We start from the raw sequence: 57,671 nt of genomic DNA on the forward strand, positions 1-57,671 counted from the left end.
TGAAAAGGCGGTGTCTTAACCCCTTGACCAACGGACCTTGAGCTTTTCAACTCTTTCTATTATACCTACTTTTCCTACTTTGTCAAGAGCTTTTTCAGTGAATTTAACTTTTTCTTTTCTTCACTAACTTAATAACTGCTTCTGTCCGTGCAGTGTGGGGAAACATATCGACCGACTGGATATACTGGAGATCATAGACTTTTACTAGTTTAACTAAATCTCGCGCCAAGGTCGAAACATTGCAGGATACATAGACCATTTTTTCTGGAACATAGGTCAGAATGGTATCCAACAACTTATCATCTAAGCCTGTACGAGGAGGGTCAACTATCAAGGCATCTGCTCGGTAACCATCACATTAGAACATAAAAAGAGAGGTCGAACCTCTCTAAATTTATTTTTCTTCACTCATTTTTGATTTTACTTCATCATAAGATAGTGCATGAGATTCCTCTTCCACTGTCTCAGGCATTTTTCCTGTCTCGTAAAGAGATTTAATCTGTGTACTATCCAATGTTTCGTATTTCAACAATGCTTCTGCAATCAACTTGTGGGTTTCACGATTTGATTGAATAATTTCAGCTGCTTTATTTCGTGCCTCATTTAATAATAAACGTACTTCTTCATCAATCTCATAGGCTGTTTGTTCTGAAATTGATTTTTGAGGACTTTGTGCACCAAACATAGCATGATTTCCTTCGTATTGAACTGGTCCTAGTTTTTCACTCATACCATATTCAGTGACCATTGCACGAGCCATCTGTGTAGCTTGTTCAAAGTCATTGGAAGCTCCTGTAGTTTGGACATTAAAAATAATCTCTTCAGCTACACGACCACCCATCAAACCTGCCAATTGCTCTTTCATGTCTTCTTTAGATAGAAGCATTTGATCCTCTTTCGGAAGTGCAATCATGTAGCCACCTGCACGTCCACGTGGTACAATGGTAACTTTATGAACAACACGGGCATTTGACAAGACTAAACCAACAATGGTATGTCCGGCCTCGTGATAAGCAACCAATTCACGTTCTCTTTGTGATACTGTTTTATCTTTCTTAGATGGTCCAGCAATCACTCTGTCCTCTGCCTCATCAATATCTGAAGCATCAATAATTGATTTGTTGCGACGGGCTGCAACCAAGGCTGCCTCGTTTAGAACATTTTCTAAGTCAGCTCCCACAAAGCCTGGGGTTTGTTGGGCAACTAGTTTCAAATCAACATCGTCTGCCAGAGGTTTATTTTTAGCGTGAACTTTCAAGATTGCTTCACGACCTTTAACATCAGGGCGACCAACCAAGACTTTTCTATCGAAACGTCCTGGGCGGAGAAGAGCTGGATCTAGAACATCTGAACGGTTAGTTGCAGCGATAACGATGATTCCTTCATTTCCCTCAAAACCATCCATCTCAATCAGGAGTTGGTTCAAAGTTTGCTCACGTTCATCATTTCCTCCACCGAGGCCGACACCACGTTGGCGACCAACAGCATCAATTTCATCGATAAAGATGATAGCTGGCGCTGCTTTTTTTGCATCCTCAAAAAGAGAACGAACACGACTTGCACCAACTCCGACAAACATTTCTACAAAGTCAGATCCTGAGATACTAAAGAACGGAACCCCTGCTTCTCCAGCAACTGCCTTAGCAAGTAAGGTTTTACCTGTTCCCGGAGGTCCTTCCAAAAGAACACCCGCAGGAATACGCGCACCAAGTTTTGTAAATCGTTTTGGGTCTTTTAGGAATTCAACAACTTCGACTAATTCTTGTTTTTCTTCCTCAGCACCAGCAACATCTGAGAAACGTACCTTGATATCTTCTTTATTAGCAGCTTTAGCCTTGCTACGTCCAAAACTCATTGGATTTCTACTATTATTTCCTCCCATATTTCCCATCATAGAGAATAGGAAGAAGAAAAGAATAGCAAATGGAACAACGGACACAAGGATATTGATCCACATACCGCTTGAACTCTCATGTTTGACTGTTACTTCTGCCTGATGTTCAGAAGCAAGTTTTTGCAATTCTGAAACTGTTGAATCAGACGGAAGAATAGTACTTGAGAATCTTTCTACTGTTGTAGCTGTAGGAGTGAAAAATTGAATTCCTGTTTCTTCTTTACTAGTCTTAGGATTTTTATAAACACCAGACACTTCAATGATGCTACCATTTGGCTGATAGGTTAATTCTTTTACATTGTCTGCTGTAATTTCTTTTACCAATTCTGTATAGTTAATTTTTTCGCTTCGCCCAGCAGTATTTCCAGAGTAAAAATACTGGAATCCTGTCACTAGGAAGAAGATAATTAACAAGTATAGAAATGGATTTCTAACTAAACCATTATTTTGTTTTTTCATTAAAGATAAATCTTTCTAATTTGAATAAACTTCTTCTTTCAATACTCCGACATAAGGAAGGTTACGATAATTTTCTTTATAGTCTAAACCATAACCTACTACAAACTCATTTGGAATAGTAAAACAAGTATAATCCGCTTCAATTTCAACAACACGTCCCTCTGGTTTGTCCAACAAAGTCGCGATTTTAACAGAAGCTGCTTCTCTTGCAATAAACATATTTCTCAAATTCTTCAAAGTTTGACCTGTATCGATGATATCCTCTACAAATAAAACATGTCTTCCTTTGATATCTTGAGTCACGTCTTGCTTGATATTGATGACACCACTACTTGCTGTTCCACCATGGTAACTAGATACCATCATGAAGTCCATCTCAATATGCGTATCAATATGTTTGACCAATTCAGCCATAAAAGGAATCGATCCTTTCAAAATTCCAATAAGAATTGGATTTTTCCCCTCATATTCTTTTGTTAGTTGCGCACCTAGCTTTTTAGCTGCTTCTGTAATTTCATCATGTGAAACGAGGATTTTTTTTATATCGTGTTCTAACATCTTTTTACCTATCTATTTTTTCTATATAAAGTACAGTGTTCATTATATCATTTTTCGTGTTTTTACTCAAATCACTGGTCGCAATTCCTAAAATTGAGACAATTTCTCCAAATTGCTCAATAATAGGGGTTGTTTTTCGTTTTTCAATAGGGATTTTCAAATCTATAAATAAGCGTCTCAGTTTCTTTCGATGACCATTTAGGATAATAACATCGCCAGGTTTTCGACATCTAATATGTACAGATGTTTCCCGTGAAACCGTTACTTTTTGAACAAAATCCCCTTCAATAGGGATGCCAAAGGAAAATAAATAGCCCATATATCGAACTTGATTTTGATAGTGTAACACAAGTTCATCTTCCTTTTCATCAGCCTGTGGACTGATTTTGCAAACTCTAAACTTTTGATACTCTTTTATCAATTCATAACCATTTTTCAATGGATGACGATACTGGCTTTTCCTTGCTAAAAGCTGTCGAACTTCATCAAACTGAGCCTTCGTCAGATTTAAGTCTGGAAATTGATTAAGATAGTTCTGAAGTAAGACCCCTTGAGTTTGTTGAGAGTATGAAAATAGCTCATTCAAATCTTCCACATCAATTTGTTTCGAAAGGTCCGTTATTGTTGCTTGGTAATCTGAAACTTCCCTTCCAAAATCTAAAAGGGCGGATTTAAGACGGGGATTTTCTTTTTCAAGTTCTGGTAAATACCTATTCCGAACGCGATTACGAAAATAGGTATTTTCCTGATTTGTTTTATCTTCAAAATGAACAATTGGTGGAAAGTCCTTTTTATGAAAAGGCAACAAGGGACGGATGATTTCAATATTATCAACTACTTGAATTTCTTTTATTCCTGTTAAATGGCGTAGTCGACTTCCTCGAATCAAACGCATCAAAATCGTTTCAACCTGATCATCTGCATGGTGGGCAGTGACCAAGGCTGTCGCTCCAACATCTTTCATGATTTTCCTAAAAAAATCATAACGAAACTCTCGAGCACGCGCTTCTGAAAAGTCTCCTGAAAAGTTTGTGATATAAATAGGAAGTTCAGTTGCATCAGCTAACTTCCTTAGTTCATTTTCCTCCCAGTCAGACCCACTTCTCTGCTTGTGATTGACATGTGCTAAAATCAACTCAATTCCCAACTCTTTTTGGTAAGTAGACAATAACTGGAATAAAAACATTGAATCCAGTCCGCCAGACAGAGCCAATAAGACTTTAGAATGTTTTTTGAAATACTCTTTTTGGAGAAAATGATTTAAAAAATCCTGATCCCTCATTTTAGAACCTCATAGACATCCTTTGCTATCTTAGCAATGGTGTCATAATCAGAATTTTTAGTGAAAATGGAAAGAACGAAAGGAGAATCAGTATAGACAATGGCAGTGTCATGTTTAAACTCGTCGGCATCCCCAATTTTATGAGCTACCTTAACCGAAACACCTTTTGCGATTCGTTGGTTGTCAAAATCTGTCTTACCTAGAGACTCTAGGACAAAACCATTCTGATTATAAATAGCTTCCATAAGTTTTCCAGCCATTTTTGAAGAAGTCAATTTGTCATTCACATCCCAATCTTCACCCATAATGGTGGACATTTTTTCTTTGAAAGCCCCGTCAGATTGATTGGTCACATAATAACCTAAAATATTATGAGCAACATTGTCAGACTCTTTTGTTACCTTGGTAATCAACTGTTGAAGACTGTATTCTTTGTTATCTTCTTTTTTAGGTAAGCTACCACTACCTTCTGGTTTATAGGACCCAGGGAAACTATTTACTTCTGGGATATACTTGAAGCTACTGTCTAGCGTATATTCCCCTTGATTTATCTTATCTTGAGCATAATAAAGATAGGCTAGTTTCAAGATGCTAGCTGCATAGAGTTTACTGTCTTCATTCACCCCAGCCTCTTTACCCGTAGTCAGTTGTTTAACATAAATAGAATAATTTTCGTTCTGATAGTTGCTTGATAAAACTTCTTGAACCTTCTGGATGCGATTGTCTTCTTCTGAGGTGAACTCTTTTGATACCCACCCAACTTGATCAATATGAAGAAATTCTTGTCCCTCAGCAAAAAGGGTTCTATCCACTGTTACGCGTTGATAGGGAGAGAAAGAGGAAGAAATTTCTTTCGCATCATAGGGGCTGTTGTAGATAACAAACCCTGGCTCCAACCATACTTGCCTATTTTGAGTTTGAACTTGACTTTGATCATAGACCAAGCGCTTATCTGCAAGGATAAACTGGTGATTATCTAATTTAAAAACAGGAACACCTTGTCTATTCAAACGCCATTCTACTATTTTAAAGGTGGTTTCAGGAGTCAATTTACCAGACTCCTTGACAAGATCCTCATTAGCATAGACAGCTGTTTCTCCATATACCATTGGGGATTCCAGAGTTTCTTTATAGTAGAATCCATAATCAGACTCGGTTAGATAATAAATTTCTTGCGAAGAGTAAGGAAGCTGTTTTTCTGTGCTAACTACTCTTGAGGTTATGATAAAAGCAGGTAGCAATAAAACTACTAAGAACTTACGCATTCTTCTCTTCCCTTTCTTCTTGTAATCGTAATAAATGGTTTTTAGCTGCCAATTCCTCTAATTTTTCATCTGATAAACTTAAAAATTGTTCAACAACTTCCAATAAATTTTCCATGACATTACCTCGGAAGCAAATCAGGAATTGTGTAAATTGCTTCTCGTTTCTTTGAGTAATAGTACTTGGCGCGTGCATATTTTGCTACATAGTCTTCATCTTTCAACTTTGCAGCAAAAGCAGATTCCTTGTCCTTTTCATCACTGAGAGTTTGATACTGCTCTTTCAACTCTGTCAATTGCTGACGACGTTGCAGTAACCGATTATAGCTTTGGGCCAGATTATAGGTCGGTAAAATAAACAATAAAATCATCAAAATCAGAACCCAACCCATAAAGCGATTCCTCTTTTGTCTCTCCTTCATCAAGTAACGACGACGTTGGTGTTCATTTTGAATAAAAGAATTATTCATCTGTACAATATTTTTAGACATTTTCTTCTACCCGTGTTTCACTGAGAATTTCATACATACCTGCTGCATCTTCTTTTTTTGTACTATCTTTCATTTCTAGTACTTTAACAAGCAACAACTTATTTCCAAAGCGAATTTCAACTTGGTCATCAACTTTCAAATCCGTTGAACTTTTGGCCAAGATTCCATTCACCTTGATTCTACCTTTATCTGCTACTTCTTTTGCGACTGTGCGGCGCTTAATAATTCGTGATACTTTTAAATATTTGTCTAATCTCATTTTTATTACCTCAAATTATTATTGTACCATTTTTATCCTTTTTATAGAAGAAAAATGTTAAATGGGATTTGCTTCCTTTGATTCTTTTATCTCTAATAAACTTTCTCCAAAAATCAGCAAACCTTCTAAAATTTCATAATCCTTCTTGTTTCGAACATCAAATATAACTTCCATTAATCCCTTATTCTCAGCTATGGATGCTTTTAAGTTCGTTGCGGATAAGGCTTTAAAATAATCTTGAGCCAAGAATAGTCGTTGAGTGACTTTTTCAAATTGAACTGTAATCTTATTTTCTTTTCTTTCCACACGTTCTACAAATACCTTGTCAAAATATGACTTGACCAAACCAATCTCTAAAAGATAGGCCACTACGTCTGGGTATTCTCCAAAGCGGTCCATCAACTCTTCTTGTAGTTCTTCATAGTTGACACGATTGTCAATTTGACGAATTTTCTTGTAAATTTCAATCTTATGTCGTTGGTCAGAAATATAAGTATCAGGAAGATAAGCATCAATTTGTAAAATCAACTCAGCATTTCCTTTGATTCTTTTATTCCCATTACCGTTCCGTTTAGCAATAGCTTCCTCTAATAACTGTGAATACAATTCAAAACCAACAGAATCAATGAAACCAGACTGGGACTTTCCTAGGAGATTTCCTGCTCCCCGAATCGAAAGATCTCGCATAGCAATCTTAAATCCTGAGCCTAATTCTGTAAATCCCTTAATCGCTTCTAATCTCTTTTCAGAGACTTCACTGATTGATTTTTCTGGACGATACATGAGATAGGCATAAGCAATACGATTACTACGACCGACTCTTCCTCTTAACTGATATAAGGTTGACAAACCCATATGATCTGCATTTTCAATAAATAAGGTATTGGCATTTGGAATATCTACCCCTGTCTCAATAATAGTAGTCGTCACCAAAATATCATACTGGCCTTCAATAAAGTCCAGTAGAGTATTTTCTAACTGAATTTCACTCATTTGTCCATGAACATACCCAATCGAAGCCTCTGGAATCAACTCCTGTAATTCTGAAACCTTCTTCTCAATCGTGTCAACTTTATTGTAAAGATAGTAAACTTGACCTCCACGCTCCATTTCACGCAAGACAGCATCACGAATCACACTATCATTCTTTTCCAAAACATAGGTTTGCACTGGATAACGATTGGTCGGAGGTGTTTCAATAACAGATAAATCTCGGATTCCCAACATAGACATGTGGAGAGTACGAGGAATTGGCGTTGCTGTCAAGGTTAGGACATCCACTTGTTTCTTCAGTTCTTTCAATGTTTCCTTATGCTTAACACCAAATCGTTGTTCTTCATCAATAATCATCAATCCCAAATCTGAAAACACAACATCTTTTGACAAAACACGATGCGTTCCAATCAAAATATCGACTTGACCATTCTTTAATTTTTCAAGTGTCTCTGCCTGCTCTTTTTTACTTCTAAAGCGACTCAACACATCAATATTAACAGCAAAATTTTGGAATCTTTCCTTAAAATTCGTATAGTGTTGTTGTGCTAACACCGTCGTCGGAACTAGAACAACAACCTGTTTGTGATCATTGACAGCCTTAAAGGCTGCACGCATTGCAACTTCAGTCTTTCCAAAACCAACATCCCCAACTAAAAGTCGATCCATGGGATGAGAATCCTGCATATCTCTCTTGATTTCCTCAATACTACGAAGTTGATCATCCGTTTCAACATAAGGGAAGGCATCATCAAAAGCATGTTGATCTTCATCATCAGCTGAGAAAGCAAAACCCTTCAACTGACTACGCTCAGAATACAGTTTGATTAAATCGTCAGCTATATCCTCTACCTGGTTCTTAACTTTTTGCTTGGCCTTTTTGAAATGACCGTCATTTAATTTATTGAGTTTTGGAGGTTTCTCATCACTTGAAACATATTTGGACAGCAATTGAATCTGCTCTACTGGGATGGAGATTTGATCCCCATTTTGATATTGAACACTGACATAATCACGGTGAATCCCTTTGATTTCAATTGTTTCAATGCCTAGATATTGACCAATTCCATGGATATGGTGAACAACGTAGTCTCCTTTTTCAAGTTCATTATAATCTTTTAATCGCTCTGCATTTGACGCATGTTGTCTTCGAAAACGACGTTTTAATTTCTTTTGAAAAATCTCATGTTCAGTAATCAAGAGAATTTTCTCATCCACAAAATGAAAACCATGTCTTAGATTACCCTCAATCAAGTTTACAGATTTTTTACAGATACTTGACTTATCTCTGGAATCCAATTTAATCTTGTATTCCTCTAAAACATCCTCCAATGTTTTACTTCCCATTGAATTGCTAGACTGCAAGATAATAGTGTAGTCCATTTTTTTATATCGCTCAATTTCTTCTTTAAGAAAAGAAAATTGATTGAAAAACTCCTGCATAGGATATTGATTAAATTGATAAATGTAATCAAACTTGAGGTTTCCTAAGCCCTTTTGCAGATTAGAGAAAAAGGTAACTGGACTTTGTTTTTTATAGGTTTGCTCTGTATCTGCAAAATACTGCATCTCAGAAAATGATTTACCATTCTGTAAATCTTCTGTAAAGTATTGCGCTAATTCTCTTTCAAAGGCTTCATACTGATTCATCAATTTTTGATAGTCATCAAAGAACACTGGTGTGTCTTTTTCAATATAATCAAATATAGTCCATGTTTTATCATAACATAAAGATAAAAACTTTCGACTATCTGAATGTACTTGTTTTTGATGAAAACTTGACAAAATTTCTTCTAGATAGGATTTCAAAATTGGCGATAGAGTCTTCGAAATTTGCTTTTCTAAAGCTGACTGTCCTCGTTGATAATCTTTTTCTCTCAAAAGTATGTCGCTAGCTGGAAAGATAGTGAGGTTTGTCAGATTTTCTTTCGATAACTGTGTTTCGACTTCAAAAGTACGAATACCATCTACTTCATCGCCAAAAAACTCGATTCGGAAGGGTTCTAACTGAGACATCTCAAAAATATCTAAAATATCTCCTCGAATACTAAACTCACCTTGGGTCTGTACTTGTGTAACTTTGCGATAGCCTATTTCCTTTAACCGGTGAAGTAGCTCGTGTTGGTCATATTCTTCGCCAACTGCAATTTTTATAATACTTTCTTTAAATCTAGTCGGAGAGGGTAAAATCAACCGACTCGCTGCGATATTACAAACTAAAATCCCTTTTTTAGACAGATCACTCAAAAAACGCAAGGCCTCAACCCGCGAAATGATTTTTTCTTGCGAAGACATCAAAAACTCTACCATAGGAGAGTCATCGACCAAAAAAGGATAGACAAATTCCTCTCCTAAGAGAGAAAGAAGATCGCTGATAATTCGTTCTGCTTCACCATAAGTCGAGGTCAGTAACACAACCTTATTTTCTTTTTCTAGACTGCTTGCAATTGCAAGAGCCTTGGTAGAAGTTGATAAACCAAGTATTAGTTGTCTTTTCTTATCTATCAGATTTTGATGCCATTTTTTTATCTGATCATTTTCTGAGAATAAATCTAATAAAGTCACCATTTAACCGTTATACCTCTGCATTGTTTTCTCAAAGTTTTTCTCTTGCAAATAGTAATTTACAGAATTGTCAACCTTGTCAATAGACTGTAAAATACCCACATAGTCATCCTGATCAAACTTACTTAAAACATGGTGAACCACTGACATGCCTTTTTTAGGTCTTCCAATACCTATTTTAACACGATTAAATACTTGGGTTCCAATATGTTGAATAATAGACTTGATACCATTATGACCACCTGCTGAGCCCTTTGCTCTTAAACGAATTTTCCCAACTTCCATGTCAAGGTCGTCGTAAATAACGAGTAAATCTTCAATATCCAAACCATAATATGTCAATAGAGCATGAATAGCTTTCCCACTTTCATTCATAAACGTCGTTGGTTTGACAAGATAAATTTTTTCTCCATTGAGGAAAAAAGATGCTAGGTCAGCTTGAAATATCTTGTCATGTGTAAAGGTGACATTTTGTTTTTTGGCCAATTGGTCAATCAACATAAACCCAACGTTGTGCTTGGTTTCAAAATATTTATCCCCTGGATTTCCCAATCCTACAAGTAATTTGGTCATTTATTTTTCCTTTCAAAAGCCAAAAGGGTTGGAATTTTTTTTCCAACCTAATTGACACTATTTATTAAATGTTATTAAACGTTAAAGCGGAATTCCATAATATCGCCATCTTGAACGATATATTCTTTTCCTTCTTCACGCAAGCGTCCAGCTTCTTTTACAGCCTTTTCAGATCCGTATTTCACTAGATCCTCATATGACATGGTTACTGCACGAATAAAACCTTTTTCAAAGTCTGAGTGGATAATACCAGCTGCTTGAGGAGCTTTCATCCCTCGCTTAAAGGTCCAAGCACGGACTTCTTTTTCACCAGCTGTAAAGTAAGTTCCGAGTCCTAGTAGATGGTAAGCAGCTCGAGTCAATTTATCAACACCTGATTCTGTCAAGCCAAGTGCTTCAAGAAACTCTTGTTTATCTTCATCATCTAACTCAGAAATTTCTTCCTCAGCACGCGCGGAAATAACAACTACCTCTGCATTTTCTGTCGCTGCAAATTCACGAATTTGCTTCACATAATCGATAGAATCTGGATCTGAAACTACATCCTCATCTACATTGGCAACATAAAGAACTGGTTTAGTGGTTAAAAGGAAGAGACCTTTGACAACCTTTTGTTCCTCATCTGTAAATTCAATAGTTCGAGCTGATTTTCCATCTTCAAGAACAGGCTTAATCTTTTGAAGGACGTTAAACTCTGCTACTGATTCTTTATCTTTTTGCGTACGTGCCATCTTTTCTACACGCGCGTAGCGTTTATTGACTGATTCTAAGTCAGCAAGAATCAACTCCAGATTAATGGTATCAATATCTGCAAGTGGATCCACAAAGGCGTCTTCACGTCCTTGCTCACGCATAACATTTTCATCATCAAAAGCACGAACTACGTGAACAATCGCATCTACTTCACGAATATTGGCCAAAAATTTATTTCCTAGACCTTCTCCTTTTGATGCTCCTTTTACAATCCCTGCAATATCTGTAAATTCAAAGGTTGTTGGAACTGTCTTTTTAGGAGTAATCATTTCCGTTAGTTTTTGTAGGCGTTCATCTGGAACTTCTACCATCCCAACATTTGGATCAATAGTCGCAAATGGGTAGTTTGCTGCCTCTGCTCCTGCTTTTGTAATTGCATTAAAAAGGGTTGATTTACCAACGTTTGGCAAACCAACGATACCTGCTGTTAAAGCCATAGTTTCTCATTCTCCGTTCTCATTTCAATCCCTAACATTATAACACAAAAAGGGAAAACTTGCTAACCCTCTAACTAAGGGTTCTTAGTCAATAATCTTATTCATTTTTCGTTCAAAATCATAGCGACTCATCATGACAAGGTGGTCACAATTGCTACATTTGATTTTGATATCTGCCCCTACACGAGTGATTTCCCAACGATTAGCTTTTTTTCCTGTTGATTTGATTATGCAAGCATGAGGCTTTTTCATCTCAACAAAATTTCCAACTTGATACATACTATTCTCCTTTTCTTTTTCGATTATATCATAAAAGAGGCGAGCCAGGCTCAACCTCTTTTACTTAATTTGTACGAACTGGTGTAATGAGCTGCATGAAATCTTCGTCAGTATCTGCTGGCACAAGAGTAAATGGACGAACAGCTGAGATAAAGCTAATAGTTACCTTTTCGCTATTTAAAGCCTTGAGGGAATCAATCAAGTAAGTTGGGTTGAAACTAATAGTTAAATCATCACCAGTCACCTGCTCCGTATCGATTTCTTCGTTTACTTTACCAACTTCTGGAGAGTGAACATGGGCGCTAACAACTCCACCTTTAATTTCAAGCTTCACAGTACCATTTTGAGTCGCACTTGATAAGAGACGTGCACGCTCCATAGATTGACGCAAATTAACCACATCAAAAGTAATTGTAGTGTTAAAGTCTGTTGGAATCAAGCGATCTGTATCAGGATAATTACCTTCTAGTAGACGAGTATAGAAACTAATATTTTCGCTTCTAAAGAGGATTTGATTATTTGCAAAGAAAATCTCCACAGTTTTAATATCATCCGTAAATACCGCTGAAAATTCGCGTAGAGAACGACTAGGAATTACTACATCGAAATCATCTCCATTTTTTTCAAGAGTCAATTTTTTCTGGCTAAGGCGATGAGAGTCTGTTGCAACTGTTTTTAGTTCCTTGTGTTGGCTCAAAATAAAATGGACACCAGTTAAGATTGGACGACTTTCTTGCGTACTTGCAGCAAAAGCTGTTTCATTGATAATTTTCTTGAGCAGTTTTGTTTCAAGAATCAAAGGTGTGCTTGCTGAAATTTCTTGGATTCGTGGGTACTGTTCGCTATCTTTTCCTTTTAGAGTAATTTCTGATTTACCACTTGTTAAGACAATTTGTTTTTGTTCAATCTCTTTAAAATCTAGCGTTACATCTGGAAGACTAGATACAACATTGATAAAGAAAGAAGCTTCAAGAAGAATCGAACCCAAAGAAGTAATTAAAAGACCAGCATCTTCATTCTTTTGAGAAATGAAATTCTCAATAGAAATTTGCCCGTTTGAGCCAATTAAAGTAATTCCTTCATTTGTAACATCAATTTTAATTGTTGATAAAATTGGAATAGCATTTTTTGAGCTAATTGCCCGTTTTGTAGTATTTAAGGCTTGTAGAAATAAATTTTTATTGATTGAAAAATGAATCATGGATTCTCCTTTATTTATTTTTAGTATTAGAAAGTTAATAGTAATAATAGGGTGTGTGAATTCTGTGGAAAACTGGAAACTATTTAGTAAATTCAAGCTTTTGAGCTTGTTTAAAAAATGTGGATAAAAAAGATAAAAAATAAAAAGTTATCCACAAATTACTTAATTTTCTTTTTGATTGCTTCTACTTCTAAACGTAAATTATCGTCTTCGTCAATTAGTGATTTAATTTTGGCATGGGCATGAATAACGGTGGTGTGATCCTTTCCGCCAAATTCTTTTCCTATTTTTGGAAGACTATTATCTGTCAGTTCTCTAGCTAGATACATAGCAACCTGACGTGCCAAAACGATGTTTTGAACTCGTCTCGTCCCCTTCATTTCTTTGACGCTCACTCCATAAAAATTACCAACTTCAGTTTGGATTTTCTCAATTGGAATAACAAGTATCTGGCGTGCATCTTGCTTACGTGCTCTGATAGCTTCAGCAGCAATATCAATAGTGATATCCTTAATCTTCTTCACTCTGGCAATTAAAGTGATATCATTGATTGCTCCTTCCAGTTCTCGAACATTTGAATCAAATTGGCCAGCCAAGTATTCCAGAGTATCACTTTGGAAATGGTAATCCAAATGCTCTGTTTTACTTTGAAGAATGGCGATACGTGTCTCAAAGTCAGGAGGGGTGATATTTTGCGTCAATCCCCAGCTAAAGCGCGTGACAAGCCTCTCCTCAAGGCCTTCTAGGTGTTTAGGACTTCGATCACTGGTTAGGACAATCTGTTTCTGCTTATCATGAAGAGCATTGAAGGTATTGAAAAATTCTTCCTGGGTCGCGACTTTTTTGCCACTGAGAGATTGGATATCATCGATCAACAAGAGATCAAGACTACGGTAAGTCTTTTTGAACTTTTCCATTTCCCCAAGTCGCAAGTGTTCAAGAAAGTCATTGATAAAACTTTCGGCAGGAATGTACTTGACACGCGCATCAGGAATATTTTTCAAAATCTCATTTCCAATCGCATTGAGTAAGTGAGTCTTTCCAAGACCAGGTCCTCCATAGATGAAAAGAGGATTGTAGGTTAGAGCTAAATCTTCTGATACAGCTAATGCAGCGGACACCGCCCAAACATTTCCATCACCTTGAATAAAGTTATCAAAGGTATATTTTTCTTTTAATCCCGTTTCAGAATAGGGAATCGTTGGTAGTGCAGGTGTATAATCGTAAGTAGAGACACTATTTGTATCATTTACTTGAGGAGATTCTGTACTCTGAGGTTTAGTGAAAATATAGTGAGGTTTGATTTCAGAATCATAAATTTCAAAACCAGCAGCAATAATAATATCTTTTAATTGCTTTTCCCACACCATTTCCATCTCTGATCTCGGTAGAAATATAGTAGCTGTATTTTCTTCTACTTTGATGAGTTCAGCAGGTGTAGCATAGAAATCATACATAGATCGAGTCAATCTTTCTTGAGCAAATTCTAAAATACGATTCCAAAATTGCTTTTCTTTCAACTATTTTTCCTCCTTTACTATGATTTTAGTAGTTTAGTGCTAGACTTATTTTACCATAGATAGTAGGATTTTTCCACAGATTGGGGAAAAGAATCCACAATGTTAGCAGTATTTATCCACAGGTTGGGGATAAATAGAAAAATCCTTGATTTAGTAGGCTTTTTGATAAAAAAATTGGTGGATAAATTTGTGGGTTGAGAAAATAAAAGAACAGCCTTATTTCAGGCTGTTAATAATTCTATCGTATTCTTCTTGACTTGAAAAGGAGATAATAATCTTTCCAGTATCTTTTTTTGAAAGTTTAATTTCTACACTTAAACCGAGTAGTTTTTTTAATTTATCTTCTTCGTCTTTGATGAAAGAATCACTTTTTTTTTGCTTCTTGTGTTTTTTCTCTGTAAGAAGCGCTTCTAACTTTCTCACAGAGATGTCTTCATTTTTGATTAGTTGGAAGAAATAGTCTTGTTGCTCTTTGTCCAAACCAACTAGTGAACGGGCATGAGCTTGAGAAATTTTTCCATTTTCTACTTCATCTAAGATATATTCTGGTAATGAAAGCAAACGAATAAAATTAGTGATATAAGGTCGAGATTTCCCCATTTTATCGGCTATCTCAGTGTGAGTAAATCCTTTTTCTACTAGAGATTCATAGGCGCGTGCTTCTTCAACAGGATTTAAGTTTTCTCTCTGCAAATTTTCAATGATTGATTGAACCATCATTTCTTGATCTGAGAGGTGTTTCACAACGGCTGGAATAGAGGTCAGACCAGCCAAGAGAGAAGCTCGATATCGTCTCTCTCCTGCAAGGATTTCATAACCAATTACAGGAGATTGACGAACGATGATTGGTTGGATGAGCCCATTTTCTTTGATTGACTGAGCTAATTCTTTTAATTTTTCTACATCAAATTCTTTCCGAGGTTGGTAAGGATTTTTTTGTATTTCAGAGATAGAAATCATTTCAAATTTTTCCATGATTCTACACTAACATATCTTTTACTTTCTGTAAAGTTTTCTTTACACTGATGTCAATTAATGTTCCAAATCACCAGAATTCTTATCTAGTTTTATAGAGGTTGTTTCCTCTTTACCATTACGGTAGTAGGTTATTTTTATAGTGTCTCCAATAGCATGGTTGTAAAGAGCATGTTGTAAGTCTGTTGATGAAGTAATCTCTTTGTCGTCAACTTTAGTAATGACATCGTATTTTTGAAGATGTCCATTTGCAGGCATATTACTTTGAACAGATCGAACAACTACACCTGAAGTGAGGCCACTTGGAATATTTAGTTTTCTAAGATCATTAGCTCCAACGTTAGACAGATTGACCATTTGGATTCCAAGAGCAGGACGAGTCACTTTACCATCACTTTCAAGCTGTTTAATGATATTTTGTACGTCGTTTGAAGGAATTGCAAAACCAAGACCTTCTACAGATGTTCCACCATTACTTGCAATCTTACTTGATGTAATACCAATTACTTGTCCTTGAATATTTACAAGCGGACCACCAGAGTTACCAGGGTTAATGGCCGTATCTGTTTGAATGGCTTTTGTTGAAATAGCTTGACCATCTTCAGATTTTAGAGAAACATTTCGATTAAGACTTGAGATGATTCCCTGTGTAACTGTATTAGCATATTCTGAACCTAACGGACTACCAATAGCAATCGCTGTTTCTCCAACATTAAGTTGGCTTGAATCACCAAATTCTGCCACTGTTGTAACTTTTTCTGAAGAAATTTTTACGACAGCAATATCAGAGAAGGTATCCGATCCAATAATTTCACCAGGGACTTTTGTACCATCAGCTAAACGGATATCGACTTTTGAAGCTCCGTTAATAACGTGAGTATTTGTTACAATATAAGCATCATTTTCGTTCTTTTTATAGATGACACCTGATCCTTCACTTGCAATCTGTTGATTATCCGTATCAGAATTTGATTCTTCCGTTCCAAATACACTACTTTGTTTATTAGCAGAATAAGTAATGACTGATACAACAGCATCCTTAATTTTATTCACTGCTTGAGTAGTTGAGTTTTCATTCTTGTATGATGTTTGAGTTACAGTGCCAGAATTATTATTTGTAGCTTGATTTCCTTGTTTTTGATAAAGTTGTAATGTTACAAAACTTCCTAGTGCACCACTCAAAAATCCTATTAGAATAATTACAAGAAAAGTAACTCCTTTTTTGTAAAATTTTTGTAAGTGTTTCATAAACGCCTCCGTTTGCTATTGTTTGTCAAGATTATAAACTTATTAACTTAATCTAAGCTTAAAAGTTTTACACAAGTTGTGGATAACTCACCTTATTCTGTGAATTTTATAGTATTTTTGGATGATTCTCATGTGCATAAGATGTGAAATAAAGTGTGGATATGATAGAATAGAAGAATGAAAATAAAAGTTGTAACAGTAGGAAAACTGAAAGAGAAATACTTAAAAGATGGTATTGCTGAGTATACCAAACGAATTTCACGTTTCGCCAAATTAGAAGTGATTGAGCTCGCTGATGAGAAGACACCTGACAAAGCCAGTGAATTAGAAAATCAAAAAATTTTGGAAACAGAAGGCGCAAGAATTCTTTCTAAGGTTGGAGAAAGAGACTTTGTCGTTGTACTAGCAATTGAAGGAAAAACATTCTCCTCAGAAGATTTTAGTAAGCAACTAGAGCAGGCTTCTATCAAAGGTTACTCAACTCTTTCTTTTATTATTGGAGGAAGTTTAGGTCTAGCTCCTATTGTAAAAAATAGGGCCAATCTTTCTGTCAGTTTTGGACGTCTGACATTACCACATCAGTTAATGAGATTGGTTCTTGTTGAACAAATTTATCGTGCTTTTACAATTCAACAGGGTTCTCCTTACCACAAATAGAAGATTGACTTACCTCTTGTTTTTTGATAGAATGGTCATGTTAGGTCTCATAGCTCAGCTGGATAGAGCATTCGCCTTCTAAGCGAACGGTCGCAGGTTCGAATCCTGCTGGGATCAATGTTAGATGCGAAGCTGGGATTCATCCCAGCTTTTTTCTTGAAAAAGTGCGTTTCAGGTGCAAAAATGTACAGTTGAGAAAAATTTTTTCTTACATGATCTTCATTTTGTATAATAGTTTTGTAAGTTAACTTACAAGAAAAAAATAATACAGGAGATTTCATTATGAAAAATACAGAAAAATTGGAACAATTTAAAGAGGTAACAGAGGCAGAATTGCAGGAGATTCGGGGTGGGGAAATTAGAAAGGAAAATAATTTTTTATTTTATTTTTTTAAAAGAAAGTAAAGGGAGAAAAGAATGGATTTTTTCGCAATAATAAGCGTTATATTACATATTTTTATTACTAGTAAAAGTTATAATTTGATTTGTAACACAACTAGAAAAGAACAATACTTCTTTATTTTTTATACAGTAATAGTAGAATTTGTAGTTGAATTTTTCTTCTATTCTATATACTTAAGTGGACTAGGAATTGAAAAATTTTTATATCCATTTATTTTATACGCTTATTTTATATGGTTTAAAAAGTTTGATAAGTATAGGGGAGTATTCCTAAGTTTCCTGCTTTCTCTCTTATATCACAGTACTCATACTTTTATAGCTGTAACCCTATCCTCGATAACAGGTGATGAGCTTGCATTACACTATGAAAGTATATTCTTTTTAGTAGTTTTATTGTTGACTTATTTTATTATTATAAAAATAAGTCGTTATTTCCACTTAGAAATAACATATTTTGACAAAGATTACCTCTACCCTTTTTTAAAAAAAGTGATAGTTGCTTTTTTCGGATTGCATATCTTATTGTTTATTTCAGATATAGTAAGTACAACTCATCATTTAAATAGCTTCGGAAGTATTTTATCAACCATTGTTTTTATTTACTTGTTATTGATTTTCTTTGCAATGAATTCTCACAAGGTTCAAATTGAAAAAGAGATTGCTCTAAAACAAAAGAAATTTGAACAAAAACATTTACAGACTTATACTGATGAAATTGTGGAGTTGTATAATGAAATTCGAGGTTTTCGTCATGATTATGCAGGGATGCTTGTCAGCATGCAAATGGCGATTGACAGTGGAGATTTACAAGAAATTAACAGGGTTTACAATGAAGTCCTAGTAAAAGCAAATCAGAAATTGAGGTCAGAAAAATATACTTACTTTGATTTAAACAACATAGAAGATTCGGCTTTACGAAGTTTAATTGCTCAATCAATTGTCTATGCACGAAATAATAATGTAGAATTTACATTGGAAGTAAAGGATATCATTACTAGACTGTCAATAGATTTACTTGATCTTGTTCGTATCATGAGCATTTTATTAAATAATGCTGTTGAAGGTGCTGCAGATAGTTACTTGAAACTAATGGAAGTTGCAGTCATTAAAATGGATTTTGAAACAGTTATAGTTATCCAGAATTCATGCAAAATCACTATGACGCCTTCAGAAGACTTATTTGCCTTAGGTTTCTCTACCAAAGGAAGAAACAGAGGTCTAGGACTTAATAATGTCAAAGAGATCTTAGATAAGTATGACAACATTATTTTAGAAACAGAAATGGAAGACAACACATTTAGACAAATTATTAGATTTAAGAGAGAATTTGAATGAAAGTATTAATTTTAGAAGATGTTATTGAGCATCAAGTGAGACTAGAGAGAATATTGAATGAAATCTCTGAGGAATCGAATATTCCTATTTCATATAAGACAACAGGAAAAGTTCGTGAGTTTAAGGAATATATTGAAAATGATGAGGTAAACCAGCTTTATTTCCTAGATATCGATATTCATGGAATTGAGAAAAAGGGATTTGAAGTGGCTCAGTTTATTCGTCATCACAATCCTTATGCTATTATTGTCTTTATCACCAGTCGATCTGAATTCGCTACTTTAACTTATAAGTATCAGGTATCAGCCCTAGATTTTGTTGATAAAGATATCAATGATGAATTGTTCAAAAAACGCATCGAGCAGAGTATTTTTTACACTAAGAGCATGCTGCTTGAAAACGAAGATGTTGTAGACTATTTTGATTACAACTATAAGGGAAATGATTTGAAAATTCCTTACCATGATATTCTGTATATCGAAACAACAGGTGTTTCTCATAAATTGCGAATTATTGGTAAGAATTTTGCCAAAGAGTTTTATGGAACTATGACAGATATTCAGGAGAAGGACAAACATACTCAGCGATTTTATTGCTCCCATAAATCTTTCCTTGTCAATGTGGGAAATGTGAGAGAAATTGATCGAAAAAATTTAGAAGTTGTCTTTTATGAAGATCATCGTTGTCCCATTACCCGTTTGAAAGTTCGTAAATTAAAAGATATTCTAGAGAAAAAATCTAAAAAGTGATTGACAATAAGTAAGAAATTGATATAATGGTTATATCTGCTACAGATAGATGGTCCGTTGGTCAAGGGGTTAAGACACCGCCTTTTCACGGCGGTAACACGGGTTCGAATCCCGTACGGACTATTTTATCCGCCATAGCTCAGTTGGTAGTAGCGCATGACTGTTAATCATGATGTCGTAGGTTCGAGTCCTACTGGCGGAGTTAGATAAAAAGAACACCATCTGGTGTTCTTTTTCTTTTAGTTGACATCACCTAGCATTTTCATAAGGAAGTCTGTCATTTCTTGCGGACTTTCTTTTTTTCCATGAGCAATCCAAGTTTGACAAACTCCAAATAGAGCATTTGTTAGATAAATGCTACTATATTCTAATTCAATTGAATTTAGTTGTAGTTGCATAAAGCGCTTCTGAAGGTCCGTGCTCAGCATGATATGAAGCTTATTTCTTAAGAAATTTTGGATTTCTTTGGTACCATTTTCAGATAAAAGAGCAGCTAATAATGGTTCAGACTCTAAATAGTCAAATACTTCTAAAATAGCATCTTTTTTATGATGAGCATGTTTTTGAAAGATATACTCAAATGTATGAAATAACTTACTTTGATAGTGTTCAATCATATCATATTTATCCTTGTAATGGGTATAGAAGCTAGAACGACTAATTCCAGCTTTTTCTGCTAATTTAATTGTAGTAATTTGATCGAAGGGCTGATCCATCAATAATTGAACCATGGCATTTTCAATATTTCTCTTTGTTTTTAATCGTTTGTTACTTTCTTTCATATTTTCTCCTTATGAACAATTTAGACTATATGTCTAAAAAAATATTTTTTATCTTGTAATTTAGATTTTTTAATGTATAATCTATTATATCAAAAATTTAGACAATATGTTTAAAAAAGGAGGAAATATGTTTAAAGAATGGAAAGCAATTTTTAAAAAACCGACATTCATTATTGTAATGATAGGAATTTCTCTTATTCCAGCTCTATACAACATTATATTTTTATCATCCATGTGGGATCCATATGGTCAAGTATCGGAGTTACCTGTAGCAGTTGTTAATAATGACAAGGAAGCTTCTTATAATGGAAATACAATGGCCATAGGAAAAGACATGGTGTCTAATTTAAAAGAAAATAAGGCTTTAGATTTTCATTTTGTCAATGAAGAAGAGGGGAAAAAGGGGCTAGAGGATGGCGAATATTATATGGTAGTGACTTTACCAAGTGATCTATCTGAAAAAGCTACTTCGATCCTAACAAATCACCCTGAACAGATGCAAATTGATTATCAAACTTCAAGTGGCCGTAGCTTTATTGCAAGTAAGATGAGTGATTCTGCAATGACACAATTAAAACAAACCGTCTCTACGAATGTAACTGAAACATACACCAAGGCACTATTTCAAAAAATGAGTGACTTGAAGTCTGGGATAAATAAAGCAGCTGATGGAAGTGAGCAACTGGCTAATGGAACTAATCAGTTAGCAAAAGGAAGTCAAACATTGACGACAAATCTCAATACTCTAGCTAACTCAAGTGTAACTTTTTCAAATGGAGCTAATCAATTTACAAAGGGATTGTCTGCCTATGTATCTGCTATAGAGCAATTACATCTTGGTTTAGGAACTTTTAATAGTGGTTTACAAAGTTATACAAATGCAGTTTCACAGGTTGACACTGGACTTGGTCAATTGGCCTCAAGAACTCCTGAATTGGTGGCAGGTGTAAATCAGTTGAATACAGGTATAAAGTCCTATACAGGTGGGGTTTCACAATTGGATATAGGTCTCAATCAATTTTCAGTTGGTGTAAATGCTTATACAAGTAGTGTAGAAAAACTTTCTAATGGAACAAATCAATTATCAAATCAATCAGATGCACTAAGAGATGGAATGGAGCAATTAAATACTGGTATTAAAGAAATTTCAAATCAACTGAATTCCTCATCTCAACAGAATGAACAAATAACTCAATTAGCAACTAGTTTAGGAGAACTAAATAAAACACTACAAGCTCTTACAATGTCAGATAATACTCAACTGAAAGGTACATTGTCAGAAGCTTTTCAAAATCTAACAACTCTTGCTCAGGATATTGTGACCAAAAGTCAGACAGAACAAGAGAAAACTATTGCTAACCTTCAATCAACAGCTACTTATCAATCTCTCACAGAGGAACAAAAGAAAGAACTGATAGAAGCTATTTCTAAAAATTCTAATTCTACTATTGAGTCAGCAAAAACAATTTTAACGACAGTAGGAGGATTGAAAGAAAGTATAGAGAATTCAGAACAACAAGTAACCAATCTATCTGATGTACAGACGAAAGCAAATCAACTCTTACCTGTAGCATCTAGCTCCTTGACAACATTGTCAAATGGATTTACAAAATTACAAACTACTGTAGACAATCAGTTAGTTCCTGGAAGTCAGTCAATTGAAAAAGGAGTTGTAAACTACACTAAGGGACTAGATACTATTTCTATAGGTGCTAATAAACTAAGTGAAAAGAATGAAAATTTAACAACTAGTCTAGATCAATTAGTTTCTGGATCCAGTAAGTTGACAGAAAATACATCAACCTTGACAGCTGGAGTAGATGCGTTAGCTGGAAAAGCTCCAGAATTAGTATCAGGTATAGAAAGTTTGTCATCTGGTTCTGCTCAATTGAATAATAAGAGCCCAGAGCTAATAGCAGGTCTCACTAAATTACAATTTGGCTCTGGTCAATTAACAGATAAATCAACACAGTTACTTTCTGCGGCATCTCAACTAGGAAGTGGCGCTATGAAGATTGCAGATGGTGCTGGAAAACTAGCAGATGGTGGAACAAGCTTAACCTCTGGTCTTGAAGATTTACAGACAGGAGTTGGTTCATTAGGACAAGGATTAGGAAATGCTAATAATCAGCTCAAATCAGCATCAACAGAATCTGAAAATGCAGAAACATTATCTAATCCTCTAGTTCTCTCAAAAACAGATAATGACCAAGTTCCTGTAAATGGGATTGCCATGGCTCCTTATATGATATCAGTTGCTCTTTTTGTTGCTGCTATATCTACTAATATGATTTTTGCTAAGTTGCCTTCTGGACGTCATCCAGAGAGCCGCTGGGCTTGGTTGAAGTCTCGCTCTGAAATAAATGGGATTATAGCTGTCTTAGCAGGTGTTTTAGTTTATGGAGGTGTCCATCTTATTGGATTGACTGCGAACCATGAGATGAGGACCTTGATTCTAATTATAATCACAAGTTTAGCTTTCATGTCTATGGTTACAGCTTTAACAACTTGGAATAGCCGTATAGGAGCTTTCTTCTCTCTTATTTTACTTTTATTACAGTTAGCATCAAGTGCAGGGACCTATCCACTTGCTTTGACAAATGATTTCTTTAAGGGTGTCAATCCTTGGTTACCAATGAGTTACTCTGTATCAGGTTTACGACAAACAATCTCTATGACAGGAAATATTCATCACCAAGTGATTTTCCTTATTATAACACTAGCTTTCTTTACTGCTTTAGGTATGCTAGCTTATCAACCTAAGAAAATGGAAGAAGATTAAAAAGATTGGCCAAGGAATTGGTCAATCTTTTTCTGTCTTAGATAAATTTCGTCTGTGATTATAGATTCCAAAAAGAAGAAGGGCAGTTAGTGAGCAGGCTGCTCCAATAACAAAACCATTAGGGATAAAGGAAAGTGTAATGGTACCTTTTCCCTTTGGAACATCAACCTTCATAAAACCAGTTTGAGCCTGCTTAATTTCAAGTTTTTTTCCATCTTGGTATGCAGACCAACCTTTGTCATAAGGAATAGTGAAGAAAATAGAGGTATCTTGTTTTACTTCATATGTAGCAAAGACTTTATTTTTAGAGGTGGATACTTCTACAGGTTGTTCTTCAATTTTTTGGATTGCCTCAGTTAGGGCCTGAGTATCTAAACAATAGAAGGCTGGAGATTCAAATGATACCTGAGAATTTCCAGGGAAGCTAACACTGATATTGAAAGTTTTTTGTTCTTCAGTATAACCCAAATTAAAGAAGTTAAAGGTATTGTCAGTTGTAAAAGACTTTTTTTCACCGTTGACAATGATGTCAACTTTCTTTTGCTTATCGTTTGTAAAATGAAGATTTGAAAAAGAGAGATAGACTTGGCTATTTTGAGGAACCTTAATTTGATAATCAATTCGGGCATCTTCATTCGTAGAACCTGTGATACTTGTTAAACCTTCAGAATTATCTGTTTTATCATATGTTATTTGGGAGAAATAATCTAAGTTGAGATTAGCAAGCTGGTTTATAAATAAAGCTTGATTATCTAGAGTGTGATTGTTAAAGTTTACATCAGTGTAAATAGATTGAGTGGCAAAGGCAATGGGTAAAGAGAGTTGATTTTTATATAAGGTTAAATGATCCTTTTGATAAATCTCTTGAAAGCCATACTTATCAAGTGAAGTTTCAGAAATATTGTACTGGATTCCAAATAAACTGTCTGCTAAAAGACTATTATTTGCATAACGGAGATTGAGGTTGGTTCCAGAGGATTTGAATCCAAGTTTGTCCAAACTAGTGCTAGCTGAACGATTTCGTACAGATGAGAATTGAGAGATTCCATTGTAGTTAAATTTCATACTGTCATTTCCAGTCTGAATTTGCAGTTTTTCAGTACGTGTAAATGGATTGTCAATTTGGTTTAGAATGGATTCCATAGCAGTGATATCTCTATTATAGGCGCTACGAGAAGCAAAGGCCCATTCTTTAGCTATTCCTTCCATTTGAGATGAAGCATTTAAGCTTATCTCAGCTATTATAAATAAAGACAAAAGAATTGCAAATAGATTTACAGAGATAAATTTTCTAATGACTGCAAGAAGTAAAAGAGCATAAACTAGAAGAAATTCAAGAGTGAGTAGGATATTCAAATCAGTTAAAAAAGAATAGTGTGATTTAAAATAGACAGTAGCCAAAAATCCTGTTAGTACCAGAAAAAGTGAGACAAATAGATTCCATAGCTTCAGTTCTTTCAGACGATTTAAGACTTCTGCTGCAGTATAAATTAACAGAGTGGAAAAAATCCAAGCATAGCGATGCAAAAACATATTTGGGGTATGCATCCCTTGCCAAAATAAATCGAGGGCTTCTATGTAAAAGCTTGTTATTAAAAAAGTAAAGAAAATTGCATAGGTAAGTTTCACGTGAAACCTTATGGATTTTATTGTAAAAAATAGAATGGTTAAAATAAAAGGAAGCAATCCAACAAAAATCATTGGTATAGATCCATACTTAGTTGTATCAAAAGATCCAATGAATTGTTTTGCGAAAATATCCAGATACCAGCTACTATCTGTTTTTAATTTTGTGATGGCAGTTAACTTCTCCCCATGAGTTTGTATATCAAACAGTGTAGGAAGAGTCATAATCAAACTAGCCATTCCAGCTAAAAAGGAGGTAACAACAAAATCAAGAAAAGATGATTTTCGAGTTTTAAAGTCCCAAGAAATTTGGCAGAGATACCAGAAAATAAGAAACAATGCTGTCATATACCCAAAATAATAATTTTGAATAAATAAGATTGACAAACTTGTAAAGTATAGTAGGCGCTTCTTTTGTGTTATAAGTAGGTGTAAACCAGTTATAATTAAAGGAATCAAGATAAAAACATCTAGCCAGGTTTTTATCTCTAACTGACTGACAGTGAAGCTCATTAAAGCATAGGAAGCAGATAAGGTAAGTTTTAAAAATTTTGGGATATCTTTAAATAATCTATTCAAACTAAAGAAGGTTGACAGACCAATCAACCCAAATTTTAAGAGAGTGGTCAGATAGACAGCATCTGGCATATTTGACAGATTAAAAAAGTAAACCAGGGGTGAAAGAAAACTACCCAAGTAATAACTAGATAGAGCATAGAAATTCAGTCCGAGGCCACTTGTAAAGGTGTAAAACAAACTGCCATTTCCATGCAGAATATTTCGTAAAGCTACATCAAAAATAACGTATTGATGGAAACCGTCTCCTAATAGTGGAGATGCATCGCTATTCCAGTAGATACCTTGAGTTAGGTATACTCCAGTCATAATTACTAAAGGAATGATGAAAGAAACAAAATAGGTCCAATATGTTTTAAAAAATGATTTCATGTTACCTCGTAGAATGATAGAAAACTCAGTTGGTTACCCCAACTGAGTTTTGAAGTCTTATTTAGTCTTCCCAAAGTTCTTTAACTTTTGCTTGTACTTCTGCATTTTCTAGGAATTCATCATAGGTTTCATCAATACGATCAATGACGCCATTCTTAGACAAAACAATAATATGGTTTGCTAAAGTTTGAATGAACTCGTGATCATGACTAGCAAAGATGATTGATTCTTTAAAGTTTTTCAATCCATCGTTCAAGCTTGAGATAGATTCCAAGTCCAAGTGGTTTGTTGGATCATCAAGTACAAGGACATTTGATTTCAAGAGCATGAGTTTTGAAAGCATGACACGTACTTTTTCTCCCCCTGACAAGACGTTTACAGGTTTGTTAACCTCGTCTCCAGAGAAGAGCATACGACCAAGGAAACCACGTAGGAAGGTATTGTCATCTTCTTCCTTACTTGCAAATTGACGCAACCAGTCAAGAATTGACTCTCCTCCTGCAAAATCAGCTGAGTTGTCTTTTGGCAAGTAAGAACGGCTAGTAGTAACTCCCCACTTAACCGTTCCTTCGTAGTCGATGTCACCCATAATTGCACGAATTAATGCAGTCGTTTGAATGTCATTTTGTCCAATAAGAGCTGTCTTATCACCTGGACGCAAGATGAAACTAATATTGTCCAGGATAGTTTCACCATCAATCTTTACAGTTAGATTTTCTACTGTCAAGAGATCATTACCAATCTCACGTTCTGCTTTAAAGTTGATAAATGGATATTTACGACTAGATGGCACAATCTCTTCTAATTCAATCTTGTCAAGCATTTTTTTACGAGACGTTGCCTGTCTTGACTTAGAAGCGTTGGCAGAGAAGCGAGCAACGAATTCTTGCAATTGCTTAATTTTTTCTTCTGCCTTGGCATTACGGTCTGCTAGCAATTTAGCAGCGAGCTCAGAAGATTCTTTCCAGAAGTCGTAGTTTCCGACATAGAGTTTGATTTTTCCAAAGTCAAGGTCGGCCATGTGGGTACATACTTTGTTTAAGAAGTGGCGGTCATGAGATACCACGATAACAGTGTTATCAAAGTCAATCAAGAAGTCTTCTAGCCAAGTAATAGACTGGATATCCAAACCGTTGGTTGGCTCGTCCAAGAGAAGAACATCTGGTTTGCCAAAAAGTGCTTTGGCAAGGAGAACCTTCACTTTTTCACCATTGGCCAATTCGCTCATGTTTTGATAGTGCAATTCTTCTGGAATATTAAGATTTTGAAGTAGTTGAGACGCTTCACTCTCTGCCTCCCAACCTCCAAGTTCGGCAAATTCACCTTCGAGTTCGGCGGCACGCACACCATCCTCATCAGAGAAATCTTCCTTCATGTAGATAGCATCTTTTTCCTTCATGATGCTATAAAGTTTTTCATTTCCCATGATAACGACATCAATTGCACGTTCATCTTCATAGTCAAAGTGATTTTGACGAAGAACAGAGAGACGTTCATCTGGACCAAGAGAGATGTGACCAGTTGTTGGCTCAATATCACCAGCCAAGATTTTTAAGAATGTAGACTTCCCAGCACCATTAGCACCAATTAATCCGTATGTATTTCCTTCTGTAAATTTGATATTGACATCATCAAAAAGTTTGCGATCACTAAAACGTAGTGAAACATCAGATACTGTAAGCAATGTTTTTCTCCTATAATATGTAATACATTTATTCTACTAGAAAAGAGAGAAATATTCAAATTTTTGTTTGTCAATTTTATGTCAATTAAATTGACAGGTTTGTTTACAATGAGTTGGTTGTTTGATTTAAATAATTTTCTGTTATTTTAACAAAAAAATGCTATAATTGAAGAGACTATTTTGAAGGAGAAAAAAATGACGAAACCCATTATTTTAACAGGAGATCGTCCAACAGGAAAATTGCATATTGGACATTATGTTGGAAGTCTCAAAAATAGAGTATTACTGCAGGAAGAAGACAAGTATGAGATGTTTGTTTTTTTGGCGGACCAACAAGCCTTGACAGATCACGCCAAAGACCCTCAAACGATTGTAGAATCGATTGGGAATGTTGCCTTAGATTACTTAGCAGTTGGATTAGATCCAAGTAAATCAACTATCTTTATTCAAAGCCAGATTCCGGAGTTGGCTGAACTATCTATGTACTATATGAATTTGGTGTCACTAGCTCGTTTGGAACGGAATCCGACAGTAAAAACAGAGATTGCTCAAAAAGGGTTTGGAGAAAGTATTCCGACAGGATTTTTGGTTTATCCGATTGCGCAAGCAGCTGATATCACAGCCTTTAAGGCCAATTATGTTCCTGTAGGAACAGACCAAAAACCAATGATTGAGCAAACTCGTGAAATTGTTCGTTCTTTTAACAACGCATATAACTGTGATGTCTTAGTGGAACCAGAAGGTATTTATCCAGAAAATGAGAGAGCAGGACGTTTGCCTGGTTTAGATGGAAATGCTAAAATGTCTAAATCCCTTAATAATGGTATTTATCTAGCCGATGATGCGGATACTTTGCGTAAAAAAGTCATGAGCATGTATACTGATCCAGACCATATTCGGGTTGAGGATCCAGGTAAGATTGAAGGAAATATGGTTTTCCATTATCTAGATGTTTTTGGTCGTCCAGAAGATGCTCAAAAAATTGCGGATATGAAAGAACATTATCAACGTGGTGGTCTTGGTGATGTGAAGACGAAACGTTATCTACTTGAAATGTTAGAATGTGAACTTGGCCCTATTCGTGAGCGTCGTATCGAATTTGCTAAGGACATGGGAGAAGTGTACAATATGCTTCAAAAAGGTAGTGAGAAAGCGCGTGAGGTTGCGGGGCAAACTTTATCTGAAGTTAAGAAAGCAATGGGACTAAATTATTTTAAATAATAGATAAAATATGAATCGTAAAACTATCTCTTCCATAGGTTCACAGGGATAGTTTTTTTATGATTTCTACCATAAATATAATTGACAAATTTTCATAGAATGGTATGATAGATACAATACAAAAAGAGTCAAGCTCAAAAAGAAAGAAAAGAGGAAACTTCAATGTCTAATTGGGATACTAAATTTTTAAAAAAAGGTTTTACCTTTGATGATGTATTGCTCATTCCAGCAGAAAGTCATGTGTTGCCTAATGATGCAGATTTAACAACAAAATTGGCAGATAATCTGACTTTAAATATCCCAATTATAACAGCCGCAATGGATACAGTCACAGAAAGTCAAATGGCTATTGCTATTGCTCGTGCGGGTGGTCTTGGAGTAATCCACAAAAATATGTCTATTGCGCAACAGGCAGATGAAGTTCGCAAGGTAAAACGTTCTGAAAATGGTGTTATTATTGATCCATTCTTCTTGACTCCAGAACATACCATTGCTGAGGCAGACGAACTGATGGGACGTTACCGTATCAGTGGTGTTCCAGTTGTAGAAACACTTGAAAATCGTAAATTGGTTGGTATTCTAACAAACCGAGATCTTCGCTTTATTTCAGATTACAATCAACCAATCTCAAACCATATGACCAGTGAAAATCTTGTTACTGCTCCTGTTGGTACAGATCTTGCAACAGCTGAACATATTCTTCAAGAACACCGTATTGAAAAACTTCCTTTGGTTGACGAAGAAGGCCGTCTTTCTGGCTTGATTACTATTAAGGATATTGAAAAAGTAATTGAATTTCCTAATGCAGCAAAAGATGAGTTTGGTCGTCTTCTAGTTGCTGGTGCGGTGGGTGTCACTTCAGATACATTTGAACGTGCTGAAGCCCTTTTTGAAGCAGGTGCTGACGCAATTGTTATTGATACTGCACATGGTCACTCTGCTGGAGTTCTGCGTAAAATTGCTGAAATTCGTGCTCATTTCCCAGATCGTACTTTGATTGCAGGTAATATTGCAACTGCAGAAGGAGCGCGTGCTCTTTACGAAGCAGGTGTAGATGTTGTCAAAGTTGGAATTGGACCAGGTTCTATCTGTACCACTCGTGTGATTGCAGGTGTTGGTGTACCACAAGTTACAGCAATCTATGATGCAGCAGCAGTTGCGCATGAATATGGCAAAACAATCATCGCTGATGGTGGAATCAAGTATTCTGGAGATATTGTAAAGGCCCTTGCTGCAGGTGGAAATGCTGTTATGCTTGGATCAATGTTTGCTGGAACAGACGAAGCGCCAGGTGAAACGGAAATCTTCCAAGGACGTAAGTTTAAGACTTACCGTGGTATGGGATCAATCGCTGCAATGAAGAAAGGTTCAAGTGACCGTTACTTCCAAGGTTCTGTTAATGAAGCAAACAAACTCGTTCCAGAAGGAATTGAAGGTCGTGTTGCTTATAAAGGTGCTGTAGCTGATATCGTTTTCCAAATGATTGGTGGTATTCGCTCTGGTATGGGTTACTGTGGTGCAGCTAACCTTAAAGAACTACATGATAATGCTCAATTTATTGAAATGTCTGGGGCTGGTCTAAAAGAAAGTCATCCTCATGATGTGCAAATTACTAATGAAGCACCAAACTACTCTATGTAAACAAAAAAGAACTCCTGAAAATTAGGGGTTCTTTTATTTACAACAATGTCAATTTAATTTACAGATATCTGACCGTTTTGAATATTGAAAATACTAAGGTTTTCTGGCAAGTTTTGTAAGTGATCCAAACTTGTTGTTGTGATAAAGGTTTGGATAGATTGAGAAATGGTTTCTAGTAATTTTAGTTGCCGGGTGTTATCAAGTTCGCTCATAACATCATCAAGCAAGAGTATCGGAGACTCGTTGGTAATACTTTCCATTAACTCGATCTCTGCTAGTTTGATAGAGAGAACAAGACTACGATGTTGCCCTTGACTTCCAAAACTAGCATCCATACCGTTGATATGGAAAGCAATGTCATCTCGATGAGGGCCAACACCAGTATTCTTTTTAAATAAATCTCTTGATCTACTTTTTTCTAAAGCCATTTTAAAAGAATCCATTAAGAATTGTTCATTAGTGAAGTTGACAGTTGATTGATAAGAAATTGACAACTCTTCTGATTGGTTTGAAATTTCTAAGTGTTTTTTTTGACCAAATTTTTCTAAGTCTTTGATGAATTTTATCCGATGCTTTATGACGCGACAACCATACTCTACTAACTGATCATCTAAGACCGACAGAAATGTTTCGTCAATCTTTTGACTGGATTTTAGGTAAGTGTTTCTTTGCTTGAGTATATGGTTATAGTTTGACAAGTCTGACAAGTAGATTGGTTTAATTTGTCCCAGCTCTATATCAATAAACTTTCGACGAACGGAGGGGGCTCCTTTAATTAACTGGAGATCCTCAGGTGCGAAGAGAACCACATTCATATGTCCGATGTAGTCTGAGAGACGAGCTTGTTTTAAGTGATTGACTTTAGTTACACGCCCTTTTGGTGTTAAATCAATTTCTAAAGGGATAGAGCCTGTTTTTTTCTGTAGCAAGCCAGAAAGATGGAGTTGTTCTTCATCAAAATGAATGAGATTTTTATCTGTCCGAGTCCGATGACTACGTGTTAAGGCCAAGAAATAGATTGCTTCTAGAATGTTGGTCTTTCCTTGTGCATTTTGGCCTAAAAAGACATTTAGTTTTGGATTGAAATCAATTTTCATCTCTTTGTAGTTGCGAAAGGTTTTTATTGTTAAATGTTGGAGCCACATGATTATCTTCCTGGAAAACGTGGAGCTTGTTTGGTTTTAGGGGATAAAGCAGTTTTTTGTTTTTCTTTCTTTACACCCTTATTCATCTCTTTGACAAGTTTAGCAATCCGCTCTTTTTCAATCTTATCTGCTTGGTATTCTTCTTGCTCTTTTAAACTTGGTTGTGTCAAGGTGATGTCAATCTTTAAATCAGGGATGTCAATTACATCTCCTATACGGATCTTTTTCCCACGTCTAGTTTCTAATTCACCATTAAAGGAAACTTGATGTTCCATCAAAAAAGATTTAATAGCACCACCGCTTTGTATAATTCCAAGCTCTTTTAGGAGGGCTTGGAGCGTAATAAATTCTTCAAATAATTTGTATTCCATAATTCACCTCAATCTAAGGTATTATACCATATTTCTTAGAATTAAGTGAGCGAAATCACTGAAAATGAAAACGATTTTTATTTTAAAAGCGGTAAAGAGAATAAGAAATATTTTCCTTTTCGTGATATAATAGAACTCTATATGTAAGGAGGTAAGGTATGGAGTTAGTGCCTGGAATTTCAGCACATTTTGTTCAATCCAAAAAGTTTAAAACAAATAAAATCACTATTCGTTTTACTGCTCCCTTATCTCTTGAGACGATAGCAGGACGCATGTTAAGTGCAAGTATGTTGGAGACGGCAAATCAAGTTTACCCAACATCACAAGTATTTCGCAGATACTTGGCAAGTTTATATGGAACTGATATTTCCACAAGTGCTTATCGTAGGGGACAGGCACATATTCTTGACTTAACGTTTACTTATGTGAAGGATGATTTTTTAAGTAAAAAGAATGTCTTGACTTCTCGAATTTTGGAATTGGTGAAACAGACTTTATTTGCTCCCTTAGCTCAAGATGGTGCTTTTGAGCCAGCCCTATTTGAAATTGAAAGAAAACAGTTGTTGGTTAGTTTAGCTACTGATATGGATGATTCATTTTATTTTGCTCATAAGGAGTTGGATAGCTTGTTCTTCCATGATGAGCGTCTTCAATTGAGATACAGTGATTTACGAAATAGCATTTCAAATGAGTCTCCGGAAAGTAGCTACACTTGCTTTCAAGATGCTCTGAAAAATGATCGAATTGATTTCTTTTTCTTAGGTGATTTTAATGAAGTAGAAATTACAGAATCGCTGAAGTCATTACCCTTTACAGCTAGAGAGAATGACATCACTATCCAGTACCATCAATCTTATTCAAATGTCTTAAGAGAGGGAATGGTTCAGAGGAATGTTGGGCAATCTATTTTGGAATTAGGCTATCATTCTCCTGTAAAATATAGTGATGATGAGCATTTGCCTATGCTTGTTATGAATGGTCTGTTGGGTGAATTTGCACATTCGAAACTCTTTACAAATGTTCGTGAAAATGCTGGAATAGCCTATTCAGTCTCTAGTCAATTGGATTTGTTTAGTGGCTTGTTAAGAATGTATGCAGGTATCGATAGAGGAAATCGTAATCAAGCTAGAAAAATGATGAATCATCAGTTGATGGATTTGAAAAAGGGCAACTTTACAGATTTTGAGCTTGAACAAACCAAGGAGATGATTCGAAGATCTTTATTGATTGCTCAAGATAGTCAGCATACCCTAGTTGAAAGAGCCTATTTGAATGCTCTATTTGGAAATTCAAGCTTTGATATTGATCGATTGGTGGCAAAATTAGAGAGTGTTGATAAAGAAGCGGTATGTAAAGCTGCCAACAGTTTGAAGTTACAAGCGATTTACTTTATGGAAGGAGTAGAATGACAAAGGTTGCTTTTGAAGAAAAATACTATCCTGCTGTAAAGGAAACAGTCTACAAAACACAATTGTCAAATGGATTGACAGTTTCTTTACTCCCCAAGCAAGATTTCAATGAGGTTTATGGGATTGTAACGGTTCAATTTGGTTCTGTAGATGCAACTTATACAAACTTGGAAAAAGGTTTGCATTATCATCCAGCAGGAATTGCACATTTTCTTGAACATAAATTGTTTGAAAGAGAAAATTCTGAGGATATAATGGCTGCTTTTACTCGATTAGGTGCAGACAGTAATGCCTTTACAAGCTTTACTAAGACCAGCTATCTTTTTTCAACAATTGATCATCTATTAGAGAATTTAGATTTGCTAGATGAGTTAGTCGGAGATGTTCATTTTACAGAAGAGTCTGTTTTGAGGGAACAGGCTATTATTCAGCAAGAACGAGAAATGTACCAAGATGATCCAGACTCACGTTTATTTTTTGCAACATTAGCCAACCTTTATCCTGATACTCCTTTAGCAACAGATATTGTTGGAAGTGAAAAATCAATTTCTGAGATTCAAGTTTCAAATTTAAAAGAGAACTTTACAGACTTTTACAAACCTGTCAACATGTCACTGTTTTTAGTTGGAAATATTGATGCAAAAGTTGTTGAGGAATACTTTTCGAAAAAAGAAAAGAAAACTTTAGAACAGTTTACGGTTTCAAAAGAGAAACTACCTTTGCAACCTGTGAAGCAAACAGATAGCCTTCGGATGGAAGTTTCTTCACCCAAACTTGCTGTTGCGATTAGAGGTAACGGGCAAATAACAGAAGCTGAGTCTTATCGTTACAATATTTTATTGAAATTACTATTTACGATGATGTTTGGTTGGACTTCTGACCGTTTTCAAAGGTTATATGAGAATGGGAAGTTAGATGCGTCATTGTCACTTGAGGTTGAAGTCAACAGTCGCTTTCATTTTGTGATATTGACAATGGACACCAAAGAGCCTGTTTCTCTGTCGCATCAATTTCGTAAAGCGATTCGTCAGTTTAGTAATGACGCGGATATTACCGAGGAACATTTAGATCTTGTTAAGAGTGAGATGTTTGGGGAGTTTTTCAGCAGTATGAACTCCTTGGAGTTTATTGCAACTCAATATGATTCGATGGATCGCGGAGAAACAATTTTTGATTTTCCAAAAATTTTACAGGAAATTACTTTGGAGGATGTTCTAGAAGCTGGACATCGTTTGATTGATGATGGTAATCTAGTTGATTTTACCATCTTTCCAGCTTAAAAGATGACTAATACTAGAAAGAAGGAATGGTACGTATGAGAAAAAAAACAATTGGCGAGGTTCTACGTTTAGCTAGAATTAACCAGGGATTGAGTCTGGAAGAATTACAGGAAAAAACTGAAATTCAGTTGAACTTTCTAGAAGCTATGGAGGCAGATGATTTTGATCAACTTCCTAGTACCTTCTATGCTCGTTCTTTTTTAAGAAAATATGCCTGGGCAGTAGAGTTGGATGAGAGAATTGTCTTGGATGCCTATGATTCGGGTAGTATGATTACTTATGAAGAGGTCGATGTTGATGAAGAAGACTTGTCTGGTCGCAGACGATCAAATAAGAAAAAAACGTCTTATCTCCCCTTGTTTTATTTCGTTCTATTTGCTCTGTCGATTTTAATTTTTGTGACTTACTATGTTTGGAATTACATCCAAACTCAGCCAAGTCCTTCTTCTGCAAATTATAGTGTTGTTAGCTCGACTAGTTCCAAAACCTCATTCAGCTCATCTTCTAGTAGTCAGACGTCTAGCTCATCTTCTACTACGGAATCAACTATTACAGTGTCAGGCGAAGGAAACCGCATTGAAGCTCTCTATAAAACGAGTAAGGAAACCGCTACGGTTCAACTGACGGTTTCAGATGCAACTAGTTGGGTTAGTGTTTCAGGAAGTGAGCTGGAGGGTGGTGTGACACTGTCCGCAGACAATAAGAATGCAAAAACAACAGTTTCAACTAAGAATCCCGTTACCATTACTTTAGGTGTAGTGAAGGGAGTTACTGTGACTGTGGACAATCAAACAATCGATACCTCGAAGCTGACAACTCAGACTGGAACTGTAACACTTACATTCACTACAGATTAAGGAAAAATCAATGAAAAAAGAACAAATTCCTAATGTATTAACTATTGGTAGAATTCTCTTTATACCTCTCTTTATTCTTATTTTGACTTTGGGCCATTCACAAGGCAGTCATTTGCTGGCAGCGATCATCTTTGCAGTTGCTAGTATAACGGATTATCTTGATGGCTACCTTGCTCGTAAATGGAATGTGGTTAGCAACTTTGGAAAGTTTGCAGATCCAATGGCGGATAAGTTGTTGGTTATGTCAGCTTTTATCATGTTGATTGAGTTGGGTATGGCTCCAGCTTGGGTTGTTGCTATTATCATCTGTCGTGAACTTGCGGTGACAGGCTTGCGTTTGTTGCTTGTTGAGACGGGAGGGACAGTTCTAGCAGCAGCGATGCCAGGGAAAATCAAGACCTTTAGTCAGATGTTTGCCATTATCTTTTTGCTCTTACATTGGAATTTAATTGGTCAGCTGTTGCTTTATATCGCTTTGTTTTTCACTATCTACTCTGGCTATGATTATTTCAAGGGTAGCGCTCATATATTCAAAGGGACATTTGGTTCGAAATGAAATCGATTATTGAAGTAAAAGATCTGTCTTTTCGTTACAAGGAAGATCAGGATCATTATGATGTTAATAATGTCTCGTTTCACGTGAAACGGGGAGAATGGCTTTCGATTGTAGGTCATAATGGAAGTGGGAAATCGACAACTATCCGTTTGATTGATGGATTGCTTGAGGCAGAGTCTGGGGAAATCTGGATAGATGGGCAATTGCTGTCCTCTGAGAATGTTTGGGACTTACGCCGTCAAATTGGTATGGTTTTTCAAAATCCAGATAACCAATTTGTGGGGGCAACTGTTGAAGATGATGTCGCCTTTGGATTAGAAAATCAGGGACTTCCTCGAGAAGAAATGAAGAAGAGAGTGGCTGAATCTTTGGAGTTGGTAGGTATGCTGGACTTTAAGAAGAGAGAACCAGCTCGTTTATCTGGTGGACAAAAACAACGGGTGGCTATTGCAGGAGTTGTTTCCTTGAGACCAGCTATTTTAATTCTGGACGAGGCTACAAGTATGTTGGATCCTGAGGGACGCAGAGAACTGATTCAGACAGTTCAAGAGATTCGAAAAGACCACCAGATGACAGTCGTCTCCATTACACATGATTTAGAGGAAGTTGCGATGAGTGACCGTGTCTTGGTCATGAAAAAAGGCCAAGTAGAGTCAACTAGCAGCCCCAGAGAACTTTTTTCTCGAGATGACCTTGACCAGATAGGGTTAGATGAGCCTTTTACTAATCAATTGAGAGAATCTTTGAGAGAGACTGGTTATCAGTTGCCGGATGGCTATTTGACAGAAGGAGAGCTAGAGGACAAGTTATGGGAATTACTCTAGAAAATGTGAGCTTTACCTATCAAGAGGGGACTCCCCTATCTTCATCAGCCTTGACTGATGTTTCTTTGACGATTGAGGATGGTTCCTATACAGCTTTAGTAGGGCACACAGGTAGTGGGAAATCAACGATTTTACAGCTTTTAAATGGCCTATTGGTACCAAGTAAGGGTTCTGTTCGAGTTTTTGATACTGTCATTACCCCTACATCAACCAATAAAGAAATTCGTCAGATTCGAAAGCAAGTTGGTCTAGTGTTTCAATTTGCTGAAAACCAGATTTTCGAAGAGACTGTTTTGAAAGATGTTGCATTTGGACCGCAAAATTTTGGAGTTTCTGAGGAAGAGGCCAAGAAAATTGCGCGTGAAAAGTTAGCCTTGGTAGGCATCGATGAGTCACTCTTTGAGCGCAGTCCTTTTGAACTTTCGGGTGGCCAAATGAGACGTGTGGCTATAGCAGGTATGCTAGCCATGGAGCCAACTGTCTTGGTTTTGGATGAGCCGACAGCAGGGCTAGATCCTTTGGGCAGAAAAGAATTGATGACCTTGTTTAAAGAACTCCACCTTTCTGGAATGACAATCGTCTTGGTAACACATTTGATGGATGATGTAGCTGCATATGCTGATCAGGTCTATGTTATGGAAAAGGGGCGTTTGGTCAAAAGTGGCAAACCAAGTGATGTCTTCCAAGATGTAGCCTCTATGGAAAATGTACAGTTAGGTGTGCCTAAAATCACAGCCTTTTGTAAACGTTTGGCAGATAGGGGTGTAGCTTTTAAAAAACTGCCAATCAAGATAGAGGAGTTTAAGGAGTCGCTAAATGGATAGTATGATTTTAGGACGTTATATACCAGGAGATTCCATCATTCATCGCTTGGATCCCCGTAGTAAATTGCTCGCTATGATCCTGTTGATTTTGATTGTATTTTGGGCCAATAATCCTCTCGCTAATCTCATTCTTTTTGTAGCGACAGGTATATTTATCGCTTTGTCGGGCGTTTCCCTCTCATTTTTTGTTCAGGGATTAAAATCCATGTTTTTCTTGATTGCTTTTACGACTCTATTTCAGCTCTTTTTCATTTCAAGTGGAAATGTCTTATTTGAGTTTTCTTTTATAAGAATAACGGATTATGCTTTGCAGCAAGCTGGGATTATTTTCTGTCGTTTTGTGTTGATTATTTTCTTTTCAACCTTGCTAACCTTAACAACCATGCCTTTGAGCCTGGCAGCCGCAGTTGAAGCTCTTTTAGCACCTCTGAAACGCGTGAAAGTTCCCGTTCATGAAATTGGTCTCATGTTATCAATGAGTTTGCGTTTTGTTCCAACATTGATGGATGACACAACGAGAATTATGAATGCTCAAAAGGCCCGTGGAGTTGACTTTGGCGAAGGTAGAATCGTTCAAAAAGTAAAGGCTATGATTCCGATTTTAATTCCTCTGTTTGCTACGAGCTTAAAGCGTGCAGATTCATTGGCAATAGCCATGGAAGCGCGTGGTTATCAGGGAGGAAAGGGTAGAAGCCAGTATAGACAGTTGAGATGGTGTCAAAAGGATACACTGGCAATTCTTGTGATTTTGGTACTGGGATGTTTCTTATTTTTCTTAAAATCTTAGCAGGTTTGTAGGATTGATAAGAAGTTCATAGTAGCAGGTTTTTAGTATAAAGGTAGGAATATGAACCGTTTTAAAAAATCAAAATATCTAATCATCGTTTTTGTCACAGTTCTGGCAGTTTCTGTACTATTAGTGACAACCTATTCAAGCGCTATTGTGACGAAACTAGGAGATGGGATTTCCTTAGTAGATAGAATTGTTCAAAAACCTTTTCAGTGGTTTGATACTTTCAAATCAGATTTGGGACATTTGACGCGGACTTACAATGAAAACGAAAGTCTAAAAAAACAGCTCTATCAACTAGAGGTAGAATCTAATCAATCAGAAAGTTTAAAAAATGAAAATGAACAACTACGTCAGTTGCTGGATATGAAGTCAAAATTGCAGGCTACAAAAAACATAGCAGCAGATGTAATTACGCGTTCACCGGTATTTTGGAAGCAAGAGTTAACGATAGATGCAGGAAGTTCAAAGGGTGCTTCTGAAAATATGTTGGCCATTGCAAATGGGGGCTTGATTGGCAGTGTTTCAAAAGTGGAGGATCATTCAACGACTGTCAACTTATTGACAAATACCGAAAATTCGGATAAAATTTCCGTTAAAATCTTGCATGGTTCTACTGAAATTTACGGAATTATCGTTGGTTATGACAAAGAAAACGAACTTCTTAAAATTAGTCAATTAAACAGTAACAGCGACATTAGTGCTGGAGATAGGGTGACTACAGGGGGACTTGGAAACTTTAATGTTAAGGATATTCCTGTTGGAGAGGTTGTTGCTACAACTCATAGCAGTGATTATCTAACACGAGAGGTAACAGTAAAGTTAAGTGCTGATACTAAAAATCTTCATGTGGTAGAGTTAGTGGGGAATTAGCAATGAGACTGTTAAAACAAGTTGGTATTTTCTTTTTACTTCCTTTTCTTGTGCTAATTGATGCACATATTGGTCAATTAGTAGAATCCTTTTATCCACATTTTCACTTAGCCAGTCATTTCCTGTTTTTATTTCTCTTGTTTGAGACAATTGAGGTATCAGAATACTTCTATCTAGCTTATTGCTGTATAGCAGGTTTGGTGTACGATATCTATTTTTTCCACTTGATAGGAATTGCGACACTTTTATTTATCTTGATAGGTGCCTCACTTCACAAGTTTAATAGTGTGACTTTGTTGAACCGTTGGACGAGAATGTTAACAATAGTTGTGATGAGCTTCCTATTTGATATGGGTAGTTATCTCCTGGCCCTTGCTATGGGACTGACAGTAGAATCAATGCCAGTTTTCATTGTCTACAGTCTTGTCCCATCAATGATTTTAAACTTTTTGTGGATGGTGATTTTCCAGTATATTTTTGAAAAATATTATCTATAAGAAAGAAATAAAAATGTAACAAAGGCGTAATATTTATTATGTCTTTTTTTGGTATACTAGTAATGTCTTAAATAGAAGGAGTATCTACACAATATGAAGAAAAAAATCTTAGCGTCACTTTTATTAAGTACAGTATTAGTGTCTCAAGTGTCGGTGTTAACAACTGTTCACGCTGAAACAACTGATGAAAAAATTGCTGCTCAAGATAGTAAGATTAGTGACTTGACAGCCCAACAAAAAGAAGCTCAAAAACAGGTAGATGAAATCCAAACGCAAGTTACAGCTATTCAAACACAGCAAACAAACTTGCAAGCTGAAAATGAAACACTACAGGCGGAATCTAAAAAACTTGAAGGAGAAATTACAGAGCTTTCTAAGAACATTGTTGCTCGTAATGAATCTTTGGAAAAACAAGCACGTAGCGCACAAACAAACGGTGCTGCAACTAGCTATATCAATACAATTGTAAATTCAAAATCAATTACAGAAGCTATTTCCCGTGTTGCGGCTATGAGCGAGATTGTATCAGCTAACAACAAAATGTTAGAGCAACAAAAAGCTGATAAAAAATCAATCTCGGAAAAACAAGTTGCAAATAATGAAGCAATCAATACTGTAATTGCGAACCAACAAACGCTTGCTGACGATGCACAAACATTGACAACAAAACAGGCGGAGTTAAAAGTTGCTGAGTTGAACCTTGCTGCAGAGAAAGCTACTGCAGAAGGTGAGAAAGCTACCTTGTTGGAACAAAAAGCAGCAGCAGAGGCAGAAGCGAAAGCAGCAGCTGAAGCAGAGGCAGCTTATAAAGCACGTCAAACAAGTCAACAACAATCAGTTGTTGCTTCTGGAAACACAAGTTTCTCAGCTCAAGTGCAAGCAACATCTACATCAGCGTCAGCGTCAGCATCAGCATCAGCATCTGACGACGAGGACTCAAGCTACACTCCAGCACCTACTCCGACTCCTACTAGACAACGTCCAACATACAGTACAAATGCTTCAAGTTATCCAACTGGTGAATGTACTTGGGGAGCTAAAACATTAGCACCTTGGGCTGGAGATTACTGGGGTAACGGAGCGCAGTGGGCTACAAGTGCAGCGGCTGCAGGATTCCGTACTGGATCAACTCCACAAGTTGGTGCGATTGCATGTTGGAATGACGGTGGATATGGACACGTAGCGGTTGTTACAGCAGTTTCATCAACAACTAGCATTCAAGTATCAGAATCAAACTATGGTGGAGATCGTACAATCGGTAACAAACGTGGATGGTTCAACCCAACTACAACTTCTGAAGGTTATGTTACTTATATCTATCCAAACTAATGAATGAAACGAAGAGGCTCGATTTGAGTCTCTTTTATTATTTTTTATCGAAATCAAGGCCGAAATCTATTAAAACCACTTGAAAATATGGCTAAAATGTGGTAAAATGAAACTTGTCGTGTAAACGATAATACTCATTCTTGATGAATTGTGAAACTGTTGCCCTCGGGTCGTTTTGCAAGTTGAAGTTGAGGAGAGGAAAAAAACAAAAAGGAGAAATACTCATGGCAGTAATTTCAATGAAACAACTTCTTGAGGCTGGTGTACACTTTGGTCACCAAACTCGTCGCTGGAACCCTAAGATGGCTAAGTACATCTTTACTGAGCGTAACGGAATCCACGTTATCGACTTGCAACAAACTGTAAAATACGCTGACCAAGCATACGACTTCATGCGTGATGCGGCAGCTAACGATGCAGTTGTATTGTTTGTTGGTACTAAGAAACAAGCTGCTGATGCTGTTAAGGAAGAAGCAGAACGTTCAGGTCAATACTACATCAACCACCGTTGGTTGGGTGGAACTCTTACTAACTGGGGAACTATCCAAAAACGTATCGCTCGTTTGAAAGAAATCAAACGTATGGAAGAAGAAGGAATCTTTGATGTTCTTCCTAAGAAAGAAGTTGCACTTCTTAACAAACAACGTGCACGTCTTGAAAAATTCTTGGGTGGTATCGAAGACATGCCTCGTATCCCAGATGTAATGTACGTAGTTGACCCACATAAAGAACAAATCGCTGTTAAAGAAGCTAAAAAATTGGGAATCCCAGTTGTAGCGATGGTTGACACAAACACTGATCCAGACGATATCGATGTAATCATCCCAGCTAACGATGACGCTATCCGCGCTGTTAAATTGATTACAGCTAAATTGGCTGACGCTATCATCGAAGGTCGTCAAGGCGAAGACGCGACAGCAGTTGAAGCTGAATTTGCAGCTTCAGAAGCTCAAGCAGACTCAATCGAAGAAATCGTTGAAGTTGTAGAAGGCGACAACGCTTAATTCAAATAAGTAATCATTACCTAGGAGGGCGGGGCTTAGCCCGGCTCTCCTATTTTTAAATAATATAGGAGAATCAAAATGGCAGAAATTACAGCTAAACTTGTTAAAGAGTTGCGTGAAAAATCTGGTGCTGGTGTTATGGACGCTAAGAAAGCATTGGTTGAAGTTGAAGGTGATATCGAAAAAGCAATCGAATTGCTTCGCGAAAAAGGTATGGCTAAGGCAGCTAAGAAAGCTGACCGTGTTGCAGCTGAAGGTTTGACTGGTGTATTTGTTAACGGTAACGTTGCAGCAGTAGTTGAAGTAAATGCTGAAACTGACTTCGTTGCAAAAAATGCTCAATTCGTTGAGTTGGTAAATGCTACAGCTAAAGTAATTGCTGAAGGAAAACCAGCTAACAACGAAGAAGCTCTTGCCTTGACAATGCCTTCAGGTGAAACTCTTGAAGCAGCCTATGTATCTGCAACAGCTACAATCGGTGAAAAAATCTCATTCCGTCGTTTTGCTTTGCTTGAAAAAACAGATGCACAACACTTTGGAGCATACCAACACAATGGTGGACGTATCGGTGTTATCTCTGTCATCGAAGGTGGAGATGAAGCACTTGCTAAACAAATCTCAATGCATATCGCTGCGATGAAACCAACAGTTCTTTCTTACAAAGAATTGGATGAGCAGTTCGTTAAAGATGAGTTGGCACAATTGAACCACGTGATTGACCAAGATAATGATAGCCGTGCAATGGTTGGTAAACCAGCTCTTCCACACTTGAAATATGGATCAAAAGCTCAATTGACTGATGAAGTGATTGCTCAAGCTGAAGAAGATATCAAAGCTGAATTGGTTGCAGAAGGCAAACCCGAAAAAATCTGGGACAAAATCATCCCAGGTAAAATGGATCGCTTCATGCTTGACAACACTAAAGTTGACCAAGCATACACACTTCTTGCACAAGTCTACATCATGGATGACAGCAAGACAGTTGAAGCTTACCTTGAATCAGTAAATGCTTCAGTAGTTGAGTTCGCTCGCTTTGAAGTTGGTGAAGGTATCGAAAAAGCTGCAAATGATTTTGAAGCTGAAGTTGCAGCTACAATGGCAGCAGCTTTGAATAACTAAAAAATCTGAGACAAATAGTTCTCAGCCATAAAAAAGCTAGAGATTTCCAATTGAGGAACTCTAGCTTTTTAATTTTGACTCCCTCTCTTATTGTATTTTAAGAGGTTGTTGGCCATGAGTATGAATCCCATGTTAATTCTTGCTTGATGCTTACCTCTCAGATCACATCTCTTGTAACCCCAATAACCCCAACAAGCCTTTATCTGCCCCAAAACTTTGTTTTAGAATGAGTATATAAAAAGCCCTTTAATAAGGGCTAAGTGCATTTAGGAGACTACACTTCAAATTCATAGAGTGCTGTAGACAAATAACGTTCGCCGTTATCCGGTGCTAAAGCAAGGACTTTCTTCCCTGTACCTAATTTCTTGGCAACCTCAATTGCCCCGTAAATCGCTGCAGCTGAAGAAATCCCAACAAGGAAGCCTTCTTTTCCACCAATTTCACGGCCAAGTGCTAGAGCATCATCTGACGTTACGCGGACGATACCATCATAGGCCTTTGTATCAAGTGTTTCAGGAATAAATCCAGCTGAGATGCCTTGAATTTTGTGAGGCCCTGGTTTTTCACCAGACAAGATAGCTGACTCGTCTGCCTCAACTGCATAAACTTGAATGTTTGAATTTGCTGCTTTAAGAGCGTGAGAAACACCTGAGATCGTTCCACCAGTACCAACACCACCCACAAAAGCATCTAGTCCATCAGAACCGAAAGCAGCCAGTATTTCAGCTCCTGTTGTTCTTTCGTGTACTTCTGGGTTAGCTGGGTTATTAAATTGGAGTGGAAGGAAGCCGTCACGTTCAGCAGCGATTTCCTGAGCTTTGGCAATAGCCCCTTTCATTCCTTCGCTACCAGGAGTGAGGACGAGTTCAGCACTATAAGCTTGGATAATCTTGCGTCGTTCTACACTCATCGTTTCAGGCATGACGATAACAACTTTATATCCTTTAGCGGCACCAACCCATGAAAGACCGATGCCAGTGTTTCCACTCGTTGCTTCAACAATGGTAGCACCCGGTTTTAGAATACCATCTTGTTCCGCTTTTTCAATCATGCTAAGGGCAATACGGTCTTTTACTGACGATCCAGGGTTAAAGGCTTCTAGTTTAACATAGACGTCTGCAGCACCCTCTGGAACAATGTTGTTAAGTTTAACAATCGGTGTTTGTCCGATTAGTTCAGTAATATTATTATAAATAGCCATAGATATACCTCTTTGTATAAGATGATACTAGTATAACGCGCTTAAGGCTATTTGTAAAATATAGAAATCCTATCAAAGTGATAGGATTTTTTTATATCAAAGGTCTAAACCATTAATTTTTAATCGATTGTGATAAGCCAATTCTAATAAATAGGTGTAAAGAGGGAGGATGTCTGTTTTTTTAGGGAATTCAAATTTATGGAAACTCAAATGCTCATTATGTGCTTTTAGAAAGACATTTTCTAAATAAGTAATCGTAATCTCACTATCATCTATACCTGCTCCAGCAGTTTCCATTTCAACGTTTACAATGTTCATCAAAAAGAGTGACTTAGCAGACACCTTGCGACCAGTGGCACCTTGCTTATCAGTAAAAATAATACGGATATTTGTAAAGATAATTGAATCACGAATAAGTTTATACCCGCTTTGAATTTCTTCGTTTTCTAGTAGGTATTGACCATATTCTTTGATAAGAGTCTCTTTTTTTTCCTCGCTAAAGTTTCCAGCAAGTCCTTGAATAAATTTTCAAACGCCATGTATTTCTCCTTTGTTTACACTAGGTTTACAGGAACTTCAACTTCTCGTAAACCTTGATCTGTTAAAGTAACCTTTCCATTAAAAAACTCTACAAGAGCAGACTTGATATTTTCTTTCTCTTCCTTATCAACATAAATTATGGTATCGATTTGATCTGTAAAGTTTGTCTCGAGTTCCATGAGATTATGTTCTTTAAGGAAATTACCATACTCTTGGTATTGAGCGTAAGACATCTGAATGGCTATGCCAGCCTGCTCTTTGATTTCAATAATGCCAATTTCTTTGACAGCCAAGGCCACACTACCTGCATAAGCACGGATCAAACCACCAGCTCCTAGTTTGATGCCACCAAAATAGCGGGTAACTACTACACAGAGATTGGTTAGATTATGATTTTCTAAGACTCCGAGCATAGGGACTCCAGCAGTACCACTAGGCTCCCCATCATCACTCGTACGCTTGATTTCACTGCGTTCCCCTACAATAAAAGCAGAGCAGTTATGGGTGGCTTTATAGTGTTCTTTTTTGATGGTAGTGATAAAATCACGGGCCTCTTCTTCGCTATAAATACGCTTGACATGGCAGATAAAACGGGATTTTTTGATTTCTTCTTGGACCTGCCCATCCTCTTTAATTGTTCTAAATTCCATGATTTAATTGTACTAAAAAAATACCTAAAGTGCGAGATTTTTACGAATATTAAAGTATGAAAGTAAATCCAAATTACCTCGGTCGCTTGTTTACTGAGAAAGAATTAACTGAAGAGGAACGACAGATGGCGGTGAAACTGCCGGCAATGAGAAAAGAGAAGGGAAAATTGTTTTGTCAACGTTGTAATAGTAGGATTCTAGAGGAATGGTATTTGCCTATAGGTGCCTGCTATTGCAGGGAGTGTTTGCTGATGAAGCGAGTCAGGAGTGATCAAGCCTTATACTATTTTCCGCAGGAAGATTTTTCAAAGCAAGATGTTCTCAAATGGCGTGGTCAGTTAACCCCTTTTCAGGAAAAAGTATCAGAGGGGTTGATTCGAGCAGTCGAAAAGAGAGAGCCTACCTTAGTTCATGCTGTGACAGGTGCTGGAAAGACAGAGATGATTTATCAAGTTGTTGCCAAAGTGATTGATGATGGTGGTGCAGTTTGTTTGGCAAGTCCTCGAATTGATGTGTGTTTGGAACTGTATAAGCGACTGCAGAAAGACTTTGCTTGCGATATAGCGCTACTCCATGGCGAATCAGAGCCCTATTTTCGAACTCCCTTAGTAGTTGCAACAACTCATCAGTTATTAAAATTTTATCATGCTTTTGATTTGTTGATAGTGGATGAGGTAGATGCCTTTCCTTATGTTGACAATCAAATGCTTTACCATGCTGTAAAGAATAGTGTAAAGGAGAATGGCATGAGAATCTTTTTAACAGCTACATCTACTGATGAGTTAGATAAGAAAGTTCGAATAGGAGAGTTAAAAAGGCTAAGCTTGCCGAGACGGTTTCATGGAAATCCTTTGATTATTCCTAAACCTGTCTGGTTATCAGATTTTAATCGCTGTTTAGAGAAAAGTCAGTTGTCATCTAAGTTAAAGACCTACATTGAGAAACAGAGAAGAACAGGTTATCCATTGCTTATTTTTGCATCAGAGATTAAGAAAGGTGAAAAACTAAAAGAAATACTACAGGTGCATTTCCCGAATGAGAATATCGGTTTTGTAGCTTCTGTCACAGAAAATCGATTAGAGCAGGTGCAAGCTTTTCGAGATGGAGAGTTGACGATATTGATCAGTACGACAATTTTAGAGCGTGGGGTTACCTTCCCTTGTGTGGATGTTTTCGTTGTAGAAGCTAATCATCGTCTCTTTACCAAGTCTAGCTTGATTCAGATTGGTGGGCGAGTTGGGCGTAGTATGGACAGACCAACTGGTGAGTTGCTCTTCTTTCATGATGGATTAAATACTTCCATCAAAAAGGCAATCAAGGAAATCAAGCAGATGAACATGGAGGCAGGTTTATGAACTGTTTATTATGTGGACAGACTACCAAGTGTGAGCTGACTTTTAGTAGTCTCTTCCTTTTGAAGGACGACTGCAGTTATCTTTGCTTAGCTTGTGCTTCTAGTTTTGAGAAGATTGGTGAGAAATATTGTCCAAACTGTATGAAAACAGGGGTGTCAACTCAGTGTCAAGATTGTAAACTTTGGTGTAAAAAAGGAGTGCAGGTTGATCATAAGGCGATTTTTACCTATAATCAAGCTATGAAAGACTTTTTCAGTCAATATAAGTTTGATGGCGATTTTTTGCTTAGAAAAGTTTTTGCTTCCGTTCTTGCTGAGGAGCTGAAACAGTATAGAGGTTATCAATTTGTTGTAATTCCCCTAAGTCCTGTAAGATTGCTTGAGAGGGGATTTAACCAGGTTGAAGGTTTGGTTGAGGCAGCAGGATTTTCTTTTCAAGATTTACTAGGGAAAAGAGAAGAGACGGCTAGTTCTTCTAAGAATCGCTCGGAACGCTTAGCTACCGAAATTCCATTTTCTATAAAAACTGAAGCCCCTCTTCCTAAGAAAATTTTGGTTATTGATGACATCTATACAACAGGGGCAACTGTCAATCGTGTGAAGCGTCTTTTGGAAGAAGCAGGAGCTTTGGATGTTAAAACTTTTTCCCTTGTAAGATGAGGAAAAAATTTGCAAAATGAAAATGAAAGCGCTATAATATAGTTAGAAAAACAAAAATGTTTAGAAAGAAGGTACTTATATGATTAAATATAGTATCCGTGGTGAAAACCTAGAAGTAACAGAAGCAATTCGTGATTATGTAGTTTCTAAACTCGAAAAGATCGAAAAGTATTTCCAACCAGAGCAAGAGTTGGATGCACGTGTGAATTTGAAAGTTTACCGTGAGAAAACAGCAAAGGTTGAAGTAACAATTCCACTTGGATCTATTACTCTCCGTGCAGAAGATGTTTCTCAAGATATGTATGGCTCTATCGATCTTGTAACTGATAAAATTGAACGTCAAATTCGTAAAAATAAAACAAAAATCGAACGGAAGAATAAAAATAAAGTTGCGACAAGTCAACTCTTTACAGATGCTCTAGTTGAAGATGCAGATGTTGTGCAACCCAAAGTCGTTCGTTCAAAACAAATTGATTTGAAGCCAATGGATTTAGAAGAAGCGCTTCTTCAAATGGATTTATTGGGACATGATTTCTTTATCTATGAAGACGTAGAAGATCAAACAACAAATGTTTTGTATCGTCGTGAAGATGGTGAAGTTGGTTTGCTCGAAGTAAAAGAATCATAAAATTGAAATAACTAATAAGAGTGGTTTACTGATTTGTAAACCACTTTTTCTTGTGCCTATAAGTGCCTATAAGTAAGTAGAAAAACGAGGAAATCCTTGATAAAACAGTCAGAATCGGACCCTATAACCTGAACTTATAGGGGTGTTTATATTTATTAAGTAGACAAAATAATACCCTAAGGGATAGAATGGGGTTGTCAACAAATAGCGAATACAAAAATGTAAGCGCTCTTATAACAAATAAAGGAGTCATAACTATGGCAACAAAAGAAGAAATTTTACGCGAACTATATCCTGAGGACCTTTTTCACTATGCGGATGGTCTAACTTTGGGTGAAGCAGAGGTTTTACAAGAAACTCGCCGTTTGATTGAGAAACATCTCCGTCCGGTTATTAATGAATACTGGGAAAAACCTGATTTTCCTTTTGAAGAATTCTATGCTGTGGCTAAGGGCGCTCAAATTATGAACAATCCAAAATTGTTTGAAGGACGTGAGGGTAGCTGGAAACCATCTGAACTTTATATTGCCTTCTTGTATCTTGAACTTGCTCGCTTCGATGCTTCTATGGCAACATTCTACACCGTTCATGGTGGACTTTGCTACAACACAATTCTCTTGGGTGGTGATGAGCGTCAACAAAAAGAATTTCTTCCAAAACTAGCTGCATTTGATTGGCAAGGTTGCTTCGCTTTGACTGAACCTCTTTCAGGTTCTGATATTGCTGGAGGACTTGCAACTACTGCAGAACGTGTTGGAGACAAGTGGATTCTAAATGGTGAAAAACGCTGGATTGGTGGTTCAGATACTGCGGATGTCGTTCCTGTATTTGCTCGTGATGTTGCGGATGGCAAGGTGAAATGCTTTATCGTTCGTAAGGGAGCTCCTGGATATCATGCAGAACCAATCCCACATAAGATTGCTCTTCGTTGTGTCCGCAATGGCCATATTACTATGAAGAATGTAGAGGTTCCAGATTCAGACCGCTTGGTAAATATCAATGGTTTTGGTGATGTAGCCCGCATCTTGACCTTCACTCGTGCGGACGTTGCTCACATTGCTATGGGAGTGACTTGTGGATCTTATGTAGCAGCTCTTAAATATGCTAAAGATCGTGAACAGTTCAAACGTCCAATTGCCAAATTCCAAATTGTTCAAGAAAAATTGGCTCGTATGCAAGCAAATGCTGTAGCAGTTATTGCTTATTCAACTCGTATTGCTGAGATGCAAGAGAAAGGGAATGAATTGATGCTTAACTCTGCTCTTGCTAAGATGCACAATTCCTTGGTGATGCGCGAAACAGTTGCCCTTGCTCGTGAAACTTGCGGAGGTAATGGTATTACACTTGAGACAGACGTTGCTCGTTTCTTTGCAGATGCTGAATCAATCTATACCTATGAAGGTTCACACGAAGTGAATGCCTTGATTGTTGGTCGTGAGATTACTGGACTAGGTGCCTTTGTTTAATGTCAGGAGGACGATTGAAGGATTTCTGTTCAATCGTCCTTGCTTCATGCAATGGATTTTTGTAAAATAAGAAGGAGAAAATAATGATATCTAAGGTGATGATTATTGGTTCTGGTCAAATGGGAAGCGGAATTGCTCAAGTATTTGCTCAGGCTGGTTTTACAGTTTACTTAAACGATATTAAAGAAGAATTTGTTCAAAGAGGCTTGAATAATATCACAAAACAATTGGAACGTTCAGTTGAAAAAGGACGGATGTCTGCGGATGAGAAGGATCAGGTATTGGCCAATTTGCTTCCATCTGTTTCATATGAAGATGCGAAACAAGTCCAATTGGTGATTGAAGCTGCAACTGAGAATCGTGAGATTAAGTTGAATATTTTCAAACAATTGGATGAATTGACAGATCCTAAAACTATCTTGGCATCAAACACATCCTCTTTGTCAATCACGGATATAGCTGCTGCTACTAAACATCAAGAGCGCGTGATTGGAATGCACTTCTTTAATCCTGCCCCAATCATGAAACTTGTAGAGGTTATTAAGGCCTTGCAGACTTCAGAAGAAGTGGTTCAGGCAGTTCGTGAACTGACAGTGAAAATTGGTAAAACACCAGTTGATGTTAAAGATTCTTATGGTTTTGTTGTGAACAGAATTTTGATTCCTATGATCAATGAAGCCATTTACATTCTAGGTGAAGGAGTGGCTAGTGCCGAAGAAATCGATGAAGCGATGAAACTTGGTGCAAATCATCCTATTGGACCTTTGGCTCTTGCTGACTTGATTGGATTGGATGTTTGTTTGGCTATTATGGGCGTCCTAAACCAAGGGTTTGGTGATCAAAAATACCGTCCTGCTCCTCTTCTTAAGAAAATGGTCGAAGCAGGAAAATTGGGACGGAAGACAAAAGAAGGCTTCTTTATTTACTAGACACTGATGGAGGTAGTCATGAAAGACGTAGTTATTGTTTCGGCAGTGCGAACACCTTTAGGTTCCTTTGGCGGGAGCTTGAAGAATGTTTCTGCTGTTGATTTGGGATCTTTGGTAATTAAGAGTGCTTTGGAAAAAGCGAATATTAAACCAGAGCAGGTAGATGAAGTGATTATGGGGAATGTCCTAGGCGCAGGTTTAGGCCAAAACGTGGCTCGCCAAATGAGTATTCATGCTGGGCTTCCTGAATTTACACCAGCCTTTACCATTAACAAGGTTTGTGGTTCCGGTTTGAAGGCAGTGCAGTTAGCTGCTCAAGCGATTCAGTGCGGAGATGCAGATATTGTCGTGGCTGGTGGTGCAGAAAACATGAGCCAGGCTCCATATGTTTTGCCAAGCTTCCGTTGGGGCGGCCGTATGGGAGATTCGAAAGTGGTAGATACCATGATTAAGGACGGTTTGTCTGATGCCTTTAACGAATACCATATGGGAATTACAGCTGAGAATGTGGCCGAAGAATATGGTATTAGCCGGGATGATCAAGATGCGCTTGCTTTGGAATCACAAAAACGAGCAGTGGCGGCTATAGAATCTGGACGTTTTAAGGAAGAGATTGTTCCGGTGGTCATCCCTCAACGTAAAGGCGATCCTATCGTCTTTGATACAGATGAATTTCCTAGAAAAGATGCTAGCTTGGAGAGTCTGTCTAAGCTGCGTCCTGTTTTCAAAAAAGACGGTTCTGTTACAGCGGGAAATGCCTCAGGTATCAATGACGGGGCGGCGGCTGTCTTGGTCATGAGTGCTGAAAAAGCTGAAGAATTAGGACTTCCAGTCATTGCGCGCATTCGTTCGTATGCAAGTGCAGGTTTGGATCCTAAGATTATGGGATGTGGACCGATTTATGCGACCCGTAAAGCTCTTGAAAAAGTTAATTTGACAGTTGATGATCTTGACTTGATCGAGTCAAATGAAGCCTTTGCTGCTCAGGCTTGTGCGGTCGGGAAAACACTTGGTTTCAATACCGATATTGTCAATGTCAATGGTGGCGCGATAGCTCTTGGTCACCCAATTGGGGCCTCAGGTTGCCGTATCCTAGTGACTCTGGTACATGAGATGATGAAACGTGATGCTAAAACTGGTTTAGCTACTCTCTGTATCGGAGGAGGGATGGGAACAGCCCTCATCGTTGAACGTTAGTTATTAGAAAACTGAACGTCATTTCCTCTTTTTCAATATTACGATTACAAAATGAGATTTTGATCCGATCTCATAGTTACATACCTTATCAAGTGTCTTTCTCTAAAAGGGCTTGATAAGGTATTTTTATTTTTCCCAAAACTTTAAGGATGGATTGGACGACCATATCCTATAAGCTGAACTTATAGGTCTATAAATAAAGATTAAGTAGACGGATGAAAAAAAAGTTTATGATGAAAATGTAAGCTCTTACATTTTGTGTTGGTATTTGTTGACGCTGTACTCTGTACTCAAAATAAATCAAGTAGGAGCAGAACAATGAGTAAAACTGTTTTATTAGAGGTTAAGAATGGTCTTGGCTATCTAACAATTAACCGTCCATCGGCTTTGAATGCTTTAAGTTCAGAAGTCTTAAAGGATTTGAATCTCGCTTTAGACCAGATTGAAGCAAGCGAGGACATTCGTGTTGTCATTGTGACCGGTCAAGGAGAGAAAGCATTTGTCGCGGGAGCAGACATTAAAGAGATGGACCAAATGTCTCCAATTCAGGCTCATGAATACATGACCTATGCGAACGACACCTTTACCCGCTTATCTGAATTGACTCAGCCAACTATTTCAGTATTGAATGGTTATGCTTTGGGAGGCGGTTTAGAATTAGCTCTTTCAACTGATATCCGAATCGGCTATGACAAGACAATGGTTGGCTTCCCTGAAGTCGGCTTGGGAATCATTCCTGGTTTTGCAGGTACTCAAAGAATGTCTCGTTTGATTGGTACTAGTAAAACAAAGGAATTAATCTTCACTGCTAGAATGGTTAAAGGACAGGAAGCATATGATCTTGGAATTCTTAACGAGTTGGTAGCAGCAGAAAAACTATTGCCTGCGGCAGAAGAGCTGGCAGCAGCGATTATGAAAAATGCACCGCTAGCAGTTGAAAAAGCTAAACATATTATCCAAGTTGGCTCAGAACTCCCTCTGAAAAATGCTATTCGTTTGGAAACAGAAGCGGAAGCTCTACTCTTCTCAACAGAAGATAAGGTGGAAGGAATGCGCGCTTTTGTTGAAAAACGCAAAGCTGTCTTTCAACGTAAATAAGAGAGGAGATAGGTTATGAAAGTTGTAACATTGTCTGAAGCTATTTCCTTGATTCACTCAGGAGATAAAGTTGGTATTTCTGGATTTCTCGGAGTGGGAGAACCATTTGAGTTAATTGAGGAACTGGTTCGTCAAAACCAGCAAGATTTGACCTTGGTGTCTGTTGTAACTTCTCAACCCGGTAAGGAAGTTGGAGTTGGTCGTCTTTGTGAAAATCATCAGGTTACAAAATACATTGCAGCCCATGTAGGGACATCTGCTGCTGCTCAGCATGATTATTTCTCAGGAACCATGAAAGTGGAGTTCACTCCGATGGGAACTGTCGTAGAACGCTTACATGCTGCAGGTGCAGGTCTTGGAGCAGTTTTAACGCCAACAGGTGTAGGAACAATTCTTGAAGATGAGCACGAAAAAGTAACTCGAAATGGAAAAGAATATTTGATTTATGATCCATTGAAGATTGATATTGCCTTGATTAAAGCTACTAAGGCTGATAAATATGGTAATCTTTATCTAGATGGGACTACTAAAAACATCTCTCTTCAACTCGCTCTAGCGGCTGATACAGTCATTGTTGAGACAAACGAGTTGGTTGAAGTCGGGGAAATTGATCCAAATGATATTTACATCCCTGGTATCCTAGTTGACTATGTCGTTCAAGGATTGACACCACAAGAGCATCATCAGATGATGGGAGACTTGTGGACAGAGACAAAAAAACTGGCGGGGGTGAAGTAAAATGAAAGCAAAAGAAATTATCGCAAGACGTGTAGCGCTTGAATTTAAAGATGGAGATGTGGTCAATCTTGGATTTGGGATTCCAAACGCTTCTGCTGATTATATTCCGGAAGGAGTAAATGTTATTTTGCAGGCAGAAAATGGCGCCCTTCGATTTGGAGAAACACCAACCAAGGACACCTATAATGCCAATTTAGCGAACTCTGGTGGAGCTCCTATCACATTGTTGCCCGGAGCAGCCTTGTTTGATCTACAAACTTCCTTTGCCATTATTCGTGGTGGACACGTGGATGCAACCGTTCTGGGAGCGCTAGAAGTCAGCCAAGATGGTAGCATTGCGAACTGGATTATCCCAGGGAAATTTGCTCCTGGTATGGGTGGCGCAATGGACTTATTGGTTGGTGCTAAGCGTGTAATCGGGGCTATTCAACACACAACTGCTGATGGGGAATCCAAGTTGTTGAAAGAATGTACCTTGCCACTTTCAGCTAAAGGAGTATTGGATCTTGTCATCACAGAATTAGCTGTTTTTGGATTCAAAGATGGTAAGTTCTTATTGAAAGAGTTGGCTCCTGGTGTGACATTAGAAGAAGTTCTTGAAAAAACAGCTGGAGAAGTCATTGTCTCAGAAGACCTAAAAACAATGCCGATTTAAGCAAAAAAAGAGCTATTTTCTGCTTAGTGTGTTATGATATAAACTAGATAGTATTGTAAGCGCTTTATATACAACGTTAAAATGAAGTATTCGAAATGTTATTTCGATAAAAAGTCAGTAGACAACTATCAAACACTGGAATAGTTGTCTAATTGACTTACTAAAATAGTGAAGGAAAGCTAGGTGATGGGTAAGTGGATATTATCCAAATGAACTATTTCATCAATATCATAGAATGCGGATGCAACCTTTCCATTGCTGCAAAGAAGATTCACATTAGTCAATCAGCCTTGAGTCAATTTGTGACAAATTTTGAAGCAGCTGAAGGGGTTCAATTATTCAATCGCAAGAATGGAAGATTAGAAAGTTTAACAGAAGCGGGACGCAAAATTTATCGTTATGCGACCGAGATTGTGAATCGACATGAAGAAATGCTTTCCATGATCCATATAGAAGCTCAAAAGCAAAAAGGCACCATTAATTTTGGTATTCCGTCCTTGATTTTACGAGTTTATTTTGCTAGTGCCTTGCCTCATTTTCTGAAAAATAATCCTCATATCCATATCCAGGTTACGGAAGGTGGAGGGAAGGAAATTCGTCAAAAAATGGTTGATGGAGATTTGAATCTCTCTATTCTGATAGAGCCTACGAGCCTGGATGCTAAAAAATATGAACAACATATCATTCAATTGGATGAATATGTTGCTTATATGGATAAGGATCATCCGCTGGCTCAGAAAAGCTTGTTGGAATGGTCTGATATTGTTGGTTATGAATTGGCAACCTTCAACAAAACATTTACGACTTATGATTTAGTAACAGAAAAACTTCGTTCACAACGAATTGAGGCTAAATTTGCTTATCTTTCCTCTACTTGGGACTTCCTAGTTGAATCAACTCATCAGACAGATTTGATTGCCCTTTTGCCAAGGCCGGTTGAATATTTTGTGGATAAGAGTCGTTTTAAGGCGGTTAGATTCAAGGATCCGATTCCATTTAATATTTGGTTTTGTAGACCCTATAAAAACTCCTACAATGAAGTAGAGTCTTATGTGTATGAAGAATTGTTGAAAGATTATTACCAACCGTTTTCTGACAACTAAGATGAGGTGAATGCGATGACCTATAATGACGTGCTGGCGCGAGAATTGAAGGCAGACGTGAAAGTGTTGATTCGGGACTATTTCAAGTCTCATGAGGATGAACAACAGTTCCCTAGAGAATTGCTTTATCAGTTTATTGAGCAATTTGATATCTTTTCCTTGCTTTTAGATAGTCAAGATTCTGTTTTGAGAACCGAGTTTTTAACCTTTATTCGCTTGATTTCAAAAGATTTTCCTGCTTTTTCTGCTGTTCTACTAACTCAGGCATGTTATGGTATCTATCCTATTTTACGATATGGGAGTCAGGAACAAAAATCGCGTTATGTAGAACCATTAGTAAGGGGAGAAATCTTAGCTGGCTTGGGATTTTCTGAAGGGAAATTGATGGACAGCTTGGAGGTTATTGCAACAACTGCAAGGAAAACAGAAACAGGTTGGTCTTTAACTGGGAAGAAGTCAATTGTATCAAATTGCCGCTATACAGATATTTTGTTAATCTTAGCCAAGGTTCAGGAAGCTAACGGAGAAGATGGATACGGATTTTTCATTGTTGATACGACTCGACCGGGAGTTGCTTTTGGAGATGATATTGCAAAACCTGGTTTACAGGGTTTGCCTGTGAATTCGGTAACTTTTGATCAGGTCATATTGCCAGAAGATAGTCTGCTAGGATTGACGCTAAATGGGGAAACTCAGTTAAATGATATTATCAAAAAATTACAGCTAGGATTAAGCGCAATCTCTATTGGTATCTCTGAGGGAGCTTTTGAAACAGGTCTGGCTTTTGTAAAGGTCAAAAGAAGATTTGGGAAACCATTAATCGATGCGACAGTCTATCAACATCAATTCGCAGACTTGTATACTAAGCTGTGTGCGGCTGAATCTTACTTTGCTTCCTACAAGGACAGGATGAAGGCGGATTCTCTCTTTGTATCTCAGATAAAACTTTATACGACAAAAGTAGCAATTGAGATTTCTGAGGAAATTATTAGATTAATTGGACCTCTTCAAACCTTGGATGACATCCCCATAGACCGTTATCTAAAGGATGCCAAAACGATTGAAATCTATGGAAAATCTGGGGATTCGATTCGCAAAAGAATAGCAGCCCAATGGATAAAGGAGTAAAGCATGGCAGAACTCACCTTACAGGAATATCAATTTCATGATATGAAACTGATATGGCTACGTGGAGCCGATAAATTGACGGATGCAGGGACTCTTTTTGGTCCGGTTCCGAAAGTTGTGTGGTCTCGTTACTACCCAACAAATGATGCTAATATGATGGCAGAATTGACGGATCCTATTTTGATCCAGTACAAGGGTAAAAATTACTTGATAGATGCAAGTTTTGATACAGCAAAATTATCCGATAAACAAAGGCGTAACTTAGGAATCTTGTCTGAAAGTCGGGTAGAAGACAGTTTGGCTCTTTTAGGACTATCGCCTGAAGACATTGACATCGTGCTGATGACACATATGCACCACGATCATTCTGGTGGCTTGACGTATGTGAATGATCAAGGGAAGCTGGTTTCCAAGTATCCAAACGCCAAGATTATTGTGAATGATGTCGAATGGTATGAGATGAGAAACCCTAATGATCGAACGCGGGGAACTTATCTGAGAGAAAATTGGGAACCGATTCAAGATCAGGTGACGACTTTCTCAGAGTATATCAATGTCATTCCAGAAATCCAAATGATTCACACAAGTGGTCACAGCAATGGCCACAGTATTATCTTGCTCAAACAGGGGAAAGATACGATGATCCATATGGGGGACTTGATGTTATCACATGTTCATCGAAATCCTCTCTGGGTTCCAGCAGTTGATGATTATCCTATGAAATCAATTTTAGCCAAAAAGAAGTGGTTGCGTCAGGCTTTTGAGAATCATTATAAGTTTTTCTTTTACCATGATCAATTTTTCGCGGTGGTAGAGTTTGACAAGGATGGGAAGGAATTTGTAGATTATGTTCTACGTTCTCGCCCCCCA

At 37.2% G+C, this 57,671-nt stretch carries 54 protein-coding genes, 3 tRNA genes and 1 pseudogene (1 of these 58 running past the window's edge); 34 read left to right on the plus strand and 24 right to left on the minus strand.

Annotation, left to right across the window (positions count from 1 at the left end):
• Positions 1-103 precede the first annotated feature (103 nt).
• The 16 genes and pseudogenes from B7725_RS03870 to B7725_RS03940 all read right to left on the minus strand — a co-directional run.
• A pseudogene (locus B7725_RS03870) lies at positions 104-355 on the minus strand (23S rRNA (uracil(1939)-C(5))-methyltransferase RlmD); the annotation flags it as partial.
• 39 nt (positions 356-394) lie between these two features.
• Positions 395-2,353 (minus strand): ATP-dependent zinc metalloprotease FtsH, encoded by a 1,959-nt coding sequence (ftsH, locus tag B7725_RS03875; protein ID WP_084874658.1) that lies wholly within the window; start codon positions 2,351-2,353, stop codon positions 395-397.
• Positions 2,354-2,368: 15 nt separating this feature from the next.
• On the minus strand, positions 2,369-2,911 hold the full coding sequence (gene hpt / locus B7725_RS03880) for a hypoxanthine phosphoribosyltransferase (RefSeq protein ID WP_084874660.1): 543 nt from the start codon (positions 2,909-2,911) through the stop codon (positions 2,369-2,371).
• A 4-nt stretch (positions 2,912-2,915) separates the two neighbouring features.
• Positions 2,916-4,193, minus strand: a complete 1,278-nt coding sequence (gene tilS / locus B7725_RS03885; protein ID WP_084874661.1) for a tRNA lysidine(34) synthetase TilS — start codon at positions 4,191-4,193, stop codon at positions 2,916-2,918.
• Positions 4,190-5,458, minus strand: a complete 1,269-nt coding sequence (locus B7725_RS03890; protein ID WP_001224810.1) for a serine hydrolase — start codon at positions 5,456-5,458, stop codon at positions 4,190-4,192. Before B7725_RS03890 ends, tilS begins: the two co-directional genes overlap by 4 nt.
• Positions 5,451-5,573 carry an SP_0009 family protein gene (locus tag B7725_RS10200; protein ID WP_000429343.1) on the minus strand — a complete coding sequence of 41 codons (123 nt, stop codon included), beginning with the start codon at positions 5,571-5,573 and terminating at the stop codon, positions 5,451-5,453. The genes B7725_RS03890 and B7725_RS10200 overlap by 8 nt, the downstream gene beginning before the upstream one ends.
• Before the next feature lie 4 nt (positions 5,574-5,577).
• A complete protein-coding gene (locus tag B7725_RS03895) occupies positions 5,578-5,946 on the minus strand; it encodes a septum formation initiator family protein (RefSeq protein ID WP_084874663.1) in 369 nt (122 codons plus the stop codon).
• On the minus strand, positions 5,939-6,205 hold the full coding sequence (locus B7725_RS03900) for an RNA-binding S4 domain-containing protein (protein ID WP_001234975.1): 267 nt from the start codon (positions 6,203-6,205) through the stop codon (positions 5,939-5,941). Before B7725_RS03900 ends, B7725_RS03895 begins: the two co-directional genes overlap by 8 nt.
• A gap of 57 nt (positions 6,206-6,262) precedes the next feature.
• Positions 6,263-9,766, minus strand: a complete 3,504-nt coding sequence (gene mfd, locus B7725_RS03905) for a transcription-repair coupling factor (protein ID WP_084874665.1) — start codon at positions 9,764-9,766, stop codon at positions 6,263-6,265.
• On the minus strand, positions 9,767-10,336 hold the full coding sequence (gene pth, locus B7725_RS03910; protein WP_084874667.1) for an aminoacyl-tRNA hydrolase: 570 nt from the start codon (positions 10,334-10,336) through the stop codon (positions 9,767-9,769).
• Positions 10,337-10,410: 74 nt separating this feature from the next.
• On the minus strand, positions 10,411-11,526 hold the full coding sequence (ychF, locus tag B7725_RS03915) for a redox-regulated ATPase YchF (protein ID WP_001218700.1): 1,116 nt from the start codon (positions 11,524-11,526) through the stop codon (positions 10,411-10,413).
• Between the two features lie 84 nt (positions 11,527-11,610).
• A complete protein-coding gene (locus B7725_RS03920) occupies positions 11,611-11,805 on the minus strand; it encodes a DUF951 domain-containing protein (RefSeq protein WP_000285178.1) in 195 nt (64 codons plus the stop codon).
• Between the two features lie 64 nt (positions 11,806-11,869).
• The gene (gene dnaN, locus B7725_RS03925) at positions 11,870-13,006 is read right to left on the minus strand and encodes a DNA polymerase III subunit beta (protein WP_009729558.1); all 1,137 of its coding nucleotides are present in this window, start codon (positions 13,004-13,006) and stop codon (positions 11,870-11,872) included.
• A gap of 158 nt (positions 13,007-13,164) precedes the next feature.
• Positions 13,165-14,526, minus strand: coding sequence for a chromosomal replication initiator protein DnaA (gene dnaA / locus B7725_RS03930; protein ID WP_009729559.1), 1,362 nt, complete (start codon positions 14,524-14,526; stop codon positions 13,165-13,167).
• A 216-nt stretch (positions 14,527-14,742) separates the two neighbouring features.
• Positions 14,743-15,501 carry a ParB/RepB/Spo0J family partition protein gene (locus B7725_RS03935; RefSeq protein WP_002883005.1) on the minus strand — a complete coding sequence of 253 codons (759 nt, stop codon included), beginning with the start codon at positions 15,499-15,501 and terminating at the stop codon, positions 14,743-14,745.
• A gap of 57 nt (positions 15,502-15,558) precedes the next feature.
• A complete protein-coding gene (locus B7725_RS03940; RefSeq protein ID WP_000681811.1) occupies positions 15,559-16,749 on the minus strand; it encodes a S1C family serine protease in 1,191 nt (396 codons plus the stop codon).
• 177 nt (positions 16,750-16,926) lie between these two features.
• Between B7725_RS03940 and rlmH the strand changes: the two genes are divergently transcribed.
• The 7 genes from rlmH (at position 16,927) to B7725_RS03975 (ending at position 20,094) form a co-directional block, all read left to right on the plus strand.
• On the plus strand, positions 16,927-17,406 hold the full coding sequence (rlmH, locus tag B7725_RS03945; protein ID WP_084874668.1) for a 23S rRNA (pseudouridine(1915)-N(3))-methyltransferase RlmH: 480 nt from the start codon (positions 16,927-16,929) through the stop codon (positions 17,404-17,406).
• A gap of 43 nt (positions 17,407-17,449) precedes the next feature.
• Positions 17,450-17,523, plus strand: a tRNA-Arg gene (locus B7725_RS03950).
• Positions 17,524-17,688: 165 nt separating this feature from the next.
• Positions 17,689-17,811 carry a competence-stimulating peptide ComC gene (gene comC, locus B7725_RS03955; RefSeq protein WP_061419362.1) on the plus strand — a complete coding sequence of 41 codons (123 nt, stop codon included), beginning with the start codon at positions 17,689-17,691 and terminating at the stop codon, positions 17,809-17,811.
• A gap of 12 nt (positions 17,812-17,823) precedes the next feature.
• Positions 17,824-19,143 carry a competence system sensor histidine kinase ComD gene (gene comD, locus B7725_RS03960; RefSeq protein WP_084874670.1) on the plus strand — a complete coding sequence of 440 codons (1,320 nt, stop codon included), beginning with the start codon at positions 17,824-17,826 and terminating at the stop codon, positions 19,141-19,143.
• Positions 19,140-19,892 carry a competence system response regulator transcription factor ComE gene (comE, locus tag B7725_RS03965; protein WP_000866079.1) on the plus strand — a complete coding sequence of 251 codons (753 nt, stop codon included), beginning with the start codon at positions 19,140-19,142 and terminating at the stop codon, positions 19,890-19,892. Before comD ends, comE begins: the two co-directional genes overlap by 4 nt.
• Before the next feature lie 51 nt (positions 19,893-19,943).
• Positions 19,944-20,015 (plus strand) — tRNA-Glu (locus B7725_RS03970).
• A 5-nt stretch (positions 20,016-20,020) separates the two neighbouring features.
• Positions 20,021-20,094: transfer RNA gene (locus tag B7725_RS03975), tRNA-Asn, on the plus strand.
• Positions 20,095-20,131: 37 nt separating this feature from the next.
• Here the strand turns inward: B7725_RS03975 and B7725_RS03980 are convergent.
• Entirely contained in the window at positions 20,132-20,674 is a 543-nt protein-coding gene (locus B7725_RS03980) for a TetR/AcrR family transcriptional regulator (RefSeq protein ID WP_000665086.1), read from the minus strand.
• Between the two features lie 127 nt (positions 20,675-20,801).
• Between B7725_RS03980 and B7725_RS03985 the strand changes: the two genes are divergently transcribed.
• Entirely contained in the window at positions 20,802-23,456 is a 2,655-nt protein-coding gene (locus tag B7725_RS03985; RefSeq protein WP_084874671.1) for a YhgE/Pip domain-containing protein, read from the plus strand.
• Between the two features lie 21 nt (positions 23,457-23,477).
• On the opposite strand, the gene B7725_RS03990 is transcribed toward B7725_RS03985, so the two are convergent.
• Positions 23,478-26,030, minus strand: coding sequence for a YfhO family protein (locus tag B7725_RS03990; protein WP_084874673.1), 2,553 nt, complete (start codon positions 26,028-26,030; stop codon positions 23,478-23,480).
• Between the two features lie 61 nt (positions 26,031-26,091).
• Positions 26,092-27,714, minus strand: a complete 1,623-nt coding sequence (locus tag B7725_RS03995) for an ATP-binding cassette domain-containing protein (protein ID WP_000958773.1) — start codon at positions 27,712-27,714, stop codon at positions 26,092-26,094.
• Positions 27,715-27,909: 195 nt separating this feature from the next.
• Here B7725_RS03995 and trpS point away from each other — a divergent pair, with 195 nt between their 5' ends.
• Positions 27,910-28,935, plus strand: a complete 1,026-nt coding sequence (gene trpS / locus B7725_RS04000) for a tryptophan--tRNA ligase (protein ID WP_084874675.1) — start codon at positions 27,910-27,912, stop codon at positions 28,933-28,935.
• A 162-nt stretch (positions 28,936-29,097) separates the two neighbouring features.
• The gene (guaB, locus tag B7725_RS04005) at positions 29,098-30,576 is read left to right on the plus strand and encodes an IMP dehydrogenase (protein ID WP_000073408.1); all 1,479 of its coding nucleotides are present in this window, start codon (positions 29,098-29,100) and stop codon (positions 30,574-30,576) included.
• 53 nt (positions 30,577-30,629) lie between these two features.
• On the opposite strand, the gene recF is transcribed toward guaB, so the two are convergent.
• Entirely contained in the window at positions 30,630-31,721 is a 1,092-nt protein-coding gene (gene recF / locus B7725_RS04010) for a DNA replication/repair protein RecF (RefSeq protein WP_084874676.1), read from the minus strand.
• 2 nt (positions 31,722-31,723) lie between these two features.
• The gene (gene yaaA, locus B7725_RS04015) at positions 31,724-32,092 is read right to left on the minus strand and encodes a S4 domain-containing protein YaaA (RefSeq protein ID WP_000455881.1); all 369 of its coding nucleotides are present in this window, start codon (positions 32,090-32,092) and stop codon (positions 31,724-31,726) included.
• A 158-nt stretch (positions 32,093-32,250) separates the two neighbouring features.
• On the opposite strand from yaaA, the gene yfmF reads away from it, so the two are divergent.
• The 12 genes from yfmF (at position 32,251) to tsf (ending at position 43,454) form a co-directional block, all read left to right on the plus strand.
• Positions 32,251-33,501 carry an EF-P 5-aminopentanol modification-associated protein YfmF gene (gene yfmF, locus B7725_RS04020; RefSeq protein WP_084874678.1) on the plus strand — a complete coding sequence of 417 codons (1,251 nt, stop codon included), beginning with the start codon at positions 32,251-32,253 and terminating at the stop codon, positions 33,499-33,501.
• Complete coding sequence (yfmH, locus tag B7725_RS04025; protein WP_084874680.1) at positions 33,498-34,781, plus strand: EF-P 5-aminopentanol modification-associated protein YfmH; 1,284 nt, start codon at positions 33,498-33,500, stop codon at positions 34,779-34,781. The genes yfmF and yfmH overlap by 4 nt, the downstream gene beginning before the upstream one ends.
• 35 nt (positions 34,782-34,816) lie before the next feature.
• A complete protein-coding gene (gene rodZ / locus B7725_RS04030) occupies positions 34,817-35,638 on the plus strand; it encodes a cytoskeleton protein RodZ (RefSeq protein WP_162279007.1) in 822 nt (273 codons plus the stop codon).
• A gap of 10 nt (positions 35,639-35,648) precedes the next feature.
• Complete coding sequence (gene pgsA, locus B7725_RS04035) at positions 35,649-36,194, plus strand: CDP-diacylglycerol--glycerol-3-phosphate 3-phosphatidyltransferase (RefSeq protein WP_000712148.1); 546 nt, start codon at positions 35,649-35,651, stop codon at positions 36,192-36,194.
• On the plus strand, positions 36,191-37,018 hold the full coding sequence (locus B7725_RS04040; RefSeq protein ID WP_084874683.1) for an energy-coupling factor ABC transporter ATP-binding protein: 828 nt from the start codon (positions 36,191-36,193) through the stop codon (positions 37,016-37,018). Before pgsA ends, B7725_RS04040 begins: the two co-directional genes overlap by 4 nt.
• Entirely contained in the window at positions 37,003-37,842 is an 840-nt protein-coding gene (locus B7725_RS04045) for an energy-coupling factor transporter ATPase (protein ID WP_084874684.1), read from the plus strand. The genes B7725_RS04040 and B7725_RS04045 overlap by 16 nt, the downstream gene beginning before the upstream one ends.
• The gene (locus B7725_RS04050; RefSeq protein ID WP_084874686.1) at positions 37,835-38,629 is read left to right on the plus strand and encodes an energy-coupling factor transporter transmembrane component T family protein; all 795 of its coding nucleotides are present in this window, start codon (positions 37,835-37,837) and stop codon (positions 38,627-38,629) included. Before B7725_RS04045 ends, B7725_RS04050 begins: the two co-directional genes overlap by 8 nt.
• A gap of 60 nt (positions 38,630-38,689) precedes the next feature.
• A complete protein-coding gene (gene mreC / locus B7725_RS04055) occupies positions 38,690-39,505 on the plus strand; it encodes a rod shape-determining protein MreC (RefSeq protein ID WP_084874687.1) in 816 nt (271 codons plus the stop codon).
• A gap of 2 nt (positions 39,506-39,507) precedes the next feature.
• Positions 39,508-40,002: a rod shape-determining protein MreD gene (gene mreD / locus B7725_RS04060; RefSeq protein ID WP_001237923.1), complete on the plus strand. Its 495-nt coding sequence runs from the start codon at positions 39,508-39,510 to the stop codon at positions 40,000-40,002.
• A 93-nt stretch (positions 40,003-40,095) separates the two neighbouring features.
• Positions 40,096-41,331 carry a peptidoglycan hydrolase PcsB gene (pcsB, locus tag B7725_RS04065; RefSeq protein WP_084874689.1) on the plus strand — a complete coding sequence of 412 codons (1,236 nt, stop codon included), beginning with the start codon at positions 40,096-40,098 and terminating at the stop codon, positions 41,329-41,331.
• A gap of 224 nt (positions 41,332-41,555) precedes the next feature.
• Positions 41,556-42,335 carry a 30S ribosomal protein S2 gene (gene rpsB, locus B7725_RS04070; RefSeq protein WP_000268477.1) on the plus strand — a complete coding sequence of 260 codons (780 nt, stop codon included), beginning with the start codon at positions 41,556-41,558 and terminating at the stop codon, positions 42,333-42,335.
• Positions 42,336-42,413: 78 nt separating this feature from the next.
• Positions 42,414-43,454, plus strand: coding sequence for a translation elongation factor Ts (tsf, locus tag B7725_RS04075; protein ID WP_000808089.1), 1,041 nt, complete (start codon positions 42,414-42,416; stop codon positions 43,452-43,454).
• A gap of 274 nt (positions 43,455-43,728) precedes the next feature.
• Here the strand turns inward: tsf and cysK are convergent, their stop codons facing one another.
• From cysK to B7725_RS04095, 3 genes are all read right to left on the minus strand, one after another.
• The gene (gene cysK, locus B7725_RS04085; protein ID WP_001029451.1) at positions 43,729-44,655 is read right to left on the minus strand and encodes a cysteine synthase A; all 927 of its coding nucleotides are present in this window, start codon (positions 44,653-44,655) and stop codon (positions 43,729-43,731) included.
• A 96-nt stretch (positions 44,656-44,751) separates the two neighbouring features.
• Positions 44,752-45,177, minus strand: coding sequence for a PH domain-containing protein (locus B7725_RS04090; protein ID WP_084874690.1), 426 nt, complete (start codon positions 45,175-45,177; stop codon positions 44,752-44,754).
• Positions 45,178-45,209: 32 nt separating this feature from the next.
• Complete coding sequence (locus B7725_RS04095; protein WP_084874692.1) at positions 45,210-45,845, minus strand: YigZ family protein; 636 nt, start codon at positions 45,843-45,845, stop codon at positions 45,210-45,212.
• 56 nt (positions 45,846-45,901) lie between these two features.
• Between B7725_RS04095 and B7725_RS04100 the strand changes: the two genes are divergently transcribed.
• The 12 genes from B7725_RS04100 to B7725_RS04155 form a co-directional block, all read left to right on the plus strand.
• A complete protein-coding gene (locus B7725_RS04100; protein ID WP_084874694.1) occupies positions 45,902-47,200 on the plus strand; it encodes an ATP-dependent helicase ComFA in 1,299 nt (432 codons plus the stop codon).
• Positions 47,197-47,859, plus strand: a complete 663-nt coding sequence (locus B7725_RS04105; protein ID WP_084874695.1) for a ComF family protein — start codon at positions 47,197-47,199, stop codon at positions 47,857-47,859. Before B7725_RS04100 ends, B7725_RS04105 begins: the two co-directional genes overlap by 4 nt.
• Positions 47,860-47,938: 79 nt before the next feature.
• The gene (hpf, locus tag B7725_RS04110; protein ID WP_084874697.1) at positions 47,939-48,487 is read left to right on the plus strand and encodes a ribosome hibernation-promoting factor, HPF/YfiA family; all 549 of its coding nucleotides are present in this window, start codon (positions 47,939-47,941) and stop codon (positions 48,485-48,487) included.
• Between the two features lie 257 nt (positions 48,488-48,744).
• Positions 48,745-49,953, plus strand: coding sequence for an acyl-CoA dehydrogenase FadE (fadE, locus tag B7725_RS04115; protein ID WP_000201480.1), 1,209 nt, complete (start codon positions 48,745-48,747; stop codon positions 49,951-49,953).
• Between the two features lie 80 nt (positions 49,954-50,033).
• Positions 50,034-50,882: a 3-hydroxybutyryl-CoA dehydrogenase gene (locus B7725_RS04120; protein WP_084874698.1), complete on the plus strand. Its 849-nt coding sequence runs from the start codon at positions 50,034-50,036 to the stop codon at positions 50,880-50,882.
• A gap of 18 nt (positions 50,883-50,900) precedes the next feature.
• Entirely contained in the window at positions 50,901-52,079 is a 1,179-nt protein-coding gene (locus B7725_RS04125) for an acetyl-CoA C-acetyltransferase (protein WP_084874700.1), read from the plus strand.
• Between the two features lie 318 nt (positions 52,080-52,397).
• On the plus strand, positions 52,398-53,177 hold the full coding sequence (locus tag B7725_RS04130; RefSeq protein WP_084874702.1) for an enoyl-CoA hydratase-related protein: 780 nt from the start codon (positions 52,398-52,400) through the stop codon (positions 53,175-53,177).
• 15 nt (positions 53,178-53,192) lie between these two features.
• A complete protein-coding gene (locus tag B7725_RS04135; RefSeq protein WP_000869890.1) occupies positions 53,193-53,915 on the plus strand; it encodes a CoA transferase subunit A in 723 nt (240 codons plus the stop codon).
• Between the two features lies 1 nt (position 53,916).
• Positions 53,917-54,570 (plus strand): 3-oxoacid CoA-transferase subunit B, encoded by a 654-nt coding sequence (locus B7725_RS04140; protein WP_000644735.1) that lies wholly within the window; start codon positions 53,917-53,919, stop codon positions 54,568-54,570.
• Positions 54,571-54,764: 194 nt separating this feature from the next.
• Positions 54,765-55,673 (plus strand): LysR family transcriptional regulator, encoded by a 909-nt coding sequence (locus tag B7725_RS04145; protein WP_158085812.1) that lies wholly within the window; start codon positions 54,765-54,767, stop codon positions 55,671-55,673.
• A gap of 15 nt (positions 55,674-55,688) precedes the next feature.
• A complete protein-coding gene (locus tag B7725_RS04150; RefSeq protein WP_084868856.1) occupies positions 55,689-56,801 on the plus strand; it encodes an acyl-CoA dehydrogenase family protein in 1,113 nt (370 codons plus the stop codon).
• 3 nt (positions 56,802-56,804) lie between these two features.
• Positions 56,805-57,671: the 5' portion of an MBL fold metallo-hydrolase gene (locus tag B7725_RS04155; RefSeq protein ID WP_084874703.1), read on the plus strand. 51 nt of this gene lie beyond the right edge of the window; only the first 867 of its 918 coding nucleotides appear in the window; the start codon lies at positions 56,805-56,807; the stop codon falls past the right edge of the window.

Source organism: Streptococcus oralis subsp. tigurinus (genome assembly GCF_002096275.1).
Taxonomy (GTDB): Bacteria; Bacillota; Bacilli; order Lactobacillales; family Streptococcaceae; genus Streptococcus; species Streptococcus oralis_CN.

Excerpts from the sequence above, each read along its gene's own strand:
- ftsH (WP_084874658.1), bottom strand. The coding sequence starts at position 2,353 with ATGAAAAAACAAAATAATGGTTTAGTTAGAAATCCATTTCTATACTTG.
- hpt (WP_084874660.1), bottom strand. The coding sequence starts at position 2,911 with ATGTTAGAACACGATATAAAAAAAATCCTCGTTTCACATGATGAAATT.
- tilS (WP_084874661.1), bottom strand. The coding sequence starts at position 4,193 with ATGAGGGATCAGGATTTTTTAAATCATTTTCTCCAAAAAGAGTATTTC.
- B7725_RS03890 (WP_001224810.1), bottom strand. The coding sequence starts at position 5,458 with ATGCGTAAGTTCTTAGTAGTTTTATTGCTACCTGCTTTTATCATAACC.
- B7725_RS10200 (WP_000429343.1), bottom strand. The coding sequence starts at position 5,573 with ATGGAAAATTTATTGGAAGTTGTTGAACAATTTTTAAGTTTATCAGAT.
- B7725_RS03895 (WP_084874663.1), bottom strand. The coding sequence starts at position 5,946 with ATGTCTAAAAATATTGTACAGATGAATAATTCTTTTATTCAAAATGAA.
- B7725_RS03900 (WP_001234975.1), bottom strand. The coding sequence starts at position 6,205 with ATGAGATTAGACAAATATTTAAAAGTATCACGAATTATTAAGCGCCGC.
- mfd (WP_084874665.1), bottom strand. The coding sequence starts at position 9,766 with ATGGTGACTTTATTAGATTTATTCTCAGAAAATGATCAGATAAAAAAA.
- pth (WP_084874667.1), bottom strand. The coding sequence starts at position 10,336 with ATGACCAAATTACTTGTAGGATTGGGAAATCCAGGGGATAAATATTTT.
- ychF (WP_001218700.1), bottom strand. The coding sequence starts at position 11,526 with ATGGCTTTAACAGCAGGTATCGTTGGTTTGCCAAACGTTGGTAAATCA.
- B7725_RS03920 (WP_000285178.1), bottom strand. The coding sequence starts at position 11,805 with ATGTATCAAGTTGGAAATTTTGTTGAGATGAAAAAGCCTCATGCTTGC.
- dnaN (WP_009729558.1), bottom strand. The coding sequence starts at position 13,006 with ATGATTCATTTTTCAATCAATAAAAATTTATTTCTACAAGCCTTAAAT.
- B7725_RS03935 (WP_002883005.1), bottom strand. The coding sequence starts at position 15,501 with ATGGAAAAATTTGAAATGATTTCTATCTCTGAAATACAAAAAAATCCT.
- B7725_RS03940 (WP_000681811.1), bottom strand. The coding sequence starts at position 16,749 with ATGAAACACTTACAAAAATTTTACAAAAAAGGAGTTACTTTTCTTGTA.
- rlmH (WP_084874668.1), top strand. The coding sequence starts at position 16,927 with ATGAAAATAAAAGTTGTAACAGTAGGAAAACTGAAAGAGAAATACTTA.
- comC (WP_061419362.1), top strand. The coding sequence starts at position 17,689 with ATGAAAAATACAGAAAAATTGGAACAATTTAAAGAGGTAACAGAGGCA.
- comD (WP_084874670.1), top strand. The coding sequence starts at position 17,824 with ATGGATTTTTTCGCAATAATAAGCGTTATATTACATATTTTTATTACT.
- comE (WP_000866079.1), top strand. The coding sequence starts at position 19,140 with ATGAAAGTATTAATTTTAGAAGATGTTATTGAGCATCAAGTGAGACTA.
- B7725_RS03980 (WP_000665086.1), bottom strand. The coding sequence starts at position 20,674 with ATGAAAGAAAGTAACAAACGATTAAAAACAAAGAGAAATATTGAAAAT.
- B7725_RS03985 (WP_084874671.1), top strand. The coding sequence starts at position 20,802 with ATGTTTAAAGAATGGAAAGCAATTTTTAAAAAACCGACATTCATTATT.
- B7725_RS03990 (WP_084874673.1), bottom strand. The coding sequence starts at position 26,030 with ATGAAATCATTTTTTAAAACATATTGGACCTATTTTGTTTCTTTCATC.
- trpS (WP_084874675.1), top strand. The coding sequence starts at position 27,910 with ATGACGAAACCCATTATTTTAACAGGAGATCGTCCAACAGGAAAATTG.
- guaB (WP_000073408.1), top strand. The coding sequence starts at position 29,098 with ATGTCTAATTGGGATACTAAATTTTTAAAAAAAGGTTTTACCTTTGAT.
- recF (WP_084874676.1), bottom strand. The coding sequence starts at position 31,721 with ATGTGGCTCCAACATTTAACAATAAAAACCTTTCGCAACTACAAAGAG.
- yaaA (WP_000455881.1), bottom strand. The coding sequence starts at position 32,092 with ATGGAATACAAATTATTTGAAGAATTTATTACGCTCCAAGCCCTCCTA.
- yfmF (WP_084874678.1), top strand. The coding sequence starts at position 32,251 with ATGGAGTTAGTGCCTGGAATTTCAGCACATTTTGTTCAATCCAAAAAG.
- yfmH (WP_084874680.1), top strand. The coding sequence starts at position 33,498 with ATGACAAAGGTTGCTTTTGAAGAAAAATACTATCCTGCTGTAAAGGAA.
- rodZ (WP_162279007.1), top strand. The coding sequence starts at position 34,817 with ATGAGAAAAAAAACAATTGGCGAGGTTCTACGTTTAGCTAGAATTAAC.
- pgsA (WP_000712148.1), top strand. The coding sequence starts at position 35,649 with ATGAAAAAAGAACAAATTCCTAATGTATTAACTATTGGTAGAATTCTC.
- B7725_RS04040 (WP_084874683.1), top strand. The coding sequence starts at position 36,191 with ATGAAATCGATTATTGAAGTAAAAGATCTGTCTTTTCGTTACAAGGAA.
- B7725_RS04045 (WP_084874684.1), top strand. The coding sequence starts at position 37,003 with ATGGGAATTACTCTAGAAAATGTGAGCTTTACCTATCAAGAGGGGACT.
- B7725_RS04050 (WP_084874686.1), top strand. The coding sequence starts at position 37,835 with ATGGATAGTATGATTTTAGGACGTTATATACCAGGAGATTCCATCATT.
- mreC (WP_084874687.1), top strand. The coding sequence starts at position 38,690 with ATGAACCGTTTTAAAAAATCAAAATATCTAATCATCGTTTTTGTCACA.
- mreD (WP_001237923.1), top strand. The coding sequence starts at position 39,508 with ATGAGACTGTTAAAACAAGTTGGTATTTTCTTTTTACTTCCTTTTCTT.
- pcsB (WP_084874689.1), top strand. The coding sequence starts at position 40,096 with ATGAAGAAAAAAATCTTAGCGTCACTTTTATTAAGTACAGTATTAGTG.
- rpsB (WP_000268477.1), top strand. The coding sequence starts at position 41,556 with ATGGCAGTAATTTCAATGAAACAACTTCTTGAGGCTGGTGTACACTTT.
- tsf (WP_000808089.1), top strand. The coding sequence starts at position 42,414 with ATGGCAGAAATTACAGCTAAACTTGTTAAAGAGTTGCGTGAAAAATCT.
- cysK (WP_001029451.1), bottom strand. The coding sequence starts at position 44,655 with ATGGCTATTTATAATAATATTACTGAACTAATCGGACAAACACCGATT.
- B7725_RS04095 (WP_084874692.1), bottom strand. The coding sequence starts at position 45,845 with ATGGAATTTAGAACAATTAAAGAGGATGGGCAGGTCCAAGAAGAAATC.
- B7725_RS04100 (WP_084874694.1), top strand. The coding sequence starts at position 45,902 with ATGAAAGTAAATCCAAATTACCTCGGTCGCTTGTTTACTGAGAAAGAA.
- B7725_RS04105 (WP_084874695.1), top strand. The coding sequence starts at position 47,197 with ATGAACTGTTTATTATGTGGACAGACTACCAAGTGTGAGCTGACTTTT.
- hpf (WP_084874697.1), top strand. The coding sequence starts at position 47,939 with ATGATTAAATATAGTATCCGTGGTGAAAACCTAGAAGTAACAGAAGCA.
- fadE (WP_000201480.1), top strand. The coding sequence starts at position 48,745 with ATGGCAACAAAAGAAGAAATTTTACGCGAACTATATCCTGAGGACCTT.
- B7725_RS04125 (WP_084874700.1), top strand. The coding sequence starts at position 50,901 with ATGAAAGACGTAGTTATTGTTTCGGCAGTGCGAACACCTTTAGGTTCC.
- B7725_RS04130 (WP_084874702.1), top strand. The coding sequence starts at position 52,398 with ATGAGTAAAACTGTTTTATTAGAGGTTAAGAATGGTCTTGGCTATCTA.
- B7725_RS04135 (WP_000869890.1), top strand. The coding sequence starts at position 53,193 with ATGAAAGTTGTAACATTGTCTGAAGCTATTTCCTTGATTCACTCAGGA.
- B7725_RS04140 (WP_000644735.1), top strand. The coding sequence starts at position 53,917 with ATGAAAGCAAAAGAAATTATCGCAAGACGTGTAGCGCTTGAATTTAAA.
- B7725_RS04150 (WP_084868856.1), top strand. The coding sequence starts at position 55,689 with ATGACCTATAATGACGTGCTGGCGCGAGAATTGAAGGCAGACGTGAAA.